Origin of the sequence: Pseudomonas sp. IT-232MI5, from assembly GCF_949767845.1 — a bacterium.
In the GTDB taxonomy this organism is placed as follows: Bacteria; Pseudomonadota; Gammaproteobacteria; order Pseudomonadales; family Pseudomonadaceae; genus Aquipseudomonas.
The window spans coordinates 1-57,671 of record NZ_CATKQE010000004.1 but is presented as its reverse complement, the minus strand read 5'-3'; the positions used below and the strand labels follow the sequence as shown (position 1 = coordinate 57,671).

The window sequence follows — 57,671 nt, the reverse complement described above, 5'->3', positions numbered from 1 at the left end:
GGCGTAAAAACATGGTCGTACTCCAACAAGATAAGGTTCAGCTTATGGGAAACTTTAGCCGGCCTGCGCTGGCATCTACCTGACAGGCAGATTACAACTTTGTCAGGTTGACGTTTGTCGCCAGCGCTCACGGTATAAAGCTTTCGTGACTACAACACCCCCGAACCCACCCGAGTCGCCCATGAAACTGTTGATCGTCGAAGACCAAGCAAAAACCGGCCAATACTTGCGCCAGGGCCTGACCGAGGCCGGGTTCAACACGGAACTGGTGGCCGACGGCAACAGCGGTCAGCAACTGGCTTTGAGCGGTGATTACGCGCTGTTGATTCTCGACGTGATGCTGCCGGGGCGCAGTGGCTGGCAGATCCTGCAAGCGGTGCGCAGCGCCGGGCTGGATACGCCGGTACTTTTTCTGACAGCCAAAGACGCGGTAGAGGACAGGGTTCACGGCCTCGAATTGGGCGCCGACGACTACCTGGTCAAACCGTTCGCCTTCTCCGAACTGCTGGCGCGGGTACGTAGCCTGTTGCGTCGCGGCAGTGCTACAACCCAGGAAACCAGCCTGCAACTGGCCGATTTGCGCCTGGATCTGATCCGTCGCCGCGTCGAACGCAGCGGCCAGCGCATCGACCTGACGGCAAAGGAATTCGCACTATTGGAAATGCTCCTGCGTCGCCAAGGCGAAGTGCTGCCAAAGTCGCTGATCGCTTCACAGGTCTGGGACATGAATTTCGACAGCGATACCAATGTCATCGAAGTGGCGATCCGCCGTTTGCGCCTGAAGATCGACGACGAATTCCCCAACAAACTGATCCACACCGTGCGCGGCATGGGTTACGTGCTCGAAGAGCGTGGCGCCTGATGCGCCGATTGTCCCTGAGTTCGCGCCTGGCCTTGTTGTTTGCCGCTTGCACCGCTGTGGTTTCGCTGTTCGCCGGGGTGTTGTTCAACCGCGCCAGCGAAGCGCACTTTATCGAACTCGACCAGCAACAGCTGGACGGCAAACTGATCGGCCTGCGCCGCGCCTTGCAGGATCTTCAGCCCGGTCAATGTGAAGCACGGCTGGCGGATGAGCTGAGCCGTCAGGCCGATCTGTCGTTGCGCATTACCGGCACTGACGGCCAGCGCTGGTATGACAGTTCGACGCAAATCCCCAAGGATTTGCCGCAACAATCCGGCCTGTCGACCATCAGCCATGACGGCACCGATTACCGCGTGCTTAACGCCCCGCTCTACCCGGACAAAGCCGATTCACCGCAACTGTCCTTGTTGCTGGACATCACCCATCACCAACACTTCCTGCAACGCATGCAGCACCTGATCTGGCTGACCGTCGGGTTGTCAGCGCTGGCGACGGCGTTGCTCGGTGCCTGGGCCGCACGCAGCGGCTTACGGCCATTGCGACGCATGAGTGCAGTCGCCCGTGGGATTTCCGCACAATCGCTGAATGCCCGACTGCCCGAAGCGCAAATGCCGCCAGAACTTGCGGAAATGGCCCACAGCTTCAACGCCATGCTCGCACGCCTCGACGACTCGTTTCAGCGGCTCTCGGCGTTTTCCGCCGACATTGCCCATGAGTTGCGTACACCACTGTCGAACCTGCTGACCCACACTCAGGTCACCCTCACCCGCCCCCGGCCGATCGAGGACTACCGCGAAGCGCTGCACAGCAACCTCGAAGAACTGCAATGGATGGCACAACTGGTCAACGACATGTTGTATCTGGCCAAGGCCGATCATGGCTTGCTGATGCCCAAGCGGGAACCGCTGGAACTGGCGGATGAAACAGATGTGCTTTTGGAATTTTTTGCGCCGCTGGCGGAGGACGCCGGGGTCAAACTGACGCGTGAGGGCAATGCGCAGATCGAGGGTGATCGCAGTATGTTGCGCCGGGCCTTGTCGAATCTGCTGGATAACGCACTGCGGTTTACCCCGGCTGAGGGCGATGTGAGCTTGCGGATCGTTGATCAACCGAACGCGGTACGCATTTCAGTCGAGAACAGTGGCGAGGGGATTTCTGCGGAGTTGTTGCCACGCCTGTTTGATCGATTTTATCGGGCCGATCCGGCGCGGCAGGAAGGCAGCAGTGAGCATGCGGGGTTGGGATTGGCGATTACTCAGTCGATCATCCGCGCCCATGGTGGGCAGATTCATTGCGAATCAGAGGCGGGATGGACGCGGTTTGTAATCGAGCTGCCTCGAACCTGATCGTTCCCACGCTCTGCGTGGGAATGCAGCCCGGGACGCTCCGCGTCCCTTCCAGAGCCGAACGCGGAGCGTCCGTTGAGGCGTTCCCACGCAGAGCGTGGGAACGAGCATGGAGTCGCTTACGAATACCTCAGGGCGTGAGCCGGCTCGATCTTCGCCGCCCGCCACGCCGGATACACCGTCGCCAGGAAGCTCAGAATAAAGCCCGCCGAGCAAATCAACAGCACATCCCCACCCTGCAATTCCGACGGCAAATTGCTGACGAAATACACATCCGAACTGAAGATGTGCTGCCCGCTGACTCGCTCGATCCAGCCCACGATCTGACTGACATTCAGCGCGGCGATCACGCCCAACACGCCGCCAATGATCGTACCGACAATGCCGATCACCGTGCCCTGCACCATGAAAATCGCCATGATCTGCCGTGGCGTGGCGCCGATGGTGCGCAAAATCGCGATGTCCGCGCCCTTGTCGTTCACCACCATGATCAGGGTCGCGATGATGTTGAACGCCGCCACCGCGACGATCATCAGCAACAGCAGGCCGATCATGGTTTTTTCCATTTTCATCGCGCTGAACAGGCTGCCCTGGGTGTGGGTCCAGTCGTCAGCCTTGAAGTCCGCGCCCAAACCGGCAGCGATATCCGAGGAGACTTTCGGTGCGGCGTACAGGTCTTTGACCGCCAGACGCACACTCTGAACCTGATTCGGCTCCCAATGCTGCATGGTCGCGGCATCGGCGACGTGGATCAGGCCCATGGAGCCGTCCAGCTCAGCGCCGACCTTGAACACACCGACCACGTTTAGACGCTGCATGCGCGGGGTGATGCCCCCCGGCGCAGTACTGACTTCCGGGACGATCAGGGTGATCTTGTCGCCGACATTGAGGCGGAAACGCCGCGCAGTGATTTCGCCAATCACCACGCCGAACTCTCCCGGTTTCAACGCGTCGAGACGGCCCTGCACGATGTGCTGGGCAACGATCGAGACCTTGCCTTCCTGCGCCGGATCAACGCCGCTGATCTGGATCGGCTGCATCAACCCCTTGTAAGACAGCATGCCTTCCATCTCAGTGAACGGCACGGCGGCAGTCACTTCAGGATTTTTCATCGCGGCGGCAGCAACCGGCTGCCAGTCATCAATCGGCTTGACGCCGACGATGGTCGCGTGCGGCACCATGCCGAGGATGCGCGAGCTCATTTCGCGCTGGAAGCCGTTCATCACCGACAACACCACGATCATCGCCAGCACGCCGAGGGCGAGGCCGATCATCGAGGTCATCGAAATGAACGAAACAAAGCGATTGCGGCGCTTGGCGCGGGTATAGCGCGTGCCGATAAAGATCGATAACGGTCTGAACATTCGCTGGGGCACCGTATAAAAATAAAAGACCCGACGCCTTTACAGACGTCGGGTTTCAGCCAATCAGATAGGCGTGAGGCAGCCTTCTTGCAGGTGCAAGACGCGGTCCATCTGGCGAGCCAGGTTCATGTCGTGAGTCACCACCAGGAACGCCGTACGCATCGAGGTGCTGAGTTCCAGCATCAAATCCTGAATGCCCTGGGCGGTGTGGGAGTCGAGGTTGCCAGTCGGCTCATCGAGCATCACCAGGCCTGGTTTGTTCACCAGCGCGCGGGCGATGGCCACACGTTGACGCTCGCCACCGGACAGTTCCGCCGGCTTGTGCTCCAGACGATGACCGAGGCCAACGCGCTCCAGCAGTGCCGTGGCACGCTGACGGGCTTCCGGGATCGGCGTCTTGCCGATCAGCAGCGGCATGCAGACGTTTTCCAGTGCGGTGAATTCCGGCAGCAAGTGGTGGAACTGGTAAACGAAACCGAGCGCACGGTTACGCAAAAGGCCACGCTTCTTCTCGCTCAGTGCCGACAACTCTTCGCCGTCGAGCCAGACGCTACCCTTGGTCGGCGTGTCCAGACCACCGAGCAGGTTGAGCAAGGTACTTTTGCCCGAACCCGAGGTGCCGACGATCGCCACACGCTCGCCCGGGTGCAACTCCAGTTGCAGGCCGGCCAATACCTCTACCGATTCCGGGCCTTCCTCGTAGGATTTGCCCAGGTTACGGCAGCTCAAGATTGCTTGTTCACTCATGCCCGACTCACTCATAACGTAGCGCCTCCGCCGGCTGGGTGCGCGCGGCACGCCAGGCGGGATACAGGGTGGCGAGGAAACTCAGAACCAACGCCGCCGCGCAGACCATGACCACATCCTGGCTCTGCACCTGCGACGGAAGATAATCAATGAAATACACGTCAGCATTAAGGAATTTGTGGCCGATCAGGCCTTCCAGTGCCGAGATCGCGGCGCTGACATTAAGCGCCGCGAAAATCCCGACCACCGCACCAATCGCCGTGCCGACCACACCGATCACCGTGCCTTGCACCATGAACGTGCGCATGATCGTGCCCGGCGTCGCGCCCAAGGTGCGCAGAATGGCGATGTCGCCCTTCTTGTCGTTGACCACCATCACCAGCGTGGAAATGATGTTGAACGCCGCTACGGCGACAATCAGCAGCAACAGCAGACCGATCATGGCTTTTTCCATGCGGATCGCCTGATACAGATTGCCGTGGGTGCGCGTCCAGTCGCGGGCGTAGTAATGATCTTCGCCGAGTTGCTGGGCGATGTTCCATGCTACGCGCGGTGCCTGGAACAGGTCGTCGAACTTCAGGCGGATGCCCTGCACCTGATCAGGCTTCCAGCGGTGCATCTTCGCCAGATCCTGCAGGTTGGTGACGCCCAGATAGCCATCGAGTTCGCCGGCGCCGACATGAAAAATGCCGACCACGGTGAAGCGCTTCATGCGCGGGAACATCCCGGCCGGGGTCACGCTGACCTCCGGCGCGACGAAGGTGACCTTGTCACCGATGCCCACGCCGAGCTTGGTCGCGGCCTTGTCGCCGATGACGATGCCGAAGCTGCCCGGCGTCAAATCGTCGAGTTTGCCCTGCTTCATGAAGTTGTCGATGATCGACACGTTGCGCTCGAGCGCAGGGTCGATGGCGTTGAGCAACACCTTGGACACCTGACCGTTATTGGTCAGCAGGCCCTGCATCTGGGTGAACGGCGCAACCGCCGTCACCTGCGGGTTCTGCTTGACCTTGTTGGCCAGACTTTGCCAATCGTTGATCGGCTCAGTGGATTCAATGGTCGCGTGGGGCACCATGCCCAGCACGCGGGTGCGCATCTCATGATCGAAGCCATTCATCACCGAGAGCACGACGATCATCACGACCACGCCAAGGGCGAGCCCGATCATCGAAGTCAGGGAAATGAATGACACAAAATGATTGCGACGCTTTGCACGGGTATAACGCGTGCCGATAAATACGAAGAGAGGTCTGAACATGTCGGGGCTTGTTCGGAGGGAAAAGGAACGTCCTTGTGGCGGGGGTCGATAACCAGCTTTACACTCAGACCACCGCCGCTACCATGGGTTCGCCATGTCGACATTAGATGAAGAAGATCGCCGCGAATACTACCGTATCGAGGACACGATCGCACTGGAAATTCGGCCCCTGTCCGCTCCCGAAGCCGCAGGCCAGGAAGTGTTGCAGGATGCTTCCCCACTGTTCAACCTGCTCAGTGAACTGCACCTGAGCGAATTCGAGTCGCAGCACCTGTTGCGCCAGATCAGCGAGCGCGACCGGGCCATCGCCGCGTTCCTGAAATCGCAGAACAAACGCATCGATCTGCTCAGCCAAGTGGTCGCCCTGACCGTGCTCGGCCATATCGGCGAGCCGCAACCGGTGATCATTTCCGAGGGCGGGATCGACTTCCAGCACCCGACGCCAATTGCCACCGGCGCACACCTGTCGGTGAAACTGGTGCTGATGCCGCAAGCGCTGGGCCTGCTGCTGCGCGCCCGCGTCACCCATTGCGATCGCAAGGGCGAAGGTTATGACATAGGCACCGAGTTCGAACACTTGACCGACGCCCAACGCCAGTTGCTCGCCCGCTACATCTTGCAGAAGCAGGCCCAGGAACGACGTCTGGCCCGCGAACAGAACGAATCAGGCATTTAAATTTAAGGAAGAACCGTGACCCTCATCTACGGCCACCGCGGCGCCAAGGGCGAAGCACCGGAAAACACCCTGAGCAGTTTCCAGGAATGTCTCAAGCACGGCGTGCGCCGCTGCGAACTGGATCTGCACCTGTCCAAGGACGGCGAGTTGATGGTCATTCATGACCCGACCCTCAAACGCACCACGGAAAGGCGCGGCAAAGTCGTCGAACACAGCGCCGCCGAACTGGTCACTTACGACGCGCGCAAGGGCGGCCCGGGCTGGATCAAACCCTGCCCGATTCCGACATTGGAAGAGCTGTTCGAAAAATGCGATTTCGAGCACTGGCAACTGGAAGTCAAAAGCGCTTCGCGTACTCGCGCAGCAACCACCGTGCTGGCGATTCGTGAAATGGCCCAACGGCATGGCCTGCTCGACAAGGTGACGATCACCTCGAGTTCGCGGGAAGTGCTGAAAGCAGCGCTGGATCTGGTGCCGGACGTGTCGCGCGGACTGGTGGCCGAATACGCCTGGCTCGACCCGCTGAAGGTCGCGGCCAGCTATGGCTGTGAGATTCTTGCGCTGAACTGGACGCTGTGTACGCCGGAACGCCTGCAGAAGGCGCAGCGTCAGGGGCTGCATGTGTCGGTGTGGACCGTCAACGAGCCTGCGCTGATGCGCAGACTCGCCGACTTCGGCGTTGACAGCCTGATTACAGACTTTCCCGGTTTGGCCACTGCCACCCTCGAGAATTGCTGAAATCGGTCTCCCCGGCCGGCTCAGGCCACCGGCCGGAGCCCGTCAAAAAAGCCGGTTGAGGCCGTCGTACGCTGCTACCCGATAGGCTTCGGCCATGGTCGGGTAGTTGAACGTGGTGTTGACGAAGTACTTCAGGGTGTTCAGTTCGCCCGGCTGGTTCATGATCGCCTGACCGATGTGGACGATCTCCGACGCCTGATAACCGAAGCAGTGAACGCCCAGCACTTCCAGGGTTTCACGGTGGAACAGGATCTTCAGCATGCCTTGCGGCTCGCCGGCGATCTGTGCACGCGCCATGCTCTTGAAGAACGCCTTGCCGACTTCGTACGGCACTTTGGCCTGGGTCAGTTCCTGCTCGTTCTTGCCGATCGAGCTGATCTCCGGAATGGTATAGATGCCGGTCGGCACGTCATTCACAAAGCGCCAGCTACCGTTATCAACAATGCTGCCAGCAGCCGAACGACCCTGGTCGTGGGCGGCACTGGCCAGGCTCGGCCAGCCGATCACGTCACCGGCACCGTAGATGTTCGGCACGCAGGTGCGGTACGCCTCGTCGACTTCGATCTGGCCACGGCTGTTGACCTTGACGCCGATGTTTTCCAGACCCAGCGTGTCGGTGTTGCCGGTACGGCCGTTGCACCAGAGCAAGGCGTCGGCTTTGATCTTCTTGCCGGACTTCAGGTGCAGGATCACGCCGTTGTCGACGCCTTCAACGCGATCGTAATCTTCGTTGTGGCGCACGGTGATGTTGTTGTTGCTGAAGTGGTAGCTCAACGCCTGGGAGATTTCCGAGTCGAGGAAGCTCAGCAACTGACCACGGTTGTCGACCAGCTCGACCAGTACACCCAGACCGCTGAAGATCGATGCGTATTCGCAACCGATCACGCCGGCGCCGTAAACGATCAGTTTGCGCGGGGTGTGATTGAGGCTGAGGATGGTGTCGCTATCGTAGATACGCGGGTGGTGGAAATCGATGTCCGCCGGACGATAAGGACGCGAGCCAGTGGCGATGATGATGTGCTTGGCCACCAGTTTTTCGACCACACCGTTGGCGCAGACCACTTCGATGGTTTGCTCGTCGGCGAAGCTGCCGGTGCCAAAGAACACGTCGACGCGGTTACGGGCGTAGTAGCCGGTACGCGAAGCGACTTGTTTGGAAATAACCTTTTCAGCGCTTTTCAACACGTCCGGGAAGGAGAACCAGCGTGGCTCGCCGATCGCCCGGAACATAGGATTAGTGTTGAACTGCATGATCTGCCGCACCGAGTGACGCAGTGCCTTGGACGGGATGGTGCCGAGGTGGGTGCAGTTGCCGCCGACCTGGCGACGGCTGTCGACCATCGCGACCTTGCGCCCTGCTTTGGCGGCGTTCATTGCCGCGCCTTCTCCCGCCGGGCCGGAACCCAGCACCACCACGTCGTAGTTGTAGACAGCCATGCGTACTCCTCAGAACAGGCCGCGGTGCCAGCAGCACCGGCGGCTAAATCACGCCGAACGGCGGCGCGAAGGAACAATTGGGGGTCAATCAAGAACCCGGACACAGTCTATAGAAGCGTCAACGCCGCGCACATTAACCCTTGGTCGCGTCGTAGGCTACTTTTGCCTGCACTACAACGCCAGCTTTCGTATTGTTCTCAGTCAGTTTTTTCGCCACTGAGGCGTTCGAAAGCCTTGTTGGTGCGGACGACAAAACCTGTATCGGCACGAATCACAAAGAATGCACCAATGTCATGCTTTTCGGCATAGTCCCAGGCCCTTTCAGGGCCGAGAATCAACAACAGCGTCGATAGTCCATCGGCCATCAACGCTGAAGGATGAATCACCGTGACTGACGCCAGATCGTGTAGGACAGGTGCACCGGTGTGCGCATCAAAAGTGTGGGAATAGCGCCGACCGTCCTGCAGGAAATAGTTGCGGTAGTCGCCGGAGGTGGAAACGCTGTAGGCGTCGACATTGATGACGCGCTCGGCGACCTGTTGATCGTCACGGGGCTCTTCGAGAGCAATGCGCCACGGTGAGCCATCAAGCTTTCTGCCTTTGGCTTTCAACTCACCCGTGGCTTCAGCGAGGTAATCGTGGATACCCAGGGCGTCGAGTCTGGCCGCGAGGGTGTCGACGGCATAACCGGCGGCGATGCTATTGAAGTCGACCTCGACGGCGGCGTCTTTGCACAATTGATCGCCATTGACGTGCAGGTGCTGATGGCCGACCCGCTGCATCACTTCGGCCAGCGCAGCGGCGTCAGGGACTTTCTCCTCGCGGCCTTGTGGGCCGAACCCCCAGAGGTTCATCAGCGGTTCGACGGTCAGGTCGTAGGAGCCCTCGCTTTGCGCTGACAGTTGTTCGCCAGTTCGGACCAATTCGAGTACCGACCCAGGCATTTTCTGACAGCTGTTGGCGGGCAAAGCGTTGAAGCGCTCGATATCCGAATCATTGCGATAGGTGGACAACTGTCGATCGACTTCGCCGAGGATGCCCTCCACTTCACTGCGAACCTGAGTTGATTCAGGCATGCCGGCGTGGCGTACGTACTTGATTGAATACGTACTGCCCATGGTAGGCCCGCCGAAGCTTTCCATGGACTCGCCATTACCGCAGCCAGCCAATACGCCAGCCAGCATCACAAGCCAAAACAAGCGTCCAGTGAACAATTATTCATCTCTCCGTAAAACCGCGGCGGCCATTATGAATTAAAGGATCTGCAACATCTTTATACAAAATCCAATAGCGAGTACCTGAACATGTCCTCCACCACGGGCAAAGGCAAAGCGATCTTTCGCGTTGTCAGCGGCAACTTTCTCGAAATGTTCGACTTCATGGTCTACGGCTTTTACGCCACGGCCATCGCCAAAACCTTCTTCCCCACCGACAGTGCCTTCGCTTCGCTGATGCTTTCACTGGCCACGTTTGGTGCCGGTTTTCTGATGCGTCCGCTGGGGGCGATTTTCCTCGGCGCTTACATCGACCGTCATGGCCGTCGCCAAGGCTTGATCATCACGTTGGCGTTGATGGCTGCCGGCACCGTGCTGATTGCATGCGTTCCGGGCTATGCGACCCTTGGCGTCGCTGCGCCATTAATCGTACTGTTCGGTCGTTTGCTGCAAGGCTTCTCGGCCGGCGTGGAGCTGGGTGGTGTGTCGGTGTATCTGGCAGAGATCGCCACACCGGGCCGCAAGGGCTTCTTCGTCAGTTGGCAGTCGGCGAGTCAGCAAGCGGCAGTGGTCTTCGCCGGATTGCTCGGTGTGGGTCTCAACCATTGGCTGAGCCCGGAACAGATGGGTGACTGGGGCTGGCGCGTGCCATTCCTGATCGGCTGCATGATTGTGCCAGTCATTTTCGTGATCCGTCGCTCACTGGAGGAAACCCCAGAGTTCCAGGCCAGAAAACATCGCCCTACCCTGCGGGAAATCGTCCGCTCGATCGGTCAGAACTTTGGCATCGTCATCGCAGGCATGGCACTGGTGGTGATGACCACTGTTTCTTTCTACCTGATCACCGCGTACACCCCGACATTCGGCAAGGCTGAACTGCACCTGTCGGACTTCGACGCGTTGCTGGTTACCGTGTGCATTGGCCTGTCTAATTTTTTCTGGTTGCCGGTGATGGGTTCAGTGTCCGACAAGATCGGACGTAAACCCCTACTGCTCGCGGCGACGATTCTGGCGATTCTGACGGCCTACCCTGCCCTGTCGTGGCTGGTGGCGAACCCGAGTTTCAGCCATTTGCTGATCGTCGAGTTGTGGCTGTCGTTCCTGTATGGCTCGTACAACGGCGCGATGGTGGTGGCGCTGACCGAGATCATGCCGGTTGAAGTGCGCACGACCGGCTTCTCGCTGGCCTACAGCCTGGCGACAGCGACGTTCGGCGGGTTTACCCCGGCGGCGTGTACGTATCTGATTCATGTGCTGGATAACAAGGCTGCGCCGGGGATCTGGCTCAGTGGTGCGGCGGTGCTGGGGTTGATTGCGACGCTGGTGTTGTTCCGGGGCAATAAGCATGAACTGCGCACGGCGCAGGCAGCCATACCCGGCGGCGCCCGATAGGACGCCATCGCTGGCAAGCCAGCTCCCACAAGTTTATTTGGCGGTTACACGATTGCATTCACACCCCAAGACCCTGTGGGAGCTGGCTTGCCAGCGATGAGGCCGCAACAGTCAATCGAGATTTAGCAGGCATAAAAAAACGCCCCGACCTAGGTCGGGGCGTTTTCATGTGCAGCTATCGCTTAGCGCGGGAACGCTGGCGGGTTTACACCAGCCATGTCTTCCATCACGCGGATAACCTGGCAGCTGTAACCGAACTCGTTGTCGTACCAGACGTACAGAACAACGCGGTTGTCCTGAACGATGGTCGCTTCAGCGTCGACCACACCGGCGTGGCGCGAGCCCACGAAGTCGGTCGAAACCACTTCCTGCGAGTTAACGAAGTCGATTTGCTTGTGCAGATCGGAGTGCAGCGCCATGTAGCGCAGGTACTCGTTCATTTCCTCACGGGTGGCGGCTTTCTCAAGGTTGAGGTTGAGAATGGCCATCGACACGTTCGGCGTCGGAACACGAATCGCGTTACCGGTCAGCTTGCCGGCCAGCTCAGGCAGGGCCTTGGCAGCAGCGGTGGCAGCACCGGTCTCGGTGATGACCATGTTCAGCGCGGCGCTACGACCACGGCGATCGCCCTTGTGGAAGTTGTCGATCAGGTTCTGGTCGTTGGTGTACGAGTGAACGGTTTCGACGTGACCATTGATGATGCCGAACTTGTCATTCACAGCCTTCAGCACCGGCACGATGGCGTTGGTGGTGCAGGAAGCGGCAGAGACGATCTTGTCATCAGCGGTGATTTCACCGTGATTGATGCCGTGAACGATGTTCTTCAGCTTGCCCTTGCCAGGCGCGGTCAGAACAACGCGGTCGATACCCGGGCACTGCAAGTGCTGGCCCAGGCCATCAGCGTCACGCCATACACCGGTGTTATCCACCAGCAGCGCGTCTTTGATGCCGTACTGGGTGTAATCCACCTCGGTCGGGTTCTTCGCGTAGATCACCTGGATCAGGTTACCGTTGGCGGTGATGGTGTTGTTTTCTTCGTCGATGGTAATGGTGCCGTTGAACGAACCGTGTACCGAATCGCGACGCAGCAGGCTGGCGCGCTTGGTCAGGTCGTTGTCGGCGCCTTTGCGCACGACGATGGCACGCAGACGCAGACCGTCGCCACCACCGGTTTTCTCGATCAGGATGCGCGCCAGCAGACGGCCGATACGACCGAAGCCGTACAGCACAACGTCAGTGCCTTTACGTGCGGAAGCGTTTTGCTGGCCAACCACGTCAGCCATTTCTTCACGAACGAATTGCTCGGCGCTACGGCCGTTGCCTTCGTTGCGGAATTTGAACGCCAACTTGCCCAGATCTACCGAAGCCGCGCCGAGCTTGAGCTCGCTCATGGCTTTGAGCAGTGGGAATGTTTCGTGGACGGAGAGTTCGCTGTCGTCGGAAGAACGGTGGCGCGCAAAGCGGTGAGCTTTGAGAATCGCGATGACAGACTGGTTGATCAGGCTGCGGCCATAGATCGAGCTCACCACGTTGTTATTGCGGTAGAGCTGACCGATTAGCGGAATCATCGCTTCTGCGAGTGCTTCACGGTCGATCCATTCACCAAGACACTGGTCGGGCTTCTGAGTCACGGTAACCTTCCACATGTAGGGGCAGAAAAAAGGGGCTACATTATGCCGCCCACAACCTCATTCAGCAATGCGCGCTTGTCGCGAAATCGGTAACAAAATTCCTTTCAAAAAAATCACACCTCGCGCCAGCCCAGTAAATACGCGGCTTCCAGCGCTGTCAATTTTTCGACGACTGTTAGACGATGTCTGTAACCCTCCGTAACACCACCCACTTTTGGCACTACATAATCGCTAAAAAAGCGCTGGTTTTTATGGTTACCACTACATTTCTCGCAAACATCGAAGATAGACGTAGTCTGCAACTGACAGGCGACACCGGACGCCGCTACAATTACCGACTTTGTCGCAAAGCCTGGAGCTCAACCTTCCGTGCCCGTTCTGCGTCTACCGCAACTCCCTGCCGAGGCAGGTAAACAGCATTGGGGCAATTTGCCCGGCGCTGCCCTCAGCCTGGCGATTGCCGAGGCTGCCAGCGCTGCCAAGCGCTTCACCCTGCTACTGACCGCCGACAGCCAAAGTGCTGAACGACTGGAACAGGAGCTGAGTTTCTTCGCCCCGGATTTGCCCGTGCTGCATTTCCCCGACTGGGAAACCCTGCCCTACGACCTGTTCTCGCCGCACCAGGACATCATTTCCCAGCGCATCGCCAGCCTCTATAGGCTGCCGGAACTGGCGCATGGCGTGCTGGTGGTGCCGATCACCACAGCGTTGCACCGCTTGGCGCCGACCAAATTCCTGCTTGGCAGCAGCCTGGTGCTGGATGTCGGGCAGAAACTCGATGTCGAACAAATGCGTTCGCGGCTCGAAGCCAGCGGCTATCGTTACGTCGACACGGTGTATGAGCACGGCGAGTTCACCGTGCGCGGTGCGTTGATCGACCTGTTCCCGATGGGCAGCAAACTGCCGTATCGCATCGACTTGTTCGACGATGAAATCGAAACCCTGCGCACCTTCGATCCGGAAAACCAGCGCTCCATCGACAAGGTCGAGTCGGTCAAGCTGCTGCCGGCCCGTGAGTTTCCGCTGCAAAAAGACGCAGTCACCCGTTTCAAGGCGCGCTTTCGCGAGCGCTTCGACGTCGACTTCCGGCGCTGCCCGATCTTTCAGGATCTGAGCAGCGGGATTACCCCGGCCGGTATCGAGTATTACCTGCCGCTGTTCTTCGACGAAACTTCGACGCTATTCGACTACCTGCCGCAGGACACGCAAGTGTTCTCCCTGCCGGGCATCGAGCAAGCGGCGGAAAACTTCTGGAACGACGTGCGCAATCGTTATGAAGAGCGCCGCGTCGATCCATCGCGTCCTTTATTGCCACCGGCGGAATTGTTCCTGCCGGTGGAAGATTGTTTCGCCCGCCTGAAGAGTTGGCCGCGCGTGGTCGCCAGCCAACAGGATGTAGAAGGCGGTGCAGGTCGCGAGCGCTTCCCGGCACAAGCACTGCCGAATCTGGCGATCGAAGCCAAAGCCACACAACCGCTGGCGGCGCTGTCGGCATTTCTCGATGAATTCCCCGGTCGCGTGCTGTTCACCGCCGAGTCCGCCGGCCGTCGCGAAGTGCTGCTGGAGTTGCTTGAGCGCCTGAAGCTGCGACCGAAAACCGTCGACAGCTGGCCAGACTTCGTCGCGAGCAAGGATCGTCTGGCGATCACCATTGCCCCGCTCGACGAAGGCCTGATGCTCGACGATCCGGCGCTGGCATTGGTCGCGGAAAGTCCGCTGTTCGGCCAACGCGTGATGCAGCGTCGCCGCCGCGAGAAGCGTGCCGACGGCAATAACGATGCGGTGATCAAAAACCTCACCGAGCTGCGCGAAGGCGCGCCGGTGGTGCACATCGATCACGGTGTCGGCCGTTATCTGGGCCTGACGATTCTGGAAATCGACAATCAGGCTGCCGAATTCCTTACCCTCGAATATGCCGAGAACGCCAAGCTTTACGTGCCGGTAGCCAACCTGCATTTGATTGCACGCTACACCGGCAGCGACGATGCGCTGGCCCCGCTGCACCGCCTCGGCTCCGAGACCTGGCAGAAGGCCAAACGCAAAGCTGCCGAACAGGTGCGTGACGTCGCCGCCGAACTGCTCGACATCTATGCCCGTCGCGCCGCTCGCGAAGGCTACGCGTTCGCCGACCCGAAAGCCGATTACGCGACGTTCAGCGCCGGTTTCCCGTTCGAAGAAACCCCGGATCAACAATCGACCATCGAAGCCGTGCGCGAAGACATGCTCGCGCCGAAACCGATGGATCGACTGGTCTGCGGTGACGTCGGTTTCGGCAAGACCGAAGTGGCCATGCGTGCGGCGTTCATCGCCGTACACGGTGGCCGCCAAGTGGCGATTCTGGTACCGACCACCCTGCTCGCCCAGCAGCACTACAACAGCTTCCGCGACCGCTTCGCCGACTGGCCGGTGACCGTGGAAGTGATGAGTCGCTTCAAATCGGCCAAGGAAGTCAACGCGGCGATCGCCGATCTGGCCGAAGGCAAGATCGACATCGTCATCGGCACGCACAAACTGCTGTCCGACGACGTCAAGATCAAAAACCTCGGGCTGGTGATCATCGACGAAGAGCACCGCTTCGGTGTGCGTCAGAAAGAACAGCTCAAGGCCCTGCGCAGCGAAGTCGACATTCTTACGCTGACCGCCACACCGATTCCGCGCACGCTGAACATGGCGGTGTCGGGCATGCGCGACCTGTCGATCATCGCCACACCGCCAGCACGTCGCTTGTCCGTGCGCACCTTCGTCATGGAGCAGAACAAGAGTACGGTCAAAGAAGCCCTGCTCCGCGAACTGTTGCGTGGCGGCCAGGTTTACTACTTGCACAACGATGTGAAAACCATCGAGAAGTGCGCCGCCGACCTCGCCGAACTGGTGCCGGAAGCACGCATCGGCATCGGTCACGGACAGATGCGCGAGCGCGAACTCGAACAGGTGATGAGCGACTTTTATCACAAGCGTTTCAATGTGCTGATCGCCTCGACCATCATCGAAACCGGTATCGACGTGCCGAGCGCCAACACCATCATCATCGAGCGCGCCGACAAATTCGGTCTGGCGCAACTGCATCAGTTGCGTGGTCGTGTCGGCCGCAGTCACCACCAGGCTTACGCCTACCTGCTGACGCCGCCGCGCCAGCAAATCACCTCGGATGCGGAAAAGCGTCTGGAAGCGATTGCCAATACTCAGGATCTCGGTGCCGGTTTCGTCCTGGCCACCAACGACCTGGAAATCCGTGGCGCCGGCGAATTGCTTGGCGATGGCCAGAGCGGACAGATTCAAGCCGTCGGTTTCACGCTGTATATGGAAATGCTTGAGCGCGCGGTGAAGTCGATCCGCAAGGGCGAACAACCGAACCTCGATCAACCCCTCGGCGGTGGCCCGGAAGTCAATCTGCGGGTGCCGGCGCTGATTCCGGAAGACTATCTACCGGACGTTCACGCTCGCCTGATTCTGTACAAGCGCATTGCTTCGGCGACCGACGAGGAAGGCTTGAAGGATCTGCAAGTCGAGATGATCGACCGTTTCGGCCTGCTGCCGGAACCGACCAAGAATCTGGTGCGCATCACCGCGTTGAAGTTGCAGGCCGAGCAATTGGGCATCAAAAAAGTCGATGGTGGTCCGCAAGGTGGACGTATCGAGTTCGAAGCGCAGACGCCGGTCGATCCGATGACGCTGATCAAGCTGATCCAGAGCCAGCCAAAACGCTACAAATTCGAAGGCGCCACGATGTTCAAGTTCCAGGTGCCGATGGAACGCCCGGAAGAGCGCTTTAATACTGTAGAGGCGCTGTTTGAGCGCCTCCTCCCGAAATCTGTTTGAAGGACGCCCAATGCGCCTGTTTCGTTCGCTGACTTTGCTGCTCACCTTGGTAGCACCCTCGGTTTTCGCCGATGACCTGTATCAGGTCGAAATGATTCTGGTGCGCCAGAACGCCGTACCGGCCATCGTCAGCCGCGCCGCGCCGGAAGACTGGGCCGCTGGCGCCCAGCGCTTGGGCGACGACAGCAAGCGCACGCCTGCGCTGAATGACGTTGTCAGCAAGCTTACCGCCAGCGGCGACTACAGCGTGTTGATGCACAAGGCCTGGCAGCAAACCCTTGGCGAAGCACCGGCAAAAGTTGCGGTCAGCGACGGTCAGGAACAGTTCGGTCAGTTCCCGATCGAGGGCACGCTGGAAATGAAACTGGGGCGTTTCACCGACGTGAGCGCCGATTTCTGGGTCAACCAGATCGACAGCAACGGCATGGTCACTGCCAGCGAACGCCTGAAACAGAACAGCCACACCAAGAACGGCCAACTCAACTATCTCGACAACGGCCATCTGGCCCTGCTGATCAAGATCACTTCCCTGACCGCACCTGCGCCACGGGAAGCGCCTGAAGCGATTCCGGACTGATCGAAGTCCTTATGAACCCGCCGCTGAGTAAACCGTTGGCGCCCTCCTGGGTCAGCCGATTCAAGGAACAGAGCCTGGAGCGTGGCCGTCGCTACGCCCTGGAAAACCGGGTACGCATCGCCCAGGTCGGCGATGCAACGATCACCGCCAGTTGTGAAGGCTCTGGGGGTAACGTTTACCGTCAGACCATTCACCTGCGCGAGTCAGCCAAAGGCACCTTGCTGCTGGTCGATGCCGGCTGCACCTGCCCCGTTCGCAGCAACTGCAAACACTGCGCAGCGGTACTGCTGAAAGTGCAGGAAACCCTTGATTACCCCGCCGCTGCGAAAGACGCCGAGCTGTTGGAGAAACTTCAAGCCGTGCTGGAGAATCGTGGCCCGAAAGCACCGCCGCAAGTGCTGGTCGATAATGTTCAGCCGATGCCGCGGCTGTGGCTGGCCAGCGTCGAATTCAGCGCTTTCGAACCACGCAACGGCAAGATGCAGCGTTATATTCAGCATCGCGCGGCGCTGTCGTTCAGCTATCTCGACGAATACGTCAGCGGGCAGAAGAACAGCGACATTCTGATCCGTCAGGAAACCCAGACGCTGCGGATAAAACGTCACCCGGAAGTCGAACAGTCCTACCGCGAACAGTTAAGAATCCTCGGCTTTCGTATCGCCACTCGCCAGAGCAAAGCGCTACCGGAGAGCGCGGGCGAGCTGTACGAAATGGTCAACGACAGCGCCTGGCTGACGTTCACCCTTAACGATCTGCCGAAACTGCGAACGCAGGGCTGGGAATTGCAGATCGATGAAGAGTTCGGCTTTGACCTGACCGCTGTGGATGACTGGTACGCCACAGTCGAGCAGGCGCCGGAGCGTGACTGGTTTGATCTGGAGTTGGGGATCATCGTTAACGGTGAGCGCCTGAGCCTGCTGCCGATCCTGCTCAATCTGATGCGCTCGCATGCGGAGATTCTCAATCCCGAACGCCTTGCGCGCCGCCGCGATGACGAGCTGATTCTGGTCAACGTCCCACAACGCAACATTGAGCACGGGCCACTGCAGGTGGCGTTGCCGCTAGGCCGGCTGAAACCTGTGCTGATGACGCTCGGCGAGTTCTATTTGCAGGAGCCGGGCGAAACCACCCTGCGCCTGAGCAAGGCGGACGCTACGCGACTCAACTCGCTGGAAGGTATTCCGCTACTGTGGGAAGGTGGCGAGCAGATCCGCACGTTCGCTCAACGTCTGCGCGACATTCGTGATTTCAGCGTTGAAGCGCCGAAAGGCTTGAATGCGACGCTGCGCCCGTATCAGCTTGAAGGCTTGAGCTGGATGCAATCGCTGCGACAACTGGAAGTCGGCGGGATTCTCGCGGACGACATGGGTTTGGGTAAAACCCTACAGACCCTGGCGCATATTCTCAGCGAGAAAAACGCCGGGCGTCTCGATCGACCGTGCATGGTGGTGATGCCGACCAGCCTGATTCCAAACTGGCTGGATGAGGCGGCGCACTTCACCCCGCAACTGAAAGTAGTCGCGCTGTACGGCGCCACTCGCAAGAAGCATTTTGACAACCTGGGTGACTTCGACCTGATCCTCACCACCTACGCGCTGCTGCCCAAGGACGTCGAACGGCTGGCCAAGCAGCCGCTGCACGTATTGGTGCTGGATGAAGCGCAGTACATCAAAAATCCGAACAGCAAAGCCGCTCAAGCCGCGCGCGAGCTTAATGCACGTCAGCGCTTGTGCTTGAGTGGTACGCCGCTGGAAAACCACCTGGGCGAGTTGTGGTCACTGTTTCACTTCCTGTTGCCGGGCTGGCTTGGCGACGTGAAAAGCTTCAACGCCGATTACCGCGTGCCGATTGAAAAGCGCGGCAGTGAAGTCAGACTTCAGCACCTCAACGGTCGGATAAAACCGTTTCTGCTGCGCCGCACCAAGGAACAAGTGGCCACCGAGTTGCCGCCGAAAACCGAGATCATCCATTGGGTCGATCTCAACGAAGCGCAGCGCGATGTGTATGAAACCATGCGCCTGGCAATGGACAAGAAAGTCCGCGACGAGATCACCCGCAAAGGCGTGGCGCGCAGCCAGATCATCATTCTGGAGGCGCTGCTCAAGCTGCGTCAGGTTTGCTGCGATCTGCGCCTGGTCAACGACGCCACCCTGCCCGCTCGCGGCAGCACCTCCGGCAAGCTCGACAGCTTGATGGAAATGCTCGAAGAACTGTTCGAGGAAGGCCGGCGGATCCTGCTGTTTTCGCAATTCACCTCGATGCTGTCATTGATCGAAGACGAGCTGAAAAAACGTAACGTTTCCTACGCGCTGTTGACCGGCCAGACCCGCGATCGACGGACGCCGGTGAAGGAATTCCAGAGTGGCAAGCGTCAGATTTTTCTGATCAGCCTGAAGGCTGGCGGTGTCGGCTTGAACCTGACGGAAGCGGACACGGTGATTCACTACGACCCGTGGTGGAACCCGGCGACCGAAAATCAGGCGACGGATCGTGCGTACCGGATTGGTCAGGAAAAGCCGGTGTTCGTTTACAAGATGATTGCCCGGGGTACGGTGGAGGAGAAGATTCAGCACCTGCAGAAGGAAAAGTCCGACTTGGCGGCGGGCGTGCTGGATGGGCGCAAGGCCGGGGACTGGAAGTTGCAGAGTGATGATATCGAAGCGTTGTTTGCGCCGCTGCCGGACAAGCTCGACAAGCGTTGAGATTTGCGTAGCCGGTTAGATAGCTATCGCTGGCAAGCCAGCTCTCACAGGTATCGAGTTGGAACACAGTTTTGTGTACGACTCAAAACCCTGTGGGAGCTGGCTTGCCAGCAATGGGGCCATCAGATATTGCTCTATTACTTAGGGCTCAGCCCTTGGCAACAGGCAACGGCGCAAACAGCGCCTCAATGTCACTCTGCTCCAGCTTCCAGCCACCCGTCGTCCCGCCTTCAAGCACCGCCCCGGCCAACGCTGCTTTCTCCTGCTGCAGCGCCTGTATTTTTTCCTCTACTGTGCCGCGAGCGATCAGCTTGTAAACGAATACCGGATTGTTTTGCCCGATTCGATAGGCACGATCGGTGGCCTGATTCTCCACTGCCGGATTCCACCAAGGGTCGAAATGGATCACCGTGTCCGCAGCGGTCAGGTTCAAACCGGTACCCCCGGCCTTCAGACTGATCAGAAACAGCGGCACCTTGCCGCCCTGAAAGTCCTTCACTGGCGTGCGCCGATCCGTGGTGTCGCCGGTCAACAACGAATAGGCAATGTCACGTTGCTGCAATTCTTCCTCGATCAAGGCAAGCATTGAGGTGAACTGCGAGAACAGCAGGATCCTGCGACCTTCGCCGAGCAGTTCTTCGAGCATCTCCATCAAGCTGACCAGCTTGCCACTGCCGGAGCGCAGTGCCTTCGCCGTCAGCGGCATCTTGATCAGGCGCAAGTCGCAACAGACCTGCCGCAGCTTGAGCAAGGCATCAAGAATGATGATCTGACTGCGCGCCACGCCACTGCGGGCAATTTCGTCGCGGACTTTTTTGTCCATCGCCACGCGCACCGTTTCATAGACGTCGCGTTGGCCGTCGCTGAGATCAACCCAATGGACAATCTCGGTTTTCGGCGGCAACTCGGTGGCCACCTGATCCTTTTTGCGGCGCAGCAAAAACGGCTTGATGCGCGCTGTCAGGTGCTGCATGCGCTGAACATTGCCGTGCTTCTCGATTGGCGTGCGGTAATCGCGATTGAAGGACTTGCTATCGCCAAGCCAACCGGGCATGAGGAAATGAAACTGCGACCACAGCTCGCCCAAGTGGTTTTCCAATGGCGTGCCGCTCAGGCACAAGCGCTGGCGGGCCTGCAAGTCGCGTGCGGCCTGCGCGGCTTTGCTGATCGGGTTTTTGATGTTCTGCGCTTCGTCGAGAATCAGTACGCTCCACAGCTGCGGCTGCAAGGTCTCCAAATCCCTTGGCAGCAACGCGTAAGTGGTCAGTATCAGATCGTACTCAGCCAGATCAGCGAAATCCTTTTGCCGCCCCGAGCCGTGCAGCGCCAATACTTTCAACTGGGGGGTGAAACGCTCGGCCTCGTCGAGCCAGTTGGGAATCAGGCTGGTCGGCATCACCGCCAGAGCCGGACAATCAAGGCGACCGGCGTGTTTTTCCGTGAGCAGATGCGCCAGGGTTTGCAGCGTTTTGCCCAGCCCCATGTCATCGCCCAGAATGCCGCCGACCTCAAGCTCGCGCAGGGTCTGCATCCAGTTCAGGCCTTCGAGCTGATACGGGCGCAGTTGCGCGTTAAGGCCGGCCGGCGCAGCGACCTGGGTGTGACTGGAATTCTGCAAGCGCTTGGCGAAGGTGCGCAGCCGCTCGCCCCCCTGCCAATCCAGCGGCACGCCATCGAGCATACTCAAGCGCGCGGCATCCGGGACACTCAAACGCAGTGCATCGCCCTGATGACCGCCCAGGTACAACTCGCCCAGCGCGGTCATCAGCGGTTTGACCCGGCTCAGCGGCAGCGCGACCTTGGCGCCCGAAGAGTCACCAAAGCCGCTGGGCTTCAGTTCGATCAAGAGCTTTTCGTCATCGCTGCGCTGTGCCAGATTGACCGGGTCAAGCAAGCGCGGCTGGGTGCGCAACAAGTGCAGAAGGATTGGTAGCAAACTATAGCGCTGGCCATTGACGACGATACCCAACTGCAAATCAAACCACTGATGCCCGGCCTCTTCTTCGACCTCAGCGTACCAATGCTCAACCGGTTGCACATTGAAATGAAAGCCGGGACTCATCTCCACTTCCCAGTTCGAGGCGCGCAACGTGGCAAGCCCTTCGTGCATAAACCCGAGCCAGGCGGAATCATCCGGCAACGTGAACATCTCACCAGGACGATCCAGCGAGCTCTTGCGCGTGGCTTTCTTGAAGCCGAGCTTTTGCAGGATCTGGCGCAGTTTCTTTTCCACCGCCGGCTGGCGTTGAATGCGCTGGGTTTCGGTACCGTTGAGGATCATCACTTCCGGGTTGCGATCCACCGTCGGCTGGCCGTTGTAGGTAAACACCAGGGCAGCGCGGTGCTCCAGAACGTATTCCCAGCGCGAGCGCTCCCGACCGCTGACGAGAGTCAGTTGTGGCTGCGGTAATACGTCGTCGATGATTCGTTCGGTCAGTTGGTGTGGCGGCGGGATTCTCGTCGCGGCGCTCATGCGATGGCTGAACTGCATGGCCTGACGCGCCGGAATGTCCGGCGCCAGAGCCAAATGGCTGGCCAGTTTTTCTTCCAGCTCATTGAACAGAGGGCCAATCTGCCGCTGTTCACGATCCAGGTAATAAAGCGGCTCCAGCGCCAGCACAGTTTCCTGCGCCGCCTCGGCACTGCTCCACTGCGCGCGGAAACCGCCGTCGGCCTGCTCGGCCCAGGCGAACTGGCCGATGCGCTTCGCGCCCGGCACCAACGGTCGCAGATCCTCGAAATCGAGGAACAGCCGCGAGGTACGCAGGAGCATTTCCAGCAGTTCGGCGCCGCTGCTGCCTTCCAGCGGATAGCCGCTGTAATAGGCGTGGTGAGAGTGCATGGCAACCAGCAGCCTGGCGACACGCAGATCCAGCTCGGACAGGTAGCCGGGCTGACGCATGAGCATTTCCGCCAGCGAATACATCGGTTTGACTTCGCGTAACTCGCCGCTCTTGAGCTGGGAAACCTTGAAAATATCGAGCAGCCACTTGCCGCTCACAGGCGTTGGCTTGAGTTTGTAAAACAGGCGCGTGCCTGCGGTTTGCGCGCCTTCTTCGGCAGGCTTGGCCGGAACGGGGATGGTCGAAAGCCAATGTTCCAGCGCCCGACCCAACGGGATCTGTGCGTCACTTTCAGACGCTTCATGATCACTGCCCTGCAGGTGATAGAGCACCGCAGCGCAGTGTTTGCAGTCGATTGAGACAGGACAGGTGCACAGGCAACGCAAGTTGACAGAACCCAGCCGATCTTCGGACAGGTAAATGGTTTGTTCATACGCCTGATTTTCCGAACCGACGCAGAACGCCTCAATCTTTCTGTCATCGATCTCGATGATCTCTACCCGATCATCAGCGGCATAAGCCCGGGCCTTGGCCAGCGCGCCGCTAGTGAATGCCCGGGGCCAGGCCAACGACTTAAGCCGTTCGATGAGAATGCTCATGGGCAGTCCTTAGCCGGCCAGCACCCGCGCCAACGCCGATTTCACCTTACCCATGCCGTCATGCAACGCCTGCTCGATCTCGGCCATGGTGATCACTTCCGTGGTCTTGCCCGCCGCCGGATTCACCACCAGCGCCAGACAGGCGTAATCCAGATCCAGCTCGCGGGCCAGTGCGGCTTCCGGCATGCCGGTCATGCCGACGATGTCGCAGCCATCACGTTCCAGACGCACGATCTCGGCGACCGTTTCCAGACGCGGGCCTTGGGTGCAGGCGTATACGCCTTGATCGCTGTACTCGCAGCCCTCGGCAGCTACCGCGGCAATCAATTGCTGACGCAGCGGCTCGCTGTAAGGAAAGCTGAAGTCGATGTGGGTGACATGCTCCAGATCATCGGCGAAAAAGGTGTGCTCGCGCCCGCTGGTGTAGTCGACGATCTGGTGTGGCACGCAGAAATGTCCTGTGCCCATGGCCGAATGAATCCCGCCCACGGCGTTCACCGCGATGATCGCTTCGGCCCCGGCCTGCTTCAGCGCCCACAGATTGGCGCGGTAGTTGACCTTGTGCGGCGGGAAGCGATGCGGGTGACCGTGACGGGCGAGGAACAACACTTCCTTGCCGGCGTATTCGCCAATCTGCACGTCGGCCGACGGCGCGCCGTAGGGCGTGTCCACTGCCAGCGATTGGCGAATGGTCAGGCCTTCGAGTTGGGTCAGGCCGGTGCCACCGATGATTGCGTAAACCGTCATAGCGAAAAATCCTTAATCGATCAGTTGAGCGTCTTTGAGCGCGCCGATGGCGGTGAGCCAGCGCGGATCCTGACGGTAGTCGGTGCTGGCGAAGGCCTGACCGCGCATGCGCGCGATTCGGGCCGATGGCTTGACCTTCATACGTTGTGCGGCGCTCAGGGCCAGTTCGGCAGCGGCGCGGTCGTTGCACACCAGGCCCATGTCGCAGCCGGCAGTCAGCGCAGCCTCGATGCGACTGGCGGCGTCGCCGACCACGTGGGCACCGGCCATCGACAGGTCATCGCTGAAGATCACGCCGTCGAACTGCAATTCGCCGCGCAGAATGTCCTGCAACCAGCGCCGGGAGAAACCGGCTGGCTGCGAATCCACCTGCGGATAGATGACGTGCGCCGGCATGATCGCGGCCAGTTGTTTGCTCAGCTTGGCGAACGGCACGAGGTCGTTGGCGCGGATTTCGTCGAGGCTGCGCTCGTCATTCGGAATCGCCACGTGGGAATCGGCTTCAGCCCAGCCATGACCGGGGAAGTGCTTGCCAGTAGCGGCCATGCCAGCGCTGTTCATGCCGCGAATGAATGCGCCGGCGAGTAACGCGGCGCGCTCAGGATCGCCTTCGAACGAACGGGTGCCGACCACGGCGCTGCGCTGGTAATCCAGATCGAGCACCGGGGCGAAACTCAGGTCGAGACCGACCGCCAGCACTTCGGTAGCCATGATCCAGCCACATTGCTCGGCGAGGTATTCAGCATTCGGGTTGTCGGCGATCGCGCGCATGGCCGGCAGCCGCACGAAGCCCTGACGCAGACGCTGCACGCGACCACCCTCTTGATCCACCGCCAGCAGCAGATCCGGGCGAATTGCGCGAATCGCGGCGCTGAGCTCACGCACTTGGCGCGGATGCTCGATGTTGCGCGCGAAAATGATCAGGCCGCCCACTTCGGGCTGACGCAACAATTGGCGATCTTCGGCCGTCAGCCAGGTACCGGCGACGTCCACCATCAACGAGCCTTGCAGGCCAGCAGTCATAGAGATTCCTTGAAAACGAAAAACCCGATCCGCAACAAATCGCTACCGTGAGCCATGCTCGGCAGGTCGGCAATTTCTATGGATTTCGGGTTCAGAACGAGAGTCGGCATGGGCGGCTAGCTTAGCGGATACAAGCTGCCGCGCCCACCCGTGCGCGGTTAAACCTTGGCGGCGACCGGCGTAGATTTGCTGCGCGGACGCAGTTGCGCGGTGGCCATCGCGGCGTCAGTGACACCGGTTTCGGCGCGCATGCCCGCAGCGAGGAACGGCACCATCAGGCGCATCACTTGCTCGATGGAGGTGTTGACGCCGAAATCGGTCTCGGCGATCGCGCGCAAGGCCTTGATGCCGGACATGCTGAACGCGGCGGCGCCGAGCATGAAATGCACGCGCCAGAACAGTTCGATCGGCGGAATGCGTGGTGCGGCTTCGTTGACCAGCAACATGTAGCGACGGAACACCTTGCCGTACATGTCCTCCAGGTAACGGCGCAAGTGGCCCTGGCTCTGGCTGAACGCGAGGCCGAGCAGGCGCATGAAGATCGACAGGTCGTTGCCGCTGCGTGGTTGAACCACGAGCGCCTGCTCGACGAGGATTTCCAGCAGTTCTTCGAGCGTCGGTTTGTTTTCAGGCTTGGCCTGACGGCGCTCCAGCTCCTTGTCCAGGCTGATACAGAACGGCCCGAGGAAGCGCGAGAAAACCGCCTGAATCAGCGCTTTTTTCGAGCCGAAGTGATAGTTCACTGCTGCCAGGTTGACGCCAGCCTTGCTGGTGATTAAACGCAATGAGGTTTCAGCGAAACCTTTCTCCGCGAACAACTGCTCGGCAGCATCAAGAATGCGTTCAACGGTTTCCGACTGGGCCATGGCTACTCCGCCTGACAAACACTTGTTTGAAACATACGTTTCAGCCTGTGCCTTGTCAAGCCCGCCTGTTCGTTTTGGGAATGGTCGGTCAGCTATTTAACCACACAAGCCCAGTGCATTAATAAGCACGAAAGCCGACCGTCCGGCGGCGCAGGAAAAAACGGGCATTGCCAAGGGCGGTTCACTGTATATAATCCCAGTCACTGTATAAAAAGACAGAGCGATCAATATGCTAAAGCTGACGCCACGCCAAGCCGAGATTCTGGCCTTTATCAAACGCTGCCTCGAAGACAACGGCTACCCGCCAACCCGCGCGGAAATCGCTCAGGAACTGGGTTTCAAATCGCCGAACGCGGCTGAAGAACATCTCAAGGCACTGGCCCGCAAAGGTGCCATCGAGATGACCCCTGGCGCTTCTCGCGGTATTCGCATTCCCGGCTTCGAAGCCAAGGCCGACGACTCCACTCTGCCGATCATTGGCCGGGTCGCTGCCGGCGCGCCAATCCTCGCCCAGCAGCACATCGAAGAATCCTGCAACATCAATCCGGCCTTCTTTCATCCACGCGCTGATTATCTGTTGCGTGTACACGGCATGAGCATGAAGGACATCGGCATTTTCGACGGTGACCTGCTCGCCGTGCACACCACCCGCGAAGCGCGCAATGGCCAGGTCGTCGTCGCCCGCATCGGCGATGAAGTGACGGTCAAACGCTTCAAGCGTGAAGGCAGCAAGGTCTGGCTGATTGCCGAAAACCCTGAGTTCGCCCCGATCGAAGTCGACCTGAAAGATCAGGAACTGGTGATCGAAGGCTTGAGTGTCGGCGTCATTCGCCGCTAAAGGAGGCTTTATGCAGTTCCCACACACCCCTCAGCAAACACAACTGCCTTTATTCGAAGCGTTTCTGGCGCAACCGATGGCGCCGATCCTGAAAGACGTGGTCGAACGCCCTTGGAATGCCGAACCCGAAGTATTCAGTGAGCTGTCACTGCGCGGTGCTGCCGGGAACTGCCTGAACCTGCTCGCCCCGATCCTGCGCGAACTCAGTGAAGATCAGGACGCGCGCTGGCTGACGCTGATCGCACCACCTGCCAGCCTGACCCAGACATGGCTGCGAGATGCCGGGCTGAATCGCGAACGCATTCTGCTACTGCAACCAAGGGGCGCTCAGAGCGCTCAACAACTGGCGTGCGAAGCTCTGAAGCTGGGTCGCAGTCATACCGTGGTCACTTGGCTCAACCCGCTAAACACCCACTCGCGGCAACAACTGATCAGCGCTGCACGCACGGGCGACGCTCAGAGTCTAAACATCCGCTTGGGTTGATTGCTGGCAGCACGCGCTGTGTGAAGCGCAGGGCTTCTCCAGGGACAGAGAAGCCGATCTGAAGCGGTAACGTCAAACAGTAGAAAGGCGGGGATCAATGAAGAACCCGCGGCCCCTCTTCCTTATCAAACTCGCCTTCGACCATACGACCGGCCATTTGCACGCCGACGCTCAACATCGCTTTAGCGATTTCCACATGCTGACCTTGCAGGAACGCCTTGGCATCGTCGGAGAAATCCAGCGTCACCAAAGAACCCTCGTCCTCAGCCCTGCGCAGTTCGATTCGGCCGTCTGGTAACTCGACAATTTCTAGAAAGGACGTTGGCATAAAGGTCTGTTCTCCACGAAAGGCAGGCATTATATAGACATCATTCAGGCTTCGCTCGGGATCTTGACCAGCAGCATGTTTCAGATTGCCACCGTGTCAATCGCCCTCAGCACTCGTTCAAGCCTTCGCGAAAACGTATCGCCAGACCTTTCAAGTTCTGCCGCCAGCTCTCCAGCTCCTCTCGACTCAACTCTTCTGGCGCTTCCTCTTCATCCAGATTAATCGCCTGAATCAACGGTTGAGTCACATCCCCTTTCGGTTTGTGTGGCACCCGTGGCGGCTGGAACAGCGCCGAATGCGCAGCCAGCAGTTTTGCCAGCCAGGTTTCAGAGTTGCCCGCCAACTCAACCATTTCGGCGAGTTCAGGAATCGCAATCGACTCCAGCACTTCACGCGTCAGCAGCATCTCAGCCCGTGGCGCATTAGCCTGCGGCAGACGATAGAAACCCGCGATCTCGTGGCAAAGACCCAGCAAGGCGCCGTACAGGTGAAACAGCGCCGATTCACGTCCGGCCTGAATCAACGCCAGTGAATTCATCGCCCGCCCCTCCTCAGCGCGAGCCAAGGCTTCGAGCGACAGGCCAGCGAAATAGATCTTCTGATTGGTACGGGTATAGAGTTCGTGAGCCATGACGGCGCTCCCCACAACGAAATAATTGCTTCACACAGGCCGGACAGTGTCATGGATCAGCTGATCCCACCGCAAGCACAAAACAAAAAGGCCGCATGAAAACCCAAGGGTTCTCATGCGGCCTTTCAGTATCAGGCTAATGCTTATTCAGCTTTGGCCTTCGTACGCTTGTCTTCAACCGTCCACTTGCCACCGTCGTAGTAAGCTTTCCAACCAGTAGGCTTGCCGTCGACTTCAGTCTGCACGTATTGCTCCTTGGTCTTGCGGCTGTAGCGGATGACCGCAGGCAGACCATCAGGATCCTTCTTCGGCGCGTCGCAGAGGAAGTGGTACTTCGGATCGATTTCGTCCTTGTGCGGCACAATCTCGATCACCAGCGGAGCGCGGGTTTCACGGTTTTTCGGGAACTGGCTGGCGGCCAGGAACAGACCAGAGGCACCGTCACGGAGGATGTAGGTGTCGTTGACCTTTTCGCATTTCAGCTCAGGCATCTTCACCGGATCCATCTTCGGCGGCGCTGCATCACCGCTTTTCAGCAGTTTGCGGGTGTTCTTGCACTCAGGGTTGGTGCAACCGAAGAACTTGCCGAAACGGCCAGTCTTGAGCTGCATCTCGCTGCCACACTTGTCGCATTCCAGGCTCGGACCTTCGTAGCCCTTGATGCGATAGCTGCCCTCTTCGATTTCGTAGCCAGCACAATCCGGGTTGTTACCGCAGATGTGCAGCTTGCGCTTCTCGTCCAGCAGGTAAGCGTCCATCGCCGTACTGCAGATCGGGCAACGATGCTTGCCACGCAGCACCAGCGATTCCGACTCACCTTCGTCGTCCGCAGCGATTTCATCGCCCGGCACCAGGTTGACGGTGGCCTTGCAGCGTTCTTTCGGCGGCAGGCTGTAGCCCGAGCAACCGAGGAACACGCCGGTCGACGCAGTACGAATCTGCATCGGACGGCCGCAAGTGGTGCACGGAATGTCGGTCATGACCGGCTGGTTGGCACGCATGCCGCTGTCCGGGTTTTCGGCTACTTCGAGCTTCTTTTTGAAGTCGCCGTAGAACTCGTCCAGCACACTTTTCCAGTCGCGCTCACCCTGTGCCACGTCATCGAGGTTCTCTTCCATGCCGGCAGTGAAGCCGTAGTCCATGAGGTTGGAGAAGCTTTCCGACAGACGCTCGGTGACGATGTCACCCATCTTTTCCGAATAGAAACGACGGTTGTGCAGGGTCACGTAGCCGCGATCCTGAATGGTCGAGATGATCGCAGCGTAAGTCGAAGGACGACCGATGCCACGTTTTTCCATTTCTTTAACCAGGCTCGCTTCCGAGTAACGCGCCGGCGGCTTGGTGAAGTGCTGGGACGGATCGAGCTTGATCAGCTTCATCACGTCGCCCTGCGCCATATCGGGCAGAACGTCGTCATCACCCGGCTTGGCAATTTGCGGCATAACGCGGGTGTAACCGTCGAACTTGAGGATACGACCCTTGGCACGCAGCTCGAAATCGCCAGCACCCACGCTGACGGTGGTCGACAGATATTGCGCCGGCAGCATCTGGCAAGCGAGGAACTGGCGCCAGATCAACTCGTAGAGACGCTCAGCGTCACGCTCCATGCCTGCAAGCTTGCTCGGAATGGTGTTGGCGTCGGACGGACGAATCGCTTCGTGAGCCTCTTGTGCGCCTTCCTTGCTGCTGTAGACGTTTGGCGTTTCCGGCAGGTACTTCTTGCCGAACTCGTCTTCGATGTAAGTACGCGCCATCGTCACGGCATCAGCCGAGAGGTTGGTCGAGTCGGTACGCATGTAAGTGATGTAGCCGGCTTCGTAGAGACGTTGGGCCATCATCATGGTTTTCTTCACGCCGAAGCCCAGGCGGTTACTCGCAGCCTGTTGCAGTGTCGAGGTGATGAATGGCGCCGAAGGCTTGCTGCTGGTCGGCTTGTCTTCGCGCTTGACGATGCTGTAGCTGGAAGACTTGAGCTTCTCCAGCGCGGCCATGGCCTGGGCTTCGTTGAGCGGCTTGAAGGCCTCGCCTTTCTCGCGAGCCACTTCGAAACGCACGGTCGAGCCTTTGGTGGTGCCGAGATCGGCATGCACTTCCCAGTACTCTTCCGGGTTGAATGCACGGATTTCACGCTCACGCTCGACCACCAGCTTCACGGCAACCGATTGCACGCGACCGGCAGACAGGCCACGGGCGATCTTCGCCCACAGCAGCGGCGAGACCATGTAACCCACAACGCGGTCGAGGAAACGACGGGCCTGCTGAGCGTTGACACGATCGATGTCCAGCTCGCCCGGTTCCGAGAAGGCTTCCTGAATCGCCTTCTTGGTGATTTCGTTGAACACCACACGCTTGTAGCGGCTGTCGTCACCACCGATGGCTTCGCGCAGGTGCCAGGCAATGGCTTCCCCCTCGCGATCCAAGTCGGTTGCGAGATAGATGGTGTCAGCATCTTTGGCGAGCCGGCGCAGCTCTTCGATGACCTTCTCTTTACCCGGGAGGATCTCGTACTTGGCTTTCCAGCCATGATCGGGATCGACACCCATACGCGAGACCAGCTGCTTGCGCGCTTTCTCTTTCGGCGAGAGCACCGGACCTTCGCCCGCAGCAGCCTTGCCGCGCTTGGCGGCTGGCTCTTTGCTGGCGCTAGCCGAACCGCTGGTGGGCAGGTCTCGGATATGGCCGATACTCGACTTCACCACGTATTGGTTACCCAGATACTTGTTGATGGTCTTGGCCTTAGCCGGGGATTCCACAATGACCAGCGATTTGCCCATGGATCAGAAAATTCCTGAATTCTAGAAGTGAAAGGCGGTTGGCGCCTGACGCGGCACCGCTATATATAGTTGATACAAGGTGAGGTCAAGCACAGGGTTCTGTGCACACTCGCCTCATGCCTTGGAAAAAAGGCTCGGTTCGGCTTGCACCAAAGCAAAGCGTGGCACCTGCTCGCCGTCAACCTCGACCGACTCGAGAAACATGCTCAGAGGGCGCACCCAAAAGCCGTAATCGCCATACAGGGCTTGGTAAAAGACCACTTCTTCTTCGGTCTCGGAGTGCCGCGCCACACTGAATACGCGGTACTGCGGACCTTTGTAATGTTGGTAGAGCCCAGGTTGTATCGGCATGGTTTGGCCCTCACTCAAATTTTTTCAAAAATAAAAACAAAATAAATCCACAAAAACAAAAACCGGGGCACTTGGCCCCGGCTTCCATCGACGAGACGCTTAAACGCGTTCGAAGACGGTGGAGATGCCTTGGCCGAGACCAATGCACATAGTGGCCACCCCGAAGGTGCCGCTATTCTGCTTCATCACGTTCAGCAAGGTGCCGGAAATACGGGCACCGGAGCAACCGAACGGGTGACCCAGGGCGATCGCGCCGCCGTGCAGGTTAACCTTCTCGTTCATCTTGTCGAGCACTTTCAGATCTTTCAGCACTGGCAGGGCCTGTGCGGCGAACGCTTCGTTGAGCTCGAAGAAGTCGATATCGTTGATCCCAAGGCCCGCACGCTTCAGGGCTTTTTGTGTCGCCGGAACTGGACCATAGCCCATGATCGCCGGATCCACACCCGCCACTGCCATCGAACGGATAACCGCCATTGGCTGGATACCCAGGTCCTGTGCGCGCTGCGCCGACATCACGATCATGCACGAAGCACCATCAGTGATCTGCGACGAAGTACCGGCAGTCACGGTGCCGCCCTTTGGATTGAAGGCTGGCTTGAGAGCCGCCAGACTTTCCAGGGTGGTTTCCGGACGAATGGTTTCGTCATAGTCGAACAGTTTCAGGAAACCGTTCTCGTCGTAGCCTTGCATCGGAATGATTTCGTCTTTGAACTTGCCTTCCACGGTGGCCTTGTGGGCCAACTGGTGGGAACGCACGCCGAAAGCGTCTTGCTGTTCGCGAGTGATGCCGTGCATTTTGCCCAGCATTTCCGCGGTCAGGCCCATCATGCCCGAGGCTTTCGCCGCGTACAGCGACATGTGCGGGTTCGGATCGACACCGTGCATCATGCTCACGTGGCCCATATGCTCGACGCCGCCAACCACGAACACGTCACCGTTACCGGTCATGATCGCTTGCGCAGCGGTGTGCAATGCGCTCATCGACGAGCCACACAGACGGCTGACGGTCTGGCCGGCCGAGGTGTGCGGGATCTGGGTCATCAGCGACGCCATGCGCGCGATGTTCCAGCCCTGCTCCAGGGTCTGGTTGACGCAGCCCCAGATCACGTCCTCGACTTCAGCAGGATCAACCTTGGCGTTGCGTTCCAGCAGTTTGCTGATCAGGTGCGCCGACATGTCTTCAGCGCGGGTGTTGCGGTGCATGCCGCCCTTGGAGCGGCCCATCGGAGTACGACCGAAGTCGACAATCACGACGTCTCTAGGATTCAAGCTCATAAGTTCACTCTCACTCTAGTTGGGGGCGCTTAACCGAAGAAGCTCTGGCCGGTTTTGGCCATTTCACGCAGCTTCGCGGTCGGGTGGTACAGCGCGCCCAAATCAGCGTACTGGTCAGCCAGGGCAACGAACTCGGCAACACCGATCGAATCGATGTAGCGCAGCGCACCGCCACGGAATGGAGGGAAACCGATACCGTAAACCAGACCCATGTCGGCTTCGGCGGCGGTTTCAACGATGCCGTCTTCCAGGCAACGCACGGTTTCCAGACACAGCGGGATCATCATCCAGTTGATGATGTCTTCGTCAGTGACTTCGCGCTGCTCGTAAACGATCGGCTTGAGCACTTCCAGCACCGACGGATCGGCGACTTTCTTCTGCTTGCCTTTCTTGTCGGCCTCGTAGGCGTAGAAGCCCTTGCCGTTCTTCTGGCCCAGGCGCTTGGCTTCGTACAGCACGTCGATGGCCGAACGACGGTCATCCTTCATGCGATCCGGGAAGCCTTCAGCCATCACGTCACGACCGTGGTGACCGGTGTCGATGCCGACCACGTCCATCAGGTACGCCGGGCCCATCGGCCAGCCGAATTTTTCCATGACCTTGTCGATACGGACGAAGTCCACACCGGCGCTGACCAGCTTGGCGAAGCCGCCGAAGTACGGGAACAGTACGCGGTTGACCAGGAAGCCCGGGCAGTCGTTGACGACGATCGGGTTCTTGCCCATTTTCTTGGCGTAGGCAACGGTAGTGGCAACAGCCAGCTCGCTGGACTTCTCGCCACGGATCACTTCCACCAGCGGCATCATGTGCACCGGGTTGAAGAAGTGCATGCCGACGAAGTTTTCCGGACGCTTGAGGGCCTTGGCCAGCAAACTGATAGAAATTGTCGAGGTGTTGGACGCGAGGATGGTGTCCTCTTTGACCTGACCTTCCACTTCAGCCAACACGGCTTGCTTGACCTTCGGGTTCTCGACCACAGCTTCGACAACCAGATCGACGTGACCGAAGTCGCCGTAGGACAGGGTCGGACGAATGGCGTTGAGCACTTCAGCCATTTTCGCAGCGGTCATGCGACCTTTATCAACGCGGCCAACCAGCAGTTTGGCGGCTTCGGCCAGCCCCTGCTCGATACCGTGCTCGTTGATGTCCTTCATCAGGATCGGCGTCCCTTTGGAAGCCGACTGATAGGCGATACCGCCACCCATGATGCCGGCGCCGAGTACAGCGGCCTGCTTCACGTCTTTGGCGATTTCGTCATAGGCCTTGGCCTTTTTCTTCAGCTCCTGATCGTTCAGGAACAGACCGATCAAGCTCTGCGCGGCAGAGGTCTTGGCCAGTTTGACGAAACCGGCGGCTTCGACTTCCAGCGCCTTGTCACGACCGAAGTTCGCGGCTTTCTGGATGGTCTTGATCGCTTCAACCGGTGCCGGGTAGTTCGGACCAGCTTGACCGGCAACGAAACCTTTGGCGGTTTCGAAAGCCATCATCTGTTCAATGGCGTTCAGCTTGAGTTTTTCAAGTTTCGGCTGACGCTTGGCCTTGAAGTCGAACTCGCCGGAGATGGCGCGTTTGATCAGTTCAAGAGCGGCTTCCTGCAGCTTCTCCGGAGCAACCACGGCGTCGACGGCGCTGACTTTCAGGGCGTCTTCAGGGCGGTTTTCCTTACCGGAGGCAATCCATTCGATGGCGTTGTCGACACCGATCAGGCGCGGCAGACGCACGGTGCCGCCGAAGCCTGGGTAGATGCCCAGTTTGACTTCCGGCAGACCGATCTTGGCCTTGGTCGACATGACGCGATAGTCAGCCGCCAGGCACATTTCCAGACCGCCGCCCAGTGCGATGCCATTAATGGCCACTACGGTTGGGACATTGAGGTCTTCGAAATCGCTGAAGATCTTGTTGGCTTCGAGATTGCCAGCAACCAGCTCGGCATCCGGCAGCTTGAAGTTGTCGACAAATTCGGTGATGTCGGCGCCGACGATGAACACGTCCTTGCCACTGCTGACGATCACGCCCTTGATCGAAGCATCTGCCTTGATGGTGTCTACGGCCTGACGCAGTTCGTTCAGGGTTAGACGGTTGAACTTGTTGACGGACTCACCCTTGAGGTCGAATTTCAATTCGACGATGCCACTTTCAAGAGCTTTAACCGTGATGGCTTTACCTTCGTAAATCATCAACTGATCTCCACGATATGGAAGCTGAACAGTACACGTCGGACGCAGGCGAATGGCTCGGCAGGACGCTTTTTCGTCGATGCTAACGCCAATCCACCCGGCACACCCGCCAACGCGATAGTCGGGATTCTGTAGGAGCAGTCTGTAAGACAAACGCTCAATTCATACGCCCGTTTGATTTGGGTACGTCACCTTCACGGAATTTCCAACAATTGTCAATCGCCCAAAATACGGGTTGAAATGCGACTTTGCGGTCATTTCCGTCAGACGAAGACCCGCAACACGCGTCTGCATGTGAAGCCATTCATAGAATCAATAGTTAGAAAAGTCGCCCTAATTCGCGGCGGCCCTTGTTTAAAGGGCTACGCTGGGAGGACTACAGAGAAATGCGCTGAGCGCTCCAGGCCCCATCAGCATCAAAAAACGTTTCCGGCCTGCCTGGCCAACCCCGCCCGATGAATCATGTCGGGCTTTTTATTGCGCGTCTGCCGGACGTTTCACACCATTGCAGTGCGAAAAGTCCGCGCGTCACGCCAGTGCTTTCAGAGTGGCGTCGATATCCTGCAAAACCGTCGCTTCACCCTTCTCGCCCCAATACAGAGCGATCATCTGCTTGTCTGCCTCGACTTTGAAAATGTTGCCCGGCAACTTTTCGAAATGATTGAGCAGCGCACGATCCTCGCAGACTTCCTGCCATTGATTGACCCATACACCCGGCGATTTCTGCCAGTAAGTCCAGCAGACGGGCTGCTTGCTACGGCGCGGTCGATGATATTGCGCACACGGGTTCGGCGGCTCTTGCGCCAGCCAGTGCGGCCATTCCTGAGGGGCCAGCTGCATGGCCAGACCGATGCGTCGCGCCTCCATGCGCAGAGCGATGCGACCGCTTTGCGCGCGCGATGGGCGCAGCCACGCCAGCGGACTTAAAACCACCAGCAGGATTGACACCACCAACCAGACCGTCATATCTCTATTCCCAATTCTTGGTGAGCGCATTGTGTCACTTTGGAACCAATGCGCTTGAAACCAGCCATACTTAACAATATTGAAATCTCACGAGGAGCACCTCATGCCCTACCACCACATCCTGGTCGCCGTAGATCTGACCGAAGAGTGCGACCCTGTGATTCACCGCGCCCGAGAGCTATCGGTGAGCAATGGCGCCAAGCTGTCGCTGGTGCATATTGTCGAGCCGATGGCCATGGCGTTCGGCGGCGACGTGCCGATGGATCTGTCACAACTGCAACAACAGCAGTTCGATCAGGCCAAGGAACGCCTCGAGCGCCTGAAACTCAAGTACTCCGAGCTCGAAGGCGCCAATTGTCACCTGACTTATGGCCAGCCACGCCAGGAAATCCATCATTTCGCCAAGGAACAAGCATGCGATCTGATCGTGGTCGGCAGTCATGGCCGTCACGGTCTGGCGCTGTTGCTCGGCTCGACCGCGAATGACGTGCTGCACGGCGCGCCATGCGATGTATTGGCGGTACACTTGGTCAAACGCTGAAATACCATTCCATGTAGGAGTGAGCCTGCTCGCGATAACGTTCTGACACTCGACGAGTTCGTTGAATGCTAAACCTCTATCGCGAGCAGGCTCACTCCTACAAGGGAACTGCGTTTACATATGAAAAGCCCGGCGCTCATTACTGAGCGCCGGGCTTTTTCACATCAGGGCCAATCAGGCATCCAGCTCGGCCCAACGTTCCATCAACGCATCCAGCTCAGCCTGCAACTGCTCCAGCGAAGCAATCACCTTGGCCGTTTCAGCCGCAGGGCGCTGATAGAAGCCAGCTTCAGCCATTTCGGCTTCCACGGCAGCAATCTGCTGTTCCTTGGCGTCGATATCAGCGGGCAACGCTTCCAGCTCGCGTTGCAGCTTGTAGCTCAGCTTTTTCTTGGCAGCCGGGGCAGCAGCGACAGGTGCTGCAACTACAGCAGGCTCGGCAGTGACCACCGCCGAATTCAAGTCAGCCTTGCCCGACTTGCTTTCAGTCACGCCCAACAGGCGCGGCGAACCACCCTGACGGATCCAGTCCTGATAGCCGCCGACGTACTCACGCACCTTGCCTTCACCTTCGAAGACCAGCGTGCTGGTGACCACGTTGTCGAGGAATGCCCGGTCGTGGCTGACCATCAGCACGGTGCCGTTGAAAGTCAGCAGCACTTCTTCGAGCAGCTCGAGGGTTTCCACGTCGAGGTCGTTGGTCGGTTCGTCGAGGACCAGCAGGTTCGCCGGCTTGCTGAACAACTTGGCCAGCAACAGACGCGCACGCTCACCACCCGACAGCGCCTTGACCGGCGTGCGGGCACGCTGCGGGCTGAACAGGAAGTCGCCGAGGTAGCTCAGCACGTGACGGCTCTGGCCATCGATATCGATAAAGTCGCGACCTTCGGCGACGTTGTCGATCACGGTTTTTTCCAGATCCAGCTGATGGCGCAGCTGGTCGAAGTACGCTACGTCGATCCGCGTGCCCTCTTCCACTTTGCCACTGGTCGGTTGCAGACCGCTGAGCATCAGTTTCAGCAGGGTGGTCTTGCCGGTACCGTTGGCGCCGAGCAGACCGATACGGTCGCCGCGCGTCAGGACCATCGAGAAATCCTTGATCAGGAACGGGCCGCCCGGGTGAGCGAAACTCACGTTCTCGAGGACCATCACCTGCTTGCCAGACTTGTCGGCAGTGTCCAACTGAATGTTGGCCTTGCCGGTGCGCTCACGACGTTCGCTACGCTCGACGCGCAACGCTTTCAGGGCGCGGACGCGGCCTTCGTTGCGGGTGCGGCGGGCCTTGATGCCTTGGCGGATCCAGACTTCTTCCTGGGCCAGTTTCTTGTCGAACAGTGCGTTGGCGGTTTCTTCAGCGGCCAGCGCAGCTTCTTTGTGCACGAGGAAGCTGGCGTAGTCGCCGTTCCAGTCGATCAGGCCACCGCGATCCAGTTCGAGGATGCGTGTAGCAAGGTTTTGCAGGAAGGAACGGTCGTGCGTGATGAACAGCACGGCGCCCTGGAAATCTTTCAGCGCTTCTTCGAGCCAGGCAATTGCACCGATGTCCAGGTGGTTGGTCGGTTCGTCGAGCAGCAGCAGATCCGGCTCGGACACCAGCGCCTGTGCCAGCAGCACGCGACGACGCCAGCCGCCGGACAACTGGGCGAGGGTCTTGTCCGCCGGCAGTTGCAGGCGGCTCAAGGTGCTTTCGACCAGAGTCTGCAAACGCCAGCCATCACGGGCTTCGAGGTCTTGCTGAACGTGCATCAGCTTGTTCAGGTCATCTTCAGTAACGCAGTTCTGCGCGAGGTGATGGTATTCGGCGAGCAACGCGCCCACGCCATCAAGGCCTTCAGCGACCACGTCGAACACCGTCCGATCGTCGGCCACCGGCAATTCTTGCGGCAATTCGCCGATTTTCAGACCGGGGGCACGCCACACCGAGCCTTCATCGGGCTTCTGGTCGCCCTTGACCAGTTTCATCATGCTGGACTTGCCAGTGCCATTGCGGCCGATGATGCACACCCGCTCACCACGGGCGATCTGCCAGGACACCTTGTCCAACAACGGCATAGCGCCGAACGCAAGGGACACATCGCTGAATTTGAGCAGGGTCATGAGCTTCTCCAAAAACCGGGCGCGCATTCTACCTGAGTTAGGGCTTCAGCAGGCCGGCAATTTGTCTGTCGAAGCACTCTGCACAACATTTGTTGCGAACTTGTGCTGCGAGGCCGGCAAAGCTTTCGCCGCTTGCTGGCAAAAGGCTAAGCTACAGACAATTCAGTGCTGATTCGTGTCGGCACTTGTCATGATTTCTCTGCCCGGATGTCTCATGCGCAGTCGCCTTTTCAGTGTCTTGTCCTGCTTGCTACTTACCGCCGCTGCCGCTCAATCCGCCCAGGCGGTGGACCTGTCCACCCAACGCCAGTATTACGATGAAGCCAAGCGCGCCTTGGCCAAGGGTGATACCGGCCCGTATTTCCGCTACAGCCAGGCGCTGGCCGATTATCCGCTGGAACCGTATCTGGCTTACGACGAACTGACCGCGCGTCTGAAGTCCGCGAGCAATGCGGAAATCGAGAAATTCCTCGCCGAACACGGTGACCTGCCCCAGGCCAACTGGATGAAACTGCGCTGGTTGCGCTGGCTCGCCGACCGTGGCGACTGGGCAACCTTCGTCAAATACTACGACCCGAAACTCAACTTCACTGAACTGGACTGCCTCAACGCGCAGTACCAGATCACCCACGACAAGAAAGCCGAGGGTTACGCCAACGCCGACAAGCTGTGGCTGACCGGCAAATCGCAGCCTGCTGCCTGTGACGGACTGTTCGGCATCTGGGCTGCCGACGGCCAGCTCACCGAACAGAAGCGCTGGGAGCGCACCAAACTCGCCGCTCAGACGCGTAACTATCCCCTGGCCAACAGCCTGGTCAACGGCCTGACCACCCTCGCCCCGCGCGGCCGTTTACTGGTGGATGTGGCGCAAAAGCCGGAACTGCTCAATCAGCCTTCACGCTTCACCCCGGCCGACGAGCCGATGTCCGATGTGGTCAGCCTCGGCCTGCGCCGCCTCGCGCGTCAGGATCCGGACAAGGCCATGGCGCTGCTCGACGGCTACGCCAGCAGCATGCATTTCTCCCGCGATGAAAAAGTCGCGATCGCCCGGGAAATCGGCCTGACCCTCGCCCGTCGTTTCGACAGCCGCGCGCTGGATGTGATGACCAAATACGATCCGGAACTGCGCGACAACACCGTCTCGGAATGGCGTTTGCGCCTGCTGTTGCGTCTGGCGCGCTGGGACGATGCGTATCAGCTGACTCGCCGTCTGCCGCAGGACCTGGCCACCACCAACCGCTGGCGCTACTGGCAGGCGCGCAGCCTGGAACTGGCCCAGCCGCAAAACCCGGAAGCGCAGACGCTGTACAAAAACCTCGCTCGCGAGCGCGACTTCTATGGGTTCCTCGCCGCCGATCGCTCGCAATCGCCCTACTCGCTGAACAACAAGCCATTGGTCCTCAGTCAGGCGCTGATCAACAAGGTGCGCAACACGCCGGGCGTGCGTCGCGCGCTGGAATTCCACGCCCGCGGACAGATCGTCGACGGTCGCCGCGAGTGGTATCACGTCAGCCGCCACTTCAATCGCGATGAAATGGTTGCTCAGGCGAAACTCGCTTACGACTTGAAATGGTATTTCCCAGCGATCCGCACCATCAGTCAGGCGCAGTACTGGGACGATCTGGATATTCGCTTCCCGATGGCTCACCGCGAAACGCTTGTGCGTGAAGCCAAGGTACGTGGCCTGCATTCGAGCTGGGTGTTTGCCATTACCCGCCAGGAGAGTGCCTTCATGGACGACGCCCGTTCCGGCGTCGGCGCCAGTGGCCTGATGCAATTGATGCCCGGCACCGCCAAGGAAACCGCGCGCAAGTTCAGCATCCCGCTGGCCTCGCCGCAGCAGGTGCTCGATCCGGACAAGAACATCCAGCTCGGCGCCGCTTACCTGAGCCAGGTGCACAGCCAGTTCAACGGCAACCGCGTCCTCGCCTCCGCCGCCTACAACGCCGGACCGGGTCGCGTACGGCAATGGCTGCGCGGCGCCGATCACCTGAGCTTTGACGTGTGGGTAGAAAGCATCCCGTTCGATGAAACCCGTCAGTACGTGCAGAACGTGCTGTCTTATTCGGTGATCTACGGCCAGAAGCTCAACTCGCCACAGCCGCTGGTGGATTGGCATGAGCGGTATTTTGATGATCAGTAACCGGTAATGCCGGTTACGTAGGAGCTGCCGAAGGCTGCGATCTTTTGATATTGCAAAAAAATGCCCGCATTTTCATGCGGGCATTTTTAGATCAAAAGATCGCAGCCTGCGGCAGCTCCTACAGGTGCCTATAGACCGATCATCCCCCGATGCAAGCAATACCCATCAGAGTTGATCAGCCGTGACTTTTCCATCATTGAACTGCAACGCCGCCAACCGTGCATACAGCGGATTGCTGGCAATCAGCTCCTGATGAGTACCAATGGCCACCAGCTTGCCCTGATCCATCACCGCAATCCGGTCAGCGTTTTTCACCGTGGCCAGTCGATGCGCGATCACCAGCGTGGTGCGGTTCTGCATCAGGCTCGGCAAAGCTTCCTGAATCAGATGCTCACTCTGCGCGTCGAGGGCGCTGGTGGCTTCGTCCAGCAGCAGGATCGGTGCGTCGACCAGCAACGCCCGGGCGATCGCCAGACGCTGACGCTGCCCACCGGAAAGACCGAGACCGCCATCGCCGAGATGGGTCTGATAACCGTTGGGCATTTTTTCGATGAAGTCATGAGCGTTGGCAATTTTTGCCGCTTCCTTGACTTGCTCCAGCGTCGCCCGCGGATTGCCGTAACGAATATTTTCTTCAACGCTGCCGAAAAACAGCGCCGGCGATTGTGATACCAAAGCGAAGTGACGGCGCAGGTCCAGCGGGTCGAGGCTGCTCAGCGGCACACCATCGATAAGAATCCGCCCTTCCACGGGGTCATAAAAGCGCAATAGCAAATCGTACACCGTGGACTTGCCGGCGCCCGATGGCCCCACCAGCGCCAGCGTCTCGCCGGCCCGAATGGTCAGGTTCAAGCCGTTGACGGCATAGCTTTCAGGACGCGACGGATAGGAAAAACGTACTTCCTGTAATTGCAGTTCACCCCGCACGCGCTCCGGCAGGGTCACAAGCCCGGCGGTTGGCGGCTGGATGATATTTTCCGAACCCAGCAATTCAGCGATCCGCTCGGCGGCACCTGCCGCACGTTGCAGCTCGCCGATCACCTCACTCAAGGTGCCGATCGCACTGCCGACGATCAGGCTGTAGAAAACAAACGCCGCCAGTTCGCCTCCAGTGATACGTCCTGCGATCACGTCCATGCCGCCGACCCATAACATCACTGCCACCGCGCCCAAAACCAGCACGATCACCATGGTGATCATCCATGAGCGCTGGAAGATACGTTTGCGTGCCGTGTCGAAGGCGTCCTCGACCGTTGTCGCAAAACGCCGCTCATCCTGCACCTGATGGTTGTAGGCCTGCACGGTTTTGATCTGGCCGAGGGTTTCCGACACATAGCTGCCGATATCGGCGACGCGGTCCTGGCTCAATCGCGACAGATTGCGTACGCGTCGGCCGAAAATCAGGATCGGCGCGACCACGAACGGCAGCGCAATCACCACAATGCTGGTGAGTTTCGCATTGGTCACGAACAGCAGGATGACACCACCAATGACCATCAGCAGGTTGCGCAGGAACATCGACAGCGACGAGCCGATCACCGATTGCAGGAGTGTCGTGTCGGCAGTCAGTCGCGACTGTATCTCCGAACTGCGATTGTTCTCATAGAAGCCCGGATGCAGATAGACCAGATGGTTGAACACCTCACGGCGAATGTCGGCGACGCAGCGCTCGCCGATCCACGATACCCAGTAAAACCGTGCGAACGTGCCGACCGCCAGGCCCAGCACCATTAACATGAAGATGCCGATGCTCTGATTGAGCTGATGCGGCGACTGAGTCATGAAGCCGCGGTCGACCAACAGTTTGATCCCCTGCCCCATCGATAACGTAACGGCGGCGGTGACGATCAACGCCAGCAGCGCGCCGATGACTTGCCAGCGGTAAGGTGCCAGAAATCGAGTGGTCAGACGCAGGGCGCGCCGGTGCCTTGAAGAAAGCTTCGGGGTCATTCAGGTACGCATCCGTGTTGATGAAAGGGCTAGCGTAAACCTTCTTTGGGGTGGAACTCTGTAAATCACAATGAGTCAGGTTAAATATGCCCCCAAAGACTAGGCCATAGTTGCTATCGGTCTAACGTCGCGGTTGAGACGAACGGTCATTTCTGTTGGACTGGAATGGCCGCTCATGACGGATCGAAGGCGCTGTCACAGCCTGGTCACGTGGCGGTTTTAATCTGGGTACACAACCTGATGAGGAGACAGGCCATGTCCTTGCAACACAGCAGCGATGACAAGATTCAAGTGATCCGCACCAAGCCCGGCCAATCTCTGGGTTGCTCGATACTGGATAAGGATGGGCGTGAAGTACCGATCACTGAAGAAATGATCCAGCAAGCGTGCAGCGAGCTGGAGAAGCGATTGATCAAGCCTGCCGAACAAGAGTGATATAGCCACCGTCTTCCTGACCCGGCCCCTTTGGCCGGGTTTTTTCTGTCTGCAGATCAGGTATTTGTGGCGCGGCATTCGCGAGCAAGCTCGCGAATCGCCCATCTCGCTTTCTAGACAGCTACCGCACCCAGCGCCGACACGATCTTCGCCAACGCCGGCGAATCCCCTTCAATGCGCACCTTCAGTCCTTCAATCTCACGGCGCACTGGGTACTGCTTGCGCAACACGTCGAACGCCGCACGCTGCTCGCCGACATTGCCTACGAGGCTGCGGCGAAAATCCGCGTCATCGCGGCGCGGGTCGTACACCCCACGGCACAACATCGCCAGCGCCCAGGCCGGATCGCTGTCACCGTGCAGGGAAACTTCCGATAACCACGGTACCGGCAACAGATCACTGAGTTGAATGCTCGCAGCTTGACCGAGGAATGTGCAGTAAGCCTGATAGATCTGCGCCGTTCCGCGCTGTTTGCCATCAAGGCTATAACCGGCAATGTGCGGGGTGGCCAAGACGCAGAGTTCGGCCAGCGCAACATCCACTTCAGGTTCTGCTTCCCAGACATCGAGAACGGCTTGCAGGTCTTCACGCTCCAGCAACACTTCGCGTAGAGCAAGGTTATCCACCACAGGACCACGGGCCGCGTTGATCAGCCATGCGCCGGGCTTGAGTTGCTGCAAACGTTGCTGATCAAACAGATGCCAGGTCGCGCCGTCGCCGCTGCGCGTCAGCGGCGTGTGCAAACTGATCACATCGCACTGCTCGATGATCTGCTCGAGGTTGACGTAATCGCCGCCTTCGGCAGCCTGCCGTGGCGGGTCGCAGACTTTGACGCTCCAGCCCAGGCCCTTCAGGACCTTGATCAGCCGTCCACCGACCTCACCCGCGCCGACGACCCCGTAGGTGCGCTGAGTCAGATCGACGCCTTCGATTTCGGCGAGTGTCATCAGACTGCCCAGCACGTAATCAACCACGCCGCGGGCATTGCAGCCAGGCGCACTCGACCAGGTTATGCCGGCCTCGTTGAAGTAGTCGAGATCCAGATGATCAGTGCCGATGGTGCAGGTGCCGACAAAGCGCACCTTGCTACCTTCCAGCAAAGCACGGTTGACGTTGGTCACCGAGCGCACAAGCAATACGTCAGCCTGCTCGACCGTCGCTCGGTCGATGGAACGGCCCGGCACCCGGCGGATCTCGCCGAAACCGGCAAAAAAGGCATCGAGCAGCGGGATATTTTCGTCGGCAACAATCAGCATGGCGGGCTCCTTTGGCGGATCGGCAGTTTAGGTGCAGATCGGTCGCTGAGCCAGCGAGCTTTGCGCTTACAAATCCGCAACAGAGGATTTTTCCTGACCAAGGCGTCAGCGGCGTAGAATGCGGCGCCTTGCGCATCAACACCTGTGGACGTTTTGCCCGTGAATTCTGTAACTGATCAACCTGTCGCTGTTTCCCTCACCCGCCCGGCGCGGATTCGCCTGGAGTTCAAGAACCTGCTCGCCCTCGCGTTGCCGATCATCATCGCGCAACTGGCGACCACGGCCATGGGCTTCGTCGATGCGGTGATGGCTGGCCGCGTCGGGCCAAAGGATCTGGCGGCCGTTGCGCTAGGCAACTCGATCTGGGTGCCGGTGTTTCTGCTGATGACCGGCACCCTGCTGGCAACCACGCCGAAAGTTGCCCAGCGCTTCGGTGCCGGTACCCACAGCGAAATCGGCCCGCTTGTACGTCAGGCGTTGTGGCTGGCACTGGTGGTCGGACTGATTGCGACGGCGATGCTGGTGGCCGCCGAACCGGTGCTGCACCTGATGAAGGTCGATCCCGAACTGATCGGCCCGTGCATGCAATACCTGCACGGCATCGCCAGCGGTCTGCCAGCAGTGGCGTTCTATCACGTGTTGCGTTGCACCAGTGACGGCATTGGCCGTACGCGTCCAGCGATGGTGCTGGGCCTGTGCGGTCTGGCGCTGAACATTCCGCTGAACTACATCTTCATCTATGGCCACTTCGGCGTGCCGGCGATGGGCGGCGTTGGCTGCGGATGGGCCACGGCGATTGTGATGTGGGTGATGGCGCTGGGGCTGGCCGGTTATGAGCGCTGGGCGCCGGCCTATCGTTCGAGCGAAATCTTCAGCCGTTTCGACTGGCCGCAATGGGCAGCGATCAAGCGTCTGCTGGCAATTGGTCTGCCGATCGGCATCGCCGTGTTTGCCGAGTCGAGTATTTTTGCCGTGATTGCGTTGTTGATCGGCAGCCTCGGCGCCACGGTAGTGGCCGGGCACCAGATTGCGCTGAACGTCAGTTCGCTGGTGTTCATGATTCCCTACTCGTTGGGCATGGCGGTGACCGTGCGCGTCGGTCAGGCATTGGGTCGCGAAGAACCGCGTGAGGCGCGCTTTGCCGCTGGCGTCGGTATGGGCACCGCGCTGGCCTACGCCTGTCTGTCGGCGAGCATGATGCTGTTGCTGCGCGAGCCGATTGCGGCGATCTACACCGCTGACCCGACGGTGATTCACATTGCGGCGATGCTGATTGTGTACTCGGCGCTGTTCCAGTTTTCCGACGCGATTCAGGTAACCGCTGCCGGCGCACTGCGCGGTTATCAGGACACGCGGGTGACGATGATCCTGACCCTGTTCGCCTATTGGGGGATTGGTTTGCCGGTGGGTTACGCCCTCGGCCTGACCGACTGGCTCGGCGAGCCACGCGGCCCGAGCGGCTTGTGGCAGGGGCTGATCGTTGGCCTGAGCTGCGCGGCGTTGATGCTGTCGATCCGCCTGACACGCAGTGCACGCAAGCGTATTCGGATCAGTCGCTCGGCGGGCTAAACCCTTAAAACCGGGACAAAAAATGTGGGAGCCAGCCTGCTGGCGAATGCGGTGAATCAGTCGCCATCAATAGTGACTGAGATACCGCTTCGCGAGCAGGCTCGCTCCCACATTTGGTTTTGCGTTTGCCTGGGATTCAGGCGTGTTTCTTGCGAATCCAGTACAGATAAGTACCGGCCTCTTCGTGCTGGCTCACCAACTCATGGTCGAGAAACACGCAGAACTTGGGGATATCGCGTTTCGTCGACGGGTCGGTGGCGATCACCTTGAGCAGGCCGCCAGGTACCAGGTCACGGATGTGCTGGTGCAGCATCATCACTGGCTCCGGGCAATTGAGGCCGGTGGCGTCAAGGGTGCCATCGACCGGGGTATCGATCATTTCACTCATGATTCACTCCTGAAACTGGCCGGCATTGTCGCGCATTGCCAGGTATTCGGTCATCTGTGGCGTTACGCAACACCCTGTGTAGGAGCTGCCGAAGGCTGCGATCTTTGCTTTTTAAGATCAAAAGATCGCAGCCTGCGGCAGCTCCTACAGGGGCTTTGCGGTGTATCAGCGGGATTTGGCTTTCTTGGTATCGTGACGACGCAAGTGGCAGGTCACTTCTTCGCGGTCGTGATACAGCTGCTTGCAGCCGATATCGACCTTGATCCCGCGCGCCTTGAAACCATCGGCAATGCGTTCGAGCAAGCGCTTCACTTCGGCGTAACGCTGTTTCATCGGCAACTTCAGATTAACCACCGCCTCGCGGCAATGCCCCTCGCCGATCCACTCTTCAAGCATCGCGGCATTACGCGCCGGTTTCTCGACGATGTCGCAGACCATCCAGTCCACCGGTTGCTTGGGCTTGAAGGTAAAACCGTCGGCCATCAGGTGCTGCACCAGACCAGTGTCCATCAGGCTTTCCGCCATAGGGCCGTTGTCGATGGCGGTCACCAGCATGCCGCGATTGACCAGTTGCCAGGTCCAGCCACCCGGCGCAGCGCCGAGATCAACACCAGTCATGTCGCTGTGCAGGCGATCTTCCCACTGATCACGCGGGATGAAATGGTGCCACGCCTCTTCCAGCTTCAGCGTCGAACGGCTGGGCGCCTCACGCGGGAACTTCAAGCGCGGAATGCCCATCGGCCACATCGCCGAATTACCGGCATCGGCCATGCCGAGAAACACTTCACGACCGCTCTTGAAGGTCAGCAGCAGTCGCGGTTTATTCGCGTCTTCCACCAGTTTGCCGGCACCGATCAGAGCCTTGCGCAGCGGACCTTCGAATTTCTTGCAAAAGTTCGACAGCTCTTTGCCGTCGTTGGTGTCGACGACCTCCAGCCACAGGCTGCCGCACACCGGAAAATCCGCCATATGCGCAAGGATCACACTGATGCGATCGTTTTCCGGCAGATCGATGAAGACGCCGCGCGCCCATTGGCGCGGGAAGATCAACTCGGCAAAACGCTGGCCGCGCATCAGGCGCTCGGCGCCGTCTTCTTCGGTGCAGACAAACTCGGCGCACGCGGTGGCCGCTTTCGCCTTGGCGTAGCCGGCCACATTGAGTTGGGCGGCGAGGTCGGAAATCTCCGAACAGACTTCGCCTTCGAAGCCTGGCCGGCAATGCATGAATAGGGTGTTCATTCTTACTCCTGGGCAGAGGGCGGTGATTCGGCCCCTGCGCGATGCTCAGGCCTTGCGCTGAAGCAAAGCCTGTCACGAAAACCGGCGCATGATAGCCGATGTCGGAACCTTGGACTTGCCCATAGAGTCCAGTTATTAGCCAGCTAATGAAAACAGGGCTACGTTGATAGCTCTGCCCGTCCCCTCAATCCGTAGCCGTGCGGATTCAAAGGAGTGATTGTAATGCCGTCCCTCGATAGCCTGAAAACGCTCAAAACCCTGCAAATCGACGACAAGACCTACCACTATTTCAGTTTGCCGGATGCCGCCAAAAGCCTGGGCGACCTCGACAAGCTGCCGATGTCGCTGAAAGTCCTGCTGGAAAACCTGCTGCGCTGGGAAGATGAAAAAACCGTCACCGGTGCCGACCTCAAGGCCATTGCCGCGTGGCTCAAGGAGCGTCGCTCCGACCGGGAGATCCAGTACCGCCCTGCCCGCGTCTTGATGCAAGACTTTACCGGCGTACCCGCCGTGGTCGACCTCGCCGCCATGCGCGCAGCGATGGCCAAGGCCGGCGGCGATCCGCAGCGAATCAATCCGTTGTCGCCAGTGGATCTGGTGATCGACCACTCGGTAATGGTCGACAAGTTCGCCACCGCCAGCGCGTTCGAGCAGAACGTCGACATCGAGATGCAACGTAATGGCGAACGTTATGCCTTCCTGCGTTGGGGCCAAAGCGCCTTCGACAACTTCAGCGTGGTGCCGCCGGGCACCGGCATCTGTCACCAGGTCAACCTTGAATACCTCGGCCGCACCGTGTGGACCAAGGATGAGGACGGCCGCACCTACGCCTTCCCCGACACGCTGGTCGGCACCGACTCGCACACCACCATGATCAACGGTCTCGGCGTACTCGGCTGGGGCGTCGGCGGGATCGAAGCCGAAGCGGCGATGCTCGGGCAACCGGTGTCGATGCTGATTCCGGAGGTGATCGGTTTCAAACTGACCGGCAAACTCAAGGAAGGCATCACTGCAACTGACCTGGTGCTGACCGTCACACAGATGCTGCGCAAGAAAGGCGTAGTGGGCAAATTCGTCGAATTCTACGGTGACGGCCTCGCTGATCTGCCCCTGGCCGACCGTGCGACCATCGCCAACATGGCCCCGGAATATGGCGCGACGTGCGGCTTCTTCCCGGTTGATGACGTGACGCTGGAATACTTGCGCCTGTCCGGTCGGCCGCCTGAGGTGGTGAAGCTGGTGGAGGCCTACACCAAGGCTCAGGGTCTGTGGCGCCTACCCGGTCAGGAACCGGTGTTCACCGACAGTCTGGCGCTGGACATGGGCAGCGTCGAAGCCAGTCTGGCCGGCCCGAAACGACCGCAGGATCGTGTCTCGCTGCCGAATGTGCCGCAAGCCTTCAGCGACTTCATCGATCTGCAATTCAAACCCACCAGCAAAGAAGAAGGACGCCTGGAAAGTGAGGGCGGTGGCGGTGTCGCGGTAGGGAATGCCGATCTGGTCGGCGAAACCGAATACGAGTACGAAGGCCACACCTATCGCCTGAAAAACGGCGCCGTGGTCATTGCCGCGATCACCTCCTGCACCAACACCTCCAACCCGAGCGTGATGATGGCCGCCGGGCTGCTGGCGAAAAAAGCCGTGGAGAAAGGCCTGACCCGCAAACCGTGGGTGAAGAGTTCGCTGGCGCCGGGTTCGAAAGTGGTCACCGACTACTACAAGGCTGCGGGGTTGACGCAATACCTCGATCAGCTCGGGTTTTCACTGGTCGGCTACGGCTGCACCACCTGCATCGGCAACTCCGGGCCGCTGCCGGAACCGATCGAGAAAGCCATCCAGAAAGCCGATCTCACCGTGGCATCCGTGCTCTCCGGTAACCGCAACTTCGAAGGCCGCGTGCACCCGTTGGTGAAAACCAACTGGCTGGCCTCGCCGCCCTTGGTGGTCGCCTACGCTTTGGCCGGCAGCGTGCGCAGCGACATCAGCAGCGAACCGCTGGGCGAAGATCAGCAAGGCAATCCGGTGTATCTGCGGGATATCTGGCCAAGCAGCAAAGAGATCGCCGATGCGGTGAATCAGGTCAGCACGGCAATGTTCCACAAGGAATACGCCGAGGTGTTCGCTGGCGATGAACAGTGGCAAGCCATCGAAGTGCCGCAAGCGGCGACGTATGTGTGGCAGGACGATTCGACCTACATCCAGCATCCGCCGTTCTTCGACGACATTTCCGGTCCGCTGCCGGAAATCAAGGATGTCAAAGGTGCGCGGGTGTTGGCCCTGCTCGGCGATTCGGTAACCACCGACCACATCTCCCCTGCCGGCAACATCAAGGCTGACAGCCCGGCCGGACGTTATCTGCGCGAAAAGGGTGTCGAGCCTCGGGACTTCAACTCTTACGGCTCACGTCGCGGCAATCATGAAGTGATGATGCGCGGCACCTTCGCCAATATCCGTATCCGCAATGAAATGCTCGGTGGTGAAGAAGGTGGCAACACGATCTACATTCCGACCGGCGAGAAACTGGCGATCTACGACGCGGCGATGAAGTATCAGGCTTCGGGCACGCCGCTGGTGGTGATTGCCGGGCAAGAATACGGCACCGGTTCCAGCCGCGACTGGGCGGCCAAGGGCACCAATCTGTTGGGGGTGAAAGCGGTGATCGCCGAAAGCTTCGAGCGGATTCACCGTTCCAATCTGGTGGGCATGGGCGTATTGCCGCTGCAGTTCAAGCTCGATCAGAATCGCAAGAGCCTCAACCTCACCGGCAAGGAAACCTTTGAGATCCAAGGGCTGACCGGCGTCGAGCTGACACCGCGGATGAATTTGCCGCTGGTGATCACCCGTGAGGATGGGCGTCAGGAAAAGATCGAGGTGCTGTGCCGGATCGATACGTTGAATGAGGTGGAGTACTTCAAGTCGGGCGGGATTCTGCATTACGTCCTGCGCCAACTGATCGCATCGTAAGATCTGCGGATGCAGAAACACCGCCATTCGGCGGTGTTTCTGTTAGAGCAATGCACTTTTCTGTGGACGAAAAAAAACCCGCCGAAGCGGGTTTTTCCCAAGACCATTATCGACTCCCTGTCGGCAGCGATCCTTGCAAATGGTCGATCATCCGTGATCCTGAAACACTCCCTGTGTCTCAGTTGATGTGTGTAGATTACCCACTGGATCCAATCGGCAATAGTCGTAAAAGCTACCAGTGCGTGTAAGACATTCGCCATAGCAACCCTTCCGAAAACCCCTAGCCGTGTCAGGCATCGAGCATGGACGCCGCGATCTGCGCGATTTTCAGTTGCCCCGAGGCCTGTTCCAGCGCGTCATCCTCCAAAAACCAGGCTGCAGACAAACCGGAAAACGCCAATACCCATTGCAGCAGCCTGCGTCGATCAAGCCCGGCAGCCTCGACAATCACATCCAGTTGCCGGCGAAAGCGCTGGGGATCGGTGGCTGTCGGCAAGTCCGGGTTGCAAATCAGGTTGGCGTAATCAAAACCGCGCTCGCCCCTGACCCGTTTCGGATCGATGGCCAGCCAGCCGCGCGATTGGAAATACAGCACATTGTCGTGGTGCATATCGCCATGCAGCACCACCACATCCTGTGGATCGGCGAGCAGGGTTTCGGCGGTTTGCAGGCTCAGGCTGTAGAGACCGTCATGTTGGTCAGCAGCAACGCGCAGCGAAGCAAACCATGGCCGCAACTCCACCAACGGCGGAGGCGGCGTTTCGCGCGGTGCATGCAATCGCGCCAGCGCCGAACACAGAATCCGGCTCGCCTCGACGTCTTCGCCGTTCATCGCCATGTGCATCAGCGAGCGGCTGCCCATGGCGCGCTCCATCAGCAAGCCATCTTCGTGATGCGCCAACACTTGCGCAGCACCATCACCGCCCCACCAGGTCATCAACCGATTGCCGTACTTCTCGTCGACATCCAGCGCAATCTTGAGCATCGCCGGCGTGTCGTTCAGGCGTACCGGCAACAAACGGCTGCCGGGTGTGATGATCGGCGCACCGTCCGGCAGCAGTGCCCAGCGCTCGAGCCAAGGTTCGAAAATATCAGCCACCGTCACGCTCGCGGGCCTTGGCGCTCTCGACAAGAAACTGTTCGAGTCGGCTCAACTGTTCTTCCCAGCCACGGCTGTCCATGTAATACGCCTCTTTCTGGCGAATGTCGGGAATGTGCGCGAAGCCCGATTCAGAGACCTTCAGCAGCGTACCACCCTCGAAATCTGCCAGCTCGAACCTGACCAGCGTGGTCGGCTCCTGGGAATAGTCGATCTTCGGATTGACTGCATACGGATGCCAGCGAAACGAAAACAACTGCTGCGGCTCGACCCGCTCGATCAGCACATTCCACAACACATGTTCATAACCTGGATACGTGACCTGCCCTTGCGTCCATTCACCGGCAATAAACCGTCTGCCCTCAAGCGCCACCCCAAACCACTGGCCAAACGCTTCGGCATCGACCAATGCACGCCAGACATGCGAACGCGGCGCCTTGAGCGTGATTTTGCGTTCGAAACTATTGGGTACTGGTTTCATACGTCACCTCCTGTTCTGAACACTAGGCCTGTATGACCACATGTCCAATGTGAAGTTGTATCAGGGCGGTGCAGTCGTTCACCAGCAAGGACACATCAAGCTGCACTTTTTTACCGGTGCCGTGATGGTTCCAGACACCCTGCGCCCAACGAAACTGTTACCTTTTCCAGCGAATTTGAATCTACAAGGACGAATCATGCCGCCATCCCTCGCTGAACGTTACCGCGGTGCTCTGCTCGGTCTTGCGTGCGGCGACGCTGTCGGTACTACGGTTGAGTTCAAACCACGGGGATCATTCCAACCGTTGACCGATATGATCGGTGGTGGCCCATTCCACCTCAAGCCCGGGCAATGGACCGATGACACCTCGATGGCGCTGTGTCTGGCGGAAAGCCTGTTGAACAAAAATGGTTTCAATGCTGCTGATCAAATGGGCCGCTACCTCAACTGGTGGCAATGGGGTTATCTGAGTTCGACCGGTGAGTGTTTCGATATCGGCATGACCGTCAGTCAGGCGCTGGCGCAATATCAACAAACCGCTGATCCCTTCGCCGGTTCGACCGACCCGTACAGCGCCGGCAACGGTTCGCTGATGCGCCTGGTACCGGTGGTGCTGTTCTACTTTCCCGACGCCCGGCAAATCCAGAGCTTTGCCGCCGACAGCTCGCGAACCACCCACGCAGCACCTGAAGCCATCGAATGCTGCCAATTGTTGGCCGCGGTGATCGCCAGTGCGCTTGAAGGCGCGAGCAAAGCAGAACTGCGTCAACTGCCACTCGCCAGTTTCTCGCAGCCCAAGGTCGCTTCCATCGCGCGTGGCGATTATCTCAGCCTGTCCGAGACGGACATCAAGGGCAGCGGCTACAGCGTACAGTCGCTGGAAGCGGCGTTGTGGTGCTTTCATCACACGAACAGCTTCGAAGCCGCCATTTTGCAAGCCGCCAACCTGGGCGATGACGCCGACACCACCGCCGCGATTACCGGTCAGTTGGCCGGCGCCTATTACGGCGTGCGGGGGATTCCTGAACACTGGCTGGAAAAGCTGCACGACGGTGAAGAGATTGCGGCGACCGCCGACCGTTTGCTCGCGGCTTCCCGAATGCGCCCGCAAGAATAGACGCGACACAGCCGCTACACTGCTCGGCACTTACCTTCGATACAGCGAGATTTGACCATGTCCCCACGCCTGCTTCTGGCCCTGACACCCTTTCTGTTGACTCCCCTCGCCCAAGCCGCCGTCGACTGCGCGAATGCCAGCGATCAGGCGACGATGAATCAATGCGCCGGGGAGGAATTCAAAGCGGCGGACAAGGCGTTGAACGCGGTGTATCAGCAAATCACCGGGCGTTTGAAGGACAACCCGGATGGCAAGAAGCTGTTGGTCAGTGCACAACGGGCGTGGATCGGGTTTCGCGATGCAGAGTGCAAGTTTTCATCGTCCGGAGTTACTGGCGGGAGCGTTTATCCGTTGATCTACAGCAACTGCCTGACGAGCGTGACCAAGGTGCGGGTTGAGGCGCTGAAACAGTATTTGAAGTGTGAAGAAGGTGACATGAGCTGCCCGGTGCCGGGGGCCTGATTTTTGCGGCGGTGTTGAGGGATCTTTCGCGAGCAGGCTCTATCCCACATCGGAATGCATTTCAAATGTGGGTTAACGCCCGTGCAATGCGTTGCGCGTGATCATGTTCTGCTCAGGCCGTTACGACTCGGCCCTGTGCACACTCGCGCACACGACAGGTGCACCACTGCGCAAACTTTCCTCAAGCAACTGAGGGGGACTGGTCGGTCAACTTGAAAAAGGTTCGCCGCTCGCGGGAAAACTTCATTACCGAAATCAAGTAAGCCCTATACGAGCGGGCGACTGAAGCATGCCTGTGGCGTGTGTCCCCGCTCTAATCAATCCCTGCCCCGTCATCGATACCAGCGCTCACCGAGTGGATCGCGCCCCTCCTCTGCTCTCGACTTGCTTCGAATTCGACAGCCTATCGACATTGAAATCCCCCAAAGCGAATGCACTGAAGATGCTGCTGTAGCCCCGGCACCTCGACACCAAGAGCGATCTTCACAAAATAGGAACAATTTATTATTGCGATTCGATAATTTAACATCGAGAATTAGTCATTCCCAATGACACCGCAAGGATTTTTCATGAGTACTCGTAACAACGGATTGGCACTGCAACGCATGCATTGGGTCGGACTACTGGCAGCGATTCTTGTCTGGGTTTTGGGGGTGACCGAGGTTGGTGGCAACGCTTCGATCTGGTTCTTCAAAACGGATGAAATGCTCGCGGCTCTGCTCTACGCCTTCGCCGAAAACTCGCCGCAATTGCTTGATCCGTTTGTCGAAGGTGCGCTGCTTGCCCCTGACACATGGCTCTCGCCACTGGTCACTGCGCTGCTCGTCGTTCTGGATTTCCTGCCCGTTCTGCTTTCGACCTACGTACTCTGGCTGACAGGGTTGTTTTTCCTGCGCTTATCCCGCGGCGAAACCTGGACCGAGCGCAACATCAAGCTGCTGTGGCGAGTGGGGATTCTGTGCATCATTTCTCCGGCCGCCTACCCGCTGGTAGAGACCTTGCAAGGCTTGACACTGTCGATTGATCTGCCGCCTGGAGATCGCATTTTTCAGTTCTCGATCGGCCTGTCTTCCACTTCTGCCTACGAGATTGTCAAAGGCGTATTGCTCTGTTTGTTTTCAATTATCATGCGCGATGCAAAAGTACTCAGCGATGAGCAAAGCCAATACATATAGAACAATACAATGACCATTATCGTCCGCCTTGACGTTGTCATGGCCACGCAAAAAATTCGCTCGAAAGAGTTGGCCAGCCTGCTGGGCATCACCGAGGCCAATCTGTCATTACTGAAGAATGGCAAGGTCAAGGGCGTGAAGATGGCCACCCTGGACAAGCTCTGCGCAGCACTCGATTGCCAGCCAGGCGATTTGCTGGAATACCAGAAAGACTGAGCCTTGCGCAGGCGCGCAAGTTAATTGTCGCCAGTCCACACCGTTTAACTCTTATTCAATCCTTAGTTTATAAGGCGGCTTTGTCATGACCCGGTTTTTACTCTGCGCGCTGTTTTTACTGACCGCGTTGATCAGCGGCTGCGCCACGCAAATGGGCGTAGCGCTAAATGCGACACCCGATCCGGACTATCATTTTGACCGAAAGGCGATTGTGCTGGTGACGTCTGCGAGTGGCAGCGACGAAAACGCTCTTAATGCCCGCTACTATCTTCGCGACATGGTTAACGCGCTGAAAGACAGAGGTTTCCAGGAGGTCTATACCGACGCCAGTCTGCCGAAGAACCATGCGCCGATAAAAATGACCGTCAGCCTCGATGTCGGCAGCCGACAGGTGACCTACCGCTATACCGCCACCGACTATGGGCAAGTGCCGACCAGCACCTCTACCGTGTGCAAGACCAGCAAGAAAAAAAACGATCGACTGACCTGCACGAGTAAACCGAACACGACCTATGGACCGGTAGGGACCTCGGAGCGCACCGGTTACACCACGCTCAGCACCTTTGTTGCCACTGCCCGCGATGAAGTCAGTAAGCGCCCGGTCTACCTGCTCCGCGCTTCGTCCTATAACGAGGACTGCCAATCCTCCAAGGTTGAAGACTTTCTAGTGGAACAAGGCTTGCAGAACCTGAACTTCGAGGACCGTCTGCAGCGCAATTACACCGTCACGATGCCCGAGGGTTACCGCTGCAAATAGGCTTTGCAGGACAGTTCACAGTACCGGCTCAGCTTGCATGAGCCGGTACTGTGAACTGTTGAAGGTTAAACGTGCGGATCACCCGGCGCTTTGGTCGGCGCGGCGTACTGCGGCTTGAGATGGCCGTCCTGATCAAGCAGCCAGGCGTCCATGATCTGCCGCACCACAGGGCCTGCGACACGACCACCGGCCTCGCCGTTTTCGATCATCACCGAAATCGCGATCTTCGGATGCTCCGCCGGGGCGAAGCCAACGAACAAGGCGTTGTCGCGATGGCGTTCCAGGGTTTTCTCGCGGTTGTATCGCTCGCCCTGCTTGATCGCCACCACTTGCGCGGTACCACTCTTGCCGGCGATGCGATATTGCGCACCGGCGGCGGCCGCACGCGCGATACCCCGGGCATCGTGCATCACCATCTGCATGCCGTGATTGACCTGCTCCCAGTCTCGCGGATCCTTGAGCAGGATGTTCGGCATCGGATGCTCATCGACCGGGGCGACGCCATCGACGGTTTTAGCCAGGTGCGGCCGGTTCCATACACCTTTGTTAGCGATCAATGCCGTGGCTTGAGCCAGTTGCAGCGGCGTGACCTGCATGTAGCCCTGGCCGATGCCAAGGATGACCGTTTCGCCAGGGAACCAGGCTTGCCGGCGGGTCGCACGTTTCCATGCTTGCGATGGCATCAGGCCGGGCGACTCTTCGAACATGTCCAGCGAGACTTTCTCGCCGAGGCCGAACATCGCCATGTAATCGTGCAGTCGATCGATACCGAGCTTGTGGGCCAGATCATAGAAATAGGTGTCATTGGAACGCATGATTGCCGCGTCCATGTCTACCCAACCGTCGCCGCTGTGATTCCAGTTGCGATACTTGTGATCGAAGTCCGGGAGCTGGTAATAACCGGGGTCGAAGACGCGGGTTTGCGGCGTCACAACACCAGCGTCTAGACCGGCGATGGCCACCTCTGGCTTGATCGTCGAGCCCGGTGCATAGAGACCGCGCAGTACGCGGTTGAACAAAGGCCGGTCGATCGAATCTCGCAGTGCCGAATATTCCTTGGAGCTGATACCGGTGACGAACAGATTCGGATCGAAGCTGGGATTGCTGACCATGGCCAACACTTCGCCGGTCGACGGATCGAGCGCTACCACCGAACCACGACGATCGCCAAGCGCGGCTTCGGCAGCTTCCTGCAGCTTGATGTCGAGGCTCAGGACGATGTTCTGACCAGGCACCGGATCGGTGTGTTTGAGCACGCGGAGTACGCGACCCTGGGCGTTGGTTTCGACTTCCTCGTAACCGACGTGGCCGTGTAACTGCGCTTCGTAGAAACGCTCAATGCCGGTTTTGCCAATGGATTGGGTACCGCGATATTCGACCGAGTCGAGGGTCTTGGATTCTTTTTCGTTGATCCGGCCGACGTAACCGATCGAGTGGGCAAAGTGCGCGCCAAGTGGGTAATGGCGGACGAACTGTGGCTCGACATCCAGACCGGGGAGGCGGAACTCATTGACGGCTAGTACGGCAATTTGCTCTTCCGTCAGCTCATAGAACAGCGTCACCGGCGTAAACGGGTGGCGGGACTGCTTCATGGCTTTATCGAAGACTGTGCGATCTTCTGCAGGCAGGTGCAGGAGATTGATGACCTCATCCAGTTCTTGATTGACGTCGCTAGCGCGTTCGCGGGTGATGGTCAGGTTGAAACTGGGGCGGTTATCGGCGAGCAACACGCCATTGCGGTCGTAGATCAAACCGCGTGTCGGCGGGATCGGCAAGACGTGGACGCGGTTGTTTTCGGAGATGGTCGAGTGATAGTCGAATTCCACCACCTGAAGGATGTACAGGCGCACGACAAGGGCGCAACTGATGGCGAAGACGAACAAGGCGCAGGCGATCAGCCGTTTGTTGACCAGGCGCGTCTCTTTTTCGTGGTCCTTGATCGGGATGGGTTCAGGCATTTCTACAGCAACTCTTTGACATAAATGAGTGCCGATCCGTGGGCATGACATCAGTCCGTTAAAAAACGAGCTGCACCATACCAAAAACTGCCCGGTCATTTCAGAAGGAATTTCCCCAATGGCCGTTTCTTGCGACGGCTGGGACAGCGTTGTCCCGCG

General features: G+C 59.0%; 46 protein-coding genes (1 of these 46 running past the window's edge). 20 read left to right on the top strand and 26 right to left on the bottom strand.

Going from position 1 to position 57,671, the window contains the following annotated elements; genetic code table 11:
• A protein-coding gene (locus tag ACM6JQ_RS04125) for a plastocyanin/azurin family copper-binding protein (protein WP_414893265.1) crosses the window boundary here: on the bottom strand, positions 1–13 show its beginning. It extends 515 nt beyond the left edge of the window; the window shows 13 of its 528 coding nt (coding positions 1–13); it begins with the start codon at positions 11–13; the stop codon falls past the left edge of the window.
• Positions 14–181: 168 nt separating this feature from the next.
• Between ACM6JQ_RS04125 and ACM6JQ_RS04120 the strand changes: the two genes are divergently transcribed.
• Positions 182–862: a heavy metal response regulator transcription factor gene (locus tag ACM6JQ_RS04120; RefSeq protein WP_064392816.1), complete on the top strand. Its 681-nt coding sequence runs from the start codon at positions 182–184 to the stop codon at positions 860–862.
• The gene (locus ACM6JQ_RS04115; RefSeq protein WP_414893264.1) at positions 862–2,208 is read left to right on the top strand and encodes a heavy metal sensor histidine kinase; all 1,347 of its coding nucleotides are present in this window, start codon (positions 862–864) and stop codon (positions 2,206–2,208) included. The genes ACM6JQ_RS04120 and ACM6JQ_RS04115 overlap by 1 nt, the downstream gene beginning before the upstream one ends.
• A gap of 119 nt (positions 2,209–2,327) precedes the next feature.
• Here ACM6JQ_RS04115 and ACM6JQ_RS04110 read toward each other — a convergent pair whose 3' ends face one another.
• The 3 genes from ACM6JQ_RS04110 to ACM6JQ_RS04100 form a co-directional block, all read right to left on the bottom strand.
• Positions 2,328–3,572 carry a lipoprotein-releasing ABC transporter permease subunit gene (locus ACM6JQ_RS04110; protein WP_034156425.1) on the bottom strand — a complete coding sequence of 415 codons (1,245 nt, stop codon included), beginning with the start codon at positions 3,570–3,572 and terminating at the stop codon, positions 2,328–2,330.
• 63 nt (positions 3,573–3,635) lie between these two features.
• Positions 3,636–4,334, bottom strand: coding sequence for a lipoprotein-releasing ABC transporter ATP-binding protein LolD (gene lolD / locus ACM6JQ_RS04105; RefSeq protein ID WP_007910506.1), 699 nt, complete (start codon positions 4,332–4,334; stop codon positions 3,636–3,638).
• Entirely contained in the window at positions 4,327–5,577 is a 1,251-nt protein-coding gene (locus ACM6JQ_RS04100; RefSeq protein ID WP_007910504.1) for a lipoprotein-releasing ABC transporter permease subunit, read from the bottom strand. The genes lolD and ACM6JQ_RS04100 overlap by 8 nt, the downstream gene beginning before the upstream one ends.
• Before the next feature lie 94 nt (positions 5,578–5,671).
• On the opposite strand from ACM6JQ_RS04100, the gene ACM6JQ_RS04095 reads away from it, so the two are divergent.
• Entirely contained in the window at positions 5,672–6,253 is a 582-nt protein-coding gene (locus ACM6JQ_RS04095; RefSeq protein WP_007910502.1) for a PilZ domain-containing protein, read from the top strand.
• A 15-nt stretch (positions 6,254–6,268) separates the two neighbouring features.
• Positions 6,269–6,991, top strand: coding sequence for a glycerophosphodiester phosphodiesterase (locus ACM6JQ_RS04090; protein ID WP_016986737.1), 723 nt, complete (start codon positions 6,269–6,271; stop codon positions 6,989–6,991).
• Between the two features lie 42 nt (positions 6,992–7,033).
• Here the strand turns inward: ACM6JQ_RS04090 and sthA are convergent, their stop codons facing one another.
• Positions 7,034–8,428 (bottom strand): Si-specific NAD(P)(+) transhydrogenase, encoded by a 1,395-nt coding sequence (gene sthA, locus ACM6JQ_RS04085; RefSeq protein WP_007910498.1) that lies wholly within the window; start codon positions 8,426–8,428, stop codon positions 7,034–7,036.
• A 197-nt stretch (positions 8,429–8,625) separates the two neighbouring features.
• Positions 8,626–9,612 carry an FAD:protein FMN transferase gene (locus tag ACM6JQ_RS04080; protein WP_414893326.1) on the bottom strand — a complete coding sequence of 329 codons (987 nt, stop codon included), beginning with the start codon at positions 9,610–9,612 and terminating at the stop codon, positions 8,626–8,628.
• Positions 9,613–9,732: 120 nt separating this feature from the next.
• On the opposite strand from ACM6JQ_RS04080, the gene ACM6JQ_RS04075 reads away from it, so the two are divergent.
• Positions 9,733–11,034, top strand: a complete 1,302-nt coding sequence (locus tag ACM6JQ_RS04075) for an MFS transporter (protein WP_016986740.1) — start codon at positions 9,733–9,735, stop codon at positions 11,032–11,034.
• Between the two features lie 182 nt (positions 11,035–11,216).
• Here the strand turns inward: ACM6JQ_RS04075 and ACM6JQ_RS04070 are convergent, their stop codons facing one another.
• Positions 11,217–12,680: a glyceraldehyde-3-phosphate dehydrogenase gene (locus ACM6JQ_RS04070; protein ID WP_007910488.1), complete on the bottom strand. Its 1,464-nt coding sequence runs from the start codon at positions 12,678–12,680 to the stop codon at positions 11,217–11,219.
• A gap of 354 nt (positions 12,681–13,034) precedes the next feature.
• Between ACM6JQ_RS04070 and mfd the strand changes: the two genes are divergently transcribed.
• The 3 genes from mfd to ACM6JQ_RS04055 are packed head-to-tail and all read left to right on the top strand — an operon-like array spanning position 13,035 to position 19,763.
• The gene (mfd, locus tag ACM6JQ_RS04065; RefSeq protein WP_007910487.1) at positions 13,035–16,484 is read left to right on the top strand and encodes a transcription-repair coupling factor; all 3,450 of its coding nucleotides are present in this window, start codon (positions 13,035–13,037) and stop codon (positions 16,482–16,484) included.
• A gap of 10 nt (positions 16,485–16,494) precedes the next feature.
• On the top strand, positions 16,495–17,061 hold the full coding sequence (locus ACM6JQ_RS04060; RefSeq protein WP_414893263.1) for a CsiV family protein: 567 nt from the start codon (positions 16,495–16,497) through the stop codon (positions 17,059–17,061).
• An 11-nt stretch (positions 17,062–17,072) separates the two neighbouring features.
• Positions 17,073–19,763: a DEAD/DEAH box helicase gene (locus ACM6JQ_RS04055; protein ID WP_007910485.1), complete on the top strand. Its 2,691-nt coding sequence runs from the start codon at positions 17,073–17,075 to the stop codon at positions 19,761–19,763.
• Positions 19,764–19,911: 148 nt separating this feature from the next.
• On the opposite strand, the gene ACM6JQ_RS04050 is transcribed toward ACM6JQ_RS04055, so the two are convergent.
• From ACM6JQ_RS04050 to ACM6JQ_RS04035, 4 genes are all read right to left on the bottom strand, one after another.
• Positions 19,912–23,205, bottom strand: a complete 3,294-nt coding sequence (locus ACM6JQ_RS04050) for an SNF2-related protein (RefSeq protein WP_414893262.1) — start codon at positions 23,203–23,205, stop codon at positions 19,912–19,914.
• Between the two features lie 9 nt (positions 23,206–23,214).
• A complete protein-coding gene (locus ACM6JQ_RS04045) occupies positions 23,215–23,952 on the bottom strand; it encodes an S-methyl-5'-thioinosine phosphorylase (protein ID WP_007910483.1) in 738 nt (245 codons plus the stop codon).
• 12 nt (positions 23,953–23,964) lie between these two features.
• Positions 23,965–24,975 (bottom strand): beta-N-acetylhexosaminidase, encoded by a 1,011-nt coding sequence (gene nagZ / locus ACM6JQ_RS04040; protein ID WP_064117851.1) that lies wholly within the window; start codon positions 24,973–24,975, stop codon positions 23,965–23,967.
• Between the two features lie 158 nt (positions 24,976–25,133).
• Positions 25,134–25,841: a TetR/AcrR family transcriptional regulator gene (locus ACM6JQ_RS04035; RefSeq protein WP_007910473.1), complete on the bottom strand. Its 708-nt coding sequence runs from the start codon at positions 25,839–25,841 to the stop codon at positions 25,134–25,136.
• 229 nt (positions 25,842–26,070) lie between these two features.
• Between ACM6JQ_RS04035 and lexA the strand changes: the two genes are divergently transcribed.
• Both lexA and sulA read left to right on the top strand, forming a co-directional pair.
• Positions 26,071–26,679, top strand: coding sequence for a transcriptional repressor LexA (gene lexA, locus ACM6JQ_RS04030; protein ID WP_003226590.1), 609 nt, complete (start codon positions 26,071–26,073; stop codon positions 26,677–26,679).
• A 10-nt stretch (positions 26,680–26,689) separates the two neighbouring features.
• Positions 26,690–27,163, top strand: coding sequence for an SOS-induced cell division inhibitor SulA (sulA, locus tag ACM6JQ_RS04025; protein ID WP_007910472.1), 474 nt, complete (start codon positions 26,690–26,692; stop codon positions 27,161–27,163).
• Between the two features lie 94 nt (positions 27,164–27,257).
• On the opposite strand, the gene ACM6JQ_RS04020 is transcribed toward sulA, so the two are convergent.
• The 7 genes from ACM6JQ_RS04020 to ACM6JQ_RS03990 form a co-directional block, all read right to left on the bottom strand.
• Complete coding sequence (locus ACM6JQ_RS04020) at positions 27,258–27,491, bottom strand: hypothetical protein (protein ID WP_007910471.1); 234 nt, start codon at positions 27,489–27,491, stop codon at positions 27,258–27,260.
• A 106-nt stretch (positions 27,492–27,597) separates the two neighbouring features.
• Positions 27,598–28,122 carry a DUF6586 family protein gene (locus ACM6JQ_RS04015; protein WP_007910470.1) on the bottom strand — a complete coding sequence of 175 codons (525 nt, stop codon included), beginning with the start codon at positions 28,120–28,122 and terminating at the stop codon, positions 27,598–27,600.
• 143 nt (positions 28,123–28,265) lie between these two features.
• Positions 28,266–30,896, bottom strand: coding sequence for a type I DNA topoisomerase (topA, locus tag ACM6JQ_RS04010; RefSeq protein WP_007949671.1), 2,631 nt, complete (start codon positions 30,894–30,896; stop codon positions 28,266–28,268).
• A 114-nt stretch (positions 30,897–31,010) separates the two neighbouring features.
• Complete coding sequence (locus tag ACM6JQ_RS04005; RefSeq protein WP_007910467.1) at positions 31,011–31,247, bottom strand: DUF1653 domain-containing protein; 237 nt, start codon at positions 31,245–31,247, stop codon at positions 31,011–31,013.
• A 99-nt stretch (positions 31,248–31,346) separates the two neighbouring features.
• A complete protein-coding gene (fadA, locus tag ACM6JQ_RS04000) occupies positions 31,347–32,522 on the bottom strand; it encodes an acetyl-CoA C-acyltransferase FadA (RefSeq protein WP_007910465.1) in 1,176 nt (391 codons plus the stop codon).
• Between the two features lie 29 nt (positions 32,523–32,551).
• Complete coding sequence (fadB, locus tag ACM6JQ_RS03995) at positions 32,552–34,699, bottom strand: fatty acid oxidation complex subunit alpha FadB (RefSeq protein WP_007910463.1); 2,148 nt, start codon at positions 34,697–34,699, stop codon at positions 32,552–32,554.
• 528 nt (positions 34,700–35,227) lie between these two features.
• Entirely contained in the window at positions 35,228–35,665 is a 438-nt protein-coding gene (locus ACM6JQ_RS03990) for a hypothetical protein (protein WP_095114301.1), read from the bottom strand.
• Between the two features lie 103 nt (positions 35,666–35,768).
• On the opposite strand from ACM6JQ_RS03990, the gene ACM6JQ_RS03985 reads away from it, so the two are divergent.
• Positions 35,769–36,206: a universal stress protein gene (locus ACM6JQ_RS03985; protein WP_007910454.1), complete on the top strand. Its 438-nt coding sequence runs from the start codon at positions 35,769–35,771 to the stop codon at positions 36,204–36,206.
• Between the two features lie 174 nt (positions 36,207–36,380).
• Here ACM6JQ_RS03985 and ACM6JQ_RS03980 read toward each other — a convergent pair whose 3' ends face one another.
• On the bottom strand, positions 36,381–38,303 hold the full coding sequence (locus tag ACM6JQ_RS03980) for an ATP-binding cassette domain-containing protein (protein ID WP_007910438.1): 1,923 nt from the start codon (positions 38,301–38,303) through the stop codon (positions 36,381–36,383).
• Positions 38,304–38,517: 214 nt separating this feature from the next.
• Between ACM6JQ_RS03980 and ACM6JQ_RS03975 the strand changes: the two genes are divergently transcribed.
• On the top strand, positions 38,518–40,446 hold the full coding sequence (locus ACM6JQ_RS03975) for a transglycosylase SLT domain-containing protein (protein ID WP_414893261.1): 1,929 nt from the start codon (positions 38,518–38,520) through the stop codon (positions 40,444–40,446).
• Between the two features lie 165 nt (positions 40,447–40,611).
• Here ACM6JQ_RS03975 and ACM6JQ_RS03970 read toward each other — a convergent pair whose 3' ends face one another.
• Positions 40,612–42,396: an ABC transporter transmembrane domain-containing protein gene (locus ACM6JQ_RS03970; RefSeq protein ID WP_414893260.1), complete on the bottom strand. Its 1,785-nt coding sequence runs from the start codon at positions 42,394–42,396 to the stop codon at positions 40,612–40,614.
• 255 nt (positions 42,397–42,651) lie between these two features.
• On the opposite strand from ACM6JQ_RS03970, the gene ACM6JQ_RS03965 reads away from it, so the two are divergent.
• The gene (locus ACM6JQ_RS03965) at positions 42,652–42,831 is read left to right on the top strand and encodes a PA1571 family protein (protein ID WP_007910433.1); all 180 of its coding nucleotides are present in this window, start codon (positions 42,652–42,654) and stop codon (positions 42,829–42,831) included.
• Between the two features lie 113 nt (positions 42,832–42,944).
• Here ACM6JQ_RS03965 and pdxB read toward each other — a convergent pair whose 3' ends face one another.
• Positions 42,945–44,087, bottom strand: coding sequence for a 4-phosphoerythronate dehydrogenase PdxB (gene pdxB / locus ACM6JQ_RS03960; RefSeq protein ID WP_414893259.1), 1,143 nt, complete (start codon positions 44,085–44,087; stop codon positions 42,945–42,947).
• Between the two features lie 159 nt (positions 44,088–44,246).
• Here pdxB and ACM6JQ_RS03955 point away from each other — a divergent pair, with 159 nt between their 5' ends.
• Positions 44,247–45,656, top strand: coding sequence for an MATE family efflux transporter (locus ACM6JQ_RS03955; protein ID WP_414893258.1), 1,410 nt, complete (start codon positions 44,247–44,249; stop codon positions 45,654–45,656).
• Between the two features lie 136 nt (positions 45,657–45,792).
• On the opposite strand, the gene tusA is transcribed toward ACM6JQ_RS03955, so the two are convergent.
• Both tusA and rlmM read right to left on the bottom strand, forming a co-directional pair.
• Positions 45,793–46,044 carry a sulfurtransferase TusA gene (gene tusA, locus ACM6JQ_RS03950; protein ID WP_007910424.1) on the bottom strand — a complete coding sequence of 84 codons (252 nt, stop codon included), beginning with the start codon at positions 46,042–46,044 and terminating at the stop codon, positions 45,793–45,795.
• A gap of 165 nt (positions 46,045–46,209) precedes the next feature.
• Positions 46,210–47,283, bottom strand: coding sequence for a 23S rRNA (cytidine(2498)-2'-O)-methyltransferase RlmM (gene rlmM / locus ACM6JQ_RS03945; protein ID WP_095114296.1), 1,074 nt, complete (start codon positions 47,281–47,283; stop codon positions 46,210–46,212).
• A 222-nt stretch (positions 47,284–47,505) separates the two neighbouring features.
• On the opposite strand from rlmM, the gene acnA reads away from it, so the two are divergent.
• Positions 47,506–50,247 carry an aconitate hydratase AcnA gene (gene acnA, locus ACM6JQ_RS03940; RefSeq protein ID WP_095114295.1) on the top strand — a complete coding sequence of 914 codons (2,742 nt, stop codon included), beginning with the start codon at positions 47,506–47,508 and terminating at the stop codon, positions 50,245–50,247.
• A gap of 289 nt (positions 50,248–50,536) precedes the next feature.
• Here the strand turns inward: acnA and ACM6JQ_RS03935 are convergent, their stop codons facing one another.
• Both ACM6JQ_RS03935 and ACM6JQ_RS03930 read right to left on the bottom strand, forming a co-directional pair.
• Positions 50,537–51,352 (bottom strand): aminoglycoside phosphotransferase family protein, encoded by an 816-nt coding sequence (locus ACM6JQ_RS03935; protein WP_414893257.1) that lies wholly within the window; start codon positions 51,350–51,352, stop codon positions 50,537–50,539.
• The gene (locus ACM6JQ_RS03930; RefSeq protein ID WP_007910417.1) at positions 51,339–51,827 is read right to left on the bottom strand and encodes an SRPBCC family protein; all 489 of its coding nucleotides are present in this window, start codon (positions 51,825–51,827) and stop codon (positions 51,339–51,341) included. Before ACM6JQ_RS03930 ends, ACM6JQ_RS03935 begins: the two co-directional genes overlap by 14 nt.
• A 196-nt stretch (positions 51,828–52,023) precedes the next feature.
• Between ACM6JQ_RS03930 and ACM6JQ_RS03925 the strand changes: the two genes are divergently transcribed.
• The 5 genes from ACM6JQ_RS03925 to ACM6JQ_RS03905 all read left to right on the top strand — a co-directional run bounded on the left by ACM6JQ_RS03925 (position 52,024) and on the right by ACM6JQ_RS03905 (position 55,554).
• Positions 52,024–52,944, top strand: a complete 921-nt coding sequence (locus tag ACM6JQ_RS03925) for an ADP-ribosylglycohydrolase family protein (RefSeq protein ID WP_007910415.1) — start codon at positions 52,024–52,026, stop codon at positions 52,942–52,944.
• Between the two features lie 57 nt (positions 52,945–53,001).
• A complete protein-coding gene (locus tag ACM6JQ_RS03920) occupies positions 53,002–53,406 on the top strand; it encodes a lysozyme inhibitor LprI family protein (RefSeq protein WP_095114292.1) in 405 nt (134 codons plus the stop codon).
• A gap of 590 nt (positions 53,407–53,996) precedes the next feature.
• A complete protein-coding gene (locus ACM6JQ_RS03915) occupies positions 53,997–54,581 on the top strand; it encodes a hypothetical protein (protein WP_256588454.1) in 585 nt (194 codons plus the stop codon).
• A 9-nt stretch (positions 54,582–54,590) separates the two neighbouring features.
• The gene (locus ACM6JQ_RS03910; protein ID WP_007910409.1) at positions 54,591–54,797 is read left to right on the top strand and encodes a helix-turn-helix domain-containing protein; all 207 of its coding nucleotides are present in this window, start codon (positions 54,591–54,593) and stop codon (positions 54,795–54,797) included.
• A gap of 85 nt (positions 54,798–54,882) precedes the next feature.
• Positions 54,883–55,554, top strand: a complete 672-nt coding sequence (locus ACM6JQ_RS03905; RefSeq protein ID WP_095114291.1) for a hypothetical protein — start codon at positions 54,883–54,885, stop codon at positions 55,552–55,554.
• 65 nt (positions 55,555–55,619) lie between these two features.
• Here ACM6JQ_RS03905 and mrdA read toward each other — a convergent pair whose 3' ends face one another.
• Positions 55,620–57,512, bottom strand: a complete 1,893-nt coding sequence (mrdA, locus tag ACM6JQ_RS03900) for a penicillin-binding protein 2 (RefSeq protein WP_095114290.1) — start codon at positions 57,510–57,512, stop codon at positions 55,620–55,622.
• Between the last annotated feature and the right edge of the window lie 159 nt (positions 57,513–57,671).

Bases quoted from the DNA above. Each gene is read 5' to 3' on its own strand.
- ACM6JQ_RS04120 (WP_064392816.1), top strand. From the start codon at position 182: ATGAAACTGTTGATCGTCGAAGACCAAGCAAAAACCGGCCAATACTTG.
- ACM6JQ_RS04115 (WP_414893264.1), top strand. From the start codon at position 862: ATGCGCCGATTGTCCCTGAGTTCGCGCCTGGCCTTGTTGTTTGCCGCT.
- ACM6JQ_RS04110 (WP_034156425.1), bottom strand. From the start codon at position 3,572: ATGTTCAGACCGTTATCGATCTTTATCGGCACGCGCTATACCCGCGCC.
- lolD (WP_007910506.1), bottom strand. From the start codon at position 4,334: ATGAGTGAGTCGGGCATGAGTGAACAAGCAATCTTGAGCTGCCGTAAC.
- ACM6JQ_RS04100 (WP_007910504.1), bottom strand. From the start codon at position 5,577: ATGTTCAGACCTCTCTTCGTATTTATCGGCACGCGTTATACCCGTGCA.
- ACM6JQ_RS04095 (WP_007910502.1), top strand. From the start codon at position 5,672: ATGTCGACATTAGATGAAGAAGATCGCCGCGAATACTACCGTATCGAG.
- sthA (WP_007910498.1), bottom strand. From the start codon at position 8,428: ATGGCTGTCTACAACTACGACGTGGTGGTGCTGGGTTCCGGCCCGGCG.
- ACM6JQ_RS04080 (WP_414893326.1), bottom strand. From the start codon at position 9,612: ATGCTGGCTGGCGTATTGGCTGGCTGCGGTAATGGCGAGTCCATGGAA.
- ACM6JQ_RS04075 (WP_016986740.1), top strand. From the start codon at position 9,733: ATGTCCTCCACCACGGGCAAAGGCAAAGCGATCTTTCGCGTTGTCAGC.
- ACM6JQ_RS04070 (WP_007910488.1), bottom strand. From the start codon at position 12,680: ATGTGGAAGGTTACCGTGACTCAGAAGCCCGACCAGTGTCTTGGTGAA.
- ACM6JQ_RS04060 (WP_414893263.1), top strand. From the start codon at position 16,495: ATGCGCCTGTTTCGTTCGCTGACTTTGCTGCTCACCTTGGTAGCACCC.
- ACM6JQ_RS04055 (WP_007910485.1), top strand. From the start codon at position 17,073: ATGAACCCGCCGCTGAGTAAACCGTTGGCGCCCTCCTGGGTCAGCCGA.
- ACM6JQ_RS04050 (WP_414893262.1), bottom strand. From the start codon at position 23,205: ATGAGCATTCTCATCGAACGGCTTAAGTCGTTGGCCTGGCCCCGGGCA.
- ACM6JQ_RS04045 (WP_007910483.1), bottom strand. From the start codon at position 23,952: ATGACGGTTTACGCAATCATCGGTGGCACCGGCCTGACCCAACTCGAA.
- nagZ (WP_064117851.1), bottom strand. From the start codon at position 24,975: ATGACTGCTGGCCTGCAAGGCTCGTTGATGGTGGACGTCGCCGGTACC.
- ACM6JQ_RS04035 (WP_007910473.1), bottom strand. From the start codon at position 25,841: ATGGCCCAGTCGGAAACCGTTGAACGCATTCTTGATGCTGCCGAGCAG.
- lexA (WP_003226590.1), top strand. From the start codon at position 26,071: ATGCTAAAGCTGACGCCACGCCAAGCCGAGATTCTGGCCTTTATCAAA.
- sulA (WP_007910472.1), top strand. From the start codon at position 26,690: ATGCAGTTCCCACACACCCCTCAGCAAACACAACTGCCTTTATTCGAA.
- ACM6JQ_RS04020 (WP_007910471.1), bottom strand. From the start codon at position 27,491: ATGCCAACGTCCTTTCTAGAAATTGTCGAGTTACCAGACGGCCGAATC.
- ACM6JQ_RS04015 (WP_007910470.1), bottom strand. From the start codon at position 28,122: ATGGCTCACGAACTCTATACCCGTACCAATCAGAAGATCTATTTCGCT.
- topA (WP_007949671.1), bottom strand. From the start codon at position 30,896: ATGGGCAAATCGCTGGTCATTGTGGAATCCCCGGCTAAGGCCAAGACC.
- ACM6JQ_RS04005 (WP_007910467.1), bottom strand. From the start codon at position 31,247: ATGCCGATACAACCTGGGCTCTACCAACATTACAAAGGTCCGCAGTAC.
- fadA (WP_007910465.1), bottom strand. From the start codon at position 32,522: ATGAGCTTGAATCCTAGAGACGTCGTGATTGTCGACTTCGGTCGTACT.
- fadB (WP_007910463.1), bottom strand. From the start codon at position 34,699: ATGATTTACGAAGGTAAAGCCATCACGGTTAAAGCTCTTGAAAGTGGC.
- ACM6JQ_RS03990 (WP_095114301.1), bottom strand. From the start codon at position 35,665: ATGACGGTCTGGTTGGTGGTGTCAATCCTGCTGGTGGTTTTAAGTCCG.
- ACM6JQ_RS03985 (WP_007910454.1), top strand. From the start codon at position 35,769: ATGCCCTACCACCACATCCTGGTCGCCGTAGATCTGACCGAAGAGTGC.
- ACM6JQ_RS03980 (WP_007910438.1), bottom strand. From the start codon at position 38,303: ATGACCCTGCTCAAATTCAGCGATGTGTCCCTTGCGTTCGGCGCTATG.
- ACM6JQ_RS03975 (WP_414893261.1), top strand. From the start codon at position 38,518: ATGCGCAGTCGCCTTTTCAGTGTCTTGTCCTGCTTGCTACTTACCGCC.
- ACM6JQ_RS03970 (WP_414893260.1), bottom strand. From the start codon at position 42,396: ATGACCCCGAAGCTTTCTTCAAGGCACCGGCGCGCCCTGCGTCTGACC.
- ACM6JQ_RS03965 (WP_007910433.1), top strand. From the start codon at position 42,652: ATGTCCTTGCAACACAGCAGCGATGACAAGATTCAAGTGATCCGCACC.
- pdxB (WP_414893259.1), bottom strand. From the start codon at position 44,087: ATGCTGATTGTTGCCGACGAAAATATCCCGCTGCTCGATGCCTTTTTT.
- tusA (WP_007910424.1), bottom strand. From the start codon at position 46,044: ATGAGTGAAATGATCGATACCCCGGTCGATGGCACCCTTGACGCCACC.
- rlmM (WP_095114296.1), bottom strand. From the start codon at position 47,283: ATGAACACCCTATTCATGCATTGCCGGCCAGGCTTCGAAGGCGAAGTC.
- acnA (WP_095114295.1), top strand. From the start codon at position 47,506: ATGCCGTCCCTCGATAGCCTGAAAACGCTCAAAACCCTGCAAATCGAC.
- ACM6JQ_RS03930 (WP_007910417.1), bottom strand. From the start codon at position 51,827: ATGAAACCAGTACCCAATAGTTTCGAACGCAAAATCACGCTCAAGGCG.
- ACM6JQ_RS03925 (WP_007910415.1), top strand. From the start codon at position 52,024: ATGCCGCCATCCCTCGCTGAACGTTACCGCGGTGCTCTGCTCGGTCTT.
- ACM6JQ_RS03920 (WP_095114292.1), top strand. From the start codon at position 53,002: ATGTCCCCACGCCTGCTTCTGGCCCTGACACCCTTTCTGTTGACTCCC.
- ACM6JQ_RS03910 (WP_007910409.1), top strand. From the start codon at position 54,591: ATGACCATTATCGTCCGCCTTGACGTTGTCATGGCCACGCAAAAAATT.
- ACM6JQ_RS03905 (WP_095114291.1), top strand. From the start codon at position 54,883: ATGACCCGGTTTTTACTCTGCGCGCTGTTTTTACTGACCGCGTTGATC.
- mrdA (WP_095114290.1), bottom strand. From the start codon at position 57,512: ATGCCTGAACCCATCCCGATCAAGGACCACGAAAAAGAGACGCGCCTG.